At 37.5% G+C, this 57,671-nt stretch carries 49 protein-coding genes (2 of these 49 cut by a window edge); 9 read left to right on the top strand and 40 right to left on the bottom strand.

The window, feature by feature from the left end:
- The 5 genes from ACAN52_RS15870 to ACAN52_RS15890 all read right to left on the bottom strand — a co-directional run.
- Positions 1 to 382, bottom strand: partial view of a sodium:solute symporter family protein gene (locus ACAN52_RS15870; protein ID WP_378955898.1) — the beginning only. The gene continues 1,016 nt to the left of window position 1, outside the view; the window shows 382 of its 1,398 coding nt (coding positions 1-382); its start codon is at positions 380 to 382; its stop codon lies off the left edge, out of view.
- A 148-nt stretch (positions 383 to 530) separates the two neighbouring features.
- Positions 531 to 1,691: an iron-containing alcohol dehydrogenase gene (locus tag ACAN52_RS15875; protein ID WP_378955899.1), complete on the bottom strand. Its 1,161-nt coding sequence runs from the start codon at positions 1,689 to 1,691 to the stop codon at positions 531 to 533.
- A 46-nt stretch (positions 1,692 to 1,737) separates the two neighbouring features.
- Entirely contained in the window at positions 1,738 to 2,613 is an 876-nt protein-coding gene (dapA, locus tag ACAN52_RS15880) for a 4-hydroxy-tetrahydrodipicolinate synthase (protein ID WP_378955900.1), read from the bottom strand.
- Between the two features lie 44 nt (positions 2,614 to 2,657).
- The gene (gene pdxA / locus ACAN52_RS15885) at positions 2,658 to 3,659 is read right to left on the bottom strand and encodes a 4-hydroxythreonine-4-phosphate dehydrogenase PdxA (protein WP_378955901.1); all 1,002 of its coding nucleotides are present in this window, start codon (positions 3,657 to 3,659) and stop codon (positions 2,658 to 2,660) included.
- 13 nt (positions 3,660 to 3,672) lie between these two features.
- On the bottom strand, positions 3,673 to 4,953 hold the full coding sequence (locus tag ACAN52_RS15890) for a four-carbon acid sugar kinase family protein (protein WP_378955902.1): 1,281 nt from the start codon (positions 4,951 to 4,953) through the stop codon (positions 3,673 to 3,675).
- 230 nt (positions 4,954 to 5,183) lie between these two features.
- On the opposite strand from ACAN52_RS15890, the gene ACAN52_RS15895 reads away from it, so the two are divergent.
- Entirely contained in the window at positions 5,184 to 5,870 is a 687-nt protein-coding gene (locus tag ACAN52_RS15895; protein WP_378955904.1) for a GntR family transcriptional regulator, read from the top strand.
- 96 nt (positions 5,871 to 5,966) lie between these two features.
- Here the strand turns inward: ACAN52_RS15895 and ACAN52_RS15900 are convergent, their stop codons facing one another.
- The 7 genes from ACAN52_RS15900 to ACAN52_RS15930 form a co-directional block, all read right to left on the bottom strand.
- A complete protein-coding gene (locus ACAN52_RS15900) occupies positions 5,967 to 7,349 on the bottom strand; it encodes a tryptophanase (RefSeq protein ID WP_378955905.1) in 1,383 nt (460 codons plus the stop codon).
- Positions 7,350 to 7,600: 251 nt separating this feature from the next.
- Positions 7,601 to 9,202, bottom strand: a complete 1,602-nt coding sequence (locus ACAN52_RS15905; RefSeq protein WP_378955906.1) for a sigma 54-interacting transcriptional regulator — start codon at positions 9,200 to 9,202, stop codon at positions 7,601 to 7,603.
- A gap of 92 nt (positions 9,203 to 9,294) precedes the next feature.
- Complete coding sequence (locus tag ACAN52_RS15910; protein ID WP_378955907.1) at positions 9,295 to 9,753, bottom strand: YbaK/EbsC family protein; 459 nt, start codon at positions 9,751 to 9,753, stop codon at positions 9,295 to 9,297.
- 35 nt (positions 9,754 to 9,788) lie between these two features.
- Entirely contained in the window at positions 9,789 to 10,541 is a 753-nt protein-coding gene (locus ACAN52_RS15915; RefSeq protein WP_378955908.1) for an energy-coupling factor ABC transporter ATP-binding protein, read from the bottom strand.
- A complete protein-coding gene (gene cbiQ / locus ACAN52_RS15920) occupies positions 10,541 to 11,350 on the bottom strand; it encodes a cobalt ECF transporter T component CbiQ (protein ID WP_378955909.1) in 810 nt (269 codons plus the stop codon). Before cbiQ ends, ACAN52_RS15915 begins: the two co-directional genes overlap by 1 nt.
- A 43-nt stretch (positions 11,351 to 11,393) precedes the next feature.
- Positions 11,394 to 12,437 carry an energy-coupling factor ABC transporter permease gene (locus tag ACAN52_RS15925; RefSeq protein ID WP_378955910.1) on the bottom strand — a complete coding sequence of 348 codons (1,044 nt, stop codon included), beginning with the start codon at positions 12,435 to 12,437 and terminating at the stop codon, positions 11,394 to 11,396.
- A 24-nt stretch (positions 12,438 to 12,461) separates the two neighbouring features.
- A complete protein-coding gene (locus ACAN52_RS15930; RefSeq protein ID WP_378955911.1) occupies positions 12,462 to 14,474 on the bottom strand; it encodes a molybdopterin-dependent oxidoreductase in 2,013 nt (670 codons plus the stop codon).
- A 292-nt stretch (positions 14,475 to 14,766) separates the two neighbouring features.
- Between ACAN52_RS15930 and ACAN52_RS15935 the strand changes: the two genes are divergently transcribed.
- Complete coding sequence (locus ACAN52_RS15935; RefSeq protein ID WP_378955912.1) at positions 14,767 to 16,038, top strand: diguanylate cyclase; 1,272 nt, start codon at positions 14,767 to 14,769, stop codon at positions 16,036 to 16,038.
- Between the two features lie 63 nt (positions 16,039 to 16,101).
- Here ACAN52_RS15935 and ACAN52_RS15940 read toward each other — a convergent pair whose 3' ends face one another.
- Positions 16,102 to 17,025, bottom strand: coding sequence for a DMT family transporter (locus ACAN52_RS15940; RefSeq protein ID WP_378955913.1), 924 nt, complete (start codon positions 17,023 to 17,025; stop codon positions 16,102 to 16,104).
- A gap of 188 nt (positions 17,026 to 17,213) precedes the next feature.
- Between ACAN52_RS15940 and ACAN52_RS15945 the strand changes: the two genes are divergently transcribed.
- A complete protein-coding gene (locus tag ACAN52_RS15945) occupies positions 17,214 to 17,369 on the top strand; it encodes a ribbon-helix-helix domain-containing protein (protein WP_378955915.1) in 156 nt (51 codons plus the stop codon).
- 112 nt (positions 17,370 to 17,481) lie between these two features.
- Here ACAN52_RS15945 and ACAN52_RS15950 read toward each other — a convergent pair whose 3' ends face one another.
- From ACAN52_RS15950 to ACAN52_RS15960, 3 genes are all read right to left on the bottom strand, one after another.
- Positions 17,482 to 18,288 (bottom strand): hypothetical protein, encoded by an 807-nt coding sequence (locus tag ACAN52_RS15950; protein WP_378955916.1) that lies wholly within the window; start codon positions 18,286 to 18,288, stop codon positions 17,482 to 17,484.
- A 95-nt stretch (positions 18,289 to 18,383) separates the two neighbouring features.
- Entirely contained in the window at positions 18,384 to 19,403 is a 1,020-nt protein-coding gene (locus tag ACAN52_RS15955; RefSeq protein WP_378955917.1) for a hypothetical protein, read from the bottom strand.
- 278 nt (positions 19,404 to 19,681) lie between these two features.
- Positions 19,682 to 20,914, bottom strand: a complete 1,233-nt coding sequence (locus tag ACAN52_RS15960) for an NADP-dependent malic enzyme (protein ID WP_378955918.1) — start codon at positions 20,912 to 20,914, stop codon at positions 19,682 to 19,684.
- Between the two features lie 354 nt (positions 20,915 to 21,268).
- On the opposite strand from ACAN52_RS15960, the gene ACAN52_RS15965 reads away from it, so the two are divergent.
- Positions 21,269 to 22,255 carry an MBL fold metallo-hydrolase gene (locus tag ACAN52_RS15965; protein WP_378955919.1) on the top strand — a complete coding sequence of 329 codons (987 nt, stop codon included), beginning with the start codon at positions 21,269 to 21,271 and terminating at the stop codon, positions 22,253 to 22,255.
- 83 nt (positions 22,256 to 22,338) lie between these two features.
- On the opposite strand, the gene lplT is transcribed toward ACAN52_RS15965, so the two are convergent.
- The 24 genes from lplT to ACAN52_RS16085 all read right to left on the bottom strand — a co-directional run bounded on the left by lplT (position 22,339) and on the right by ACAN52_RS16085 (position 52,365).
- Positions 22,339 to 23,499, bottom strand: coding sequence for a lysophospholipid transporter LplT (lplT, locus tag ACAN52_RS15970; protein ID WP_378955920.1), 1,161 nt, complete (start codon positions 23,497 to 23,499; stop codon positions 22,339 to 22,341).
- Complete coding sequence (locus ACAN52_RS15975) at positions 23,492 to 25,603, bottom strand: AMP-binding protein (protein ID WP_378955921.1); 2,112 nt, start codon at positions 25,601 to 25,603, stop codon at positions 23,492 to 23,494. The genes lplT and ACAN52_RS15975 overlap by 8 nt, the downstream gene beginning before the upstream one ends.
- 15 nt (positions 25,604 to 25,618) lie before the next feature.
- Entirely contained in the window at positions 25,619 to 26,191 is a 573-nt protein-coding gene (locus tag ACAN52_RS15980) for a TetR/AcrR family transcriptional regulator (RefSeq protein WP_378955922.1), read from the bottom strand.
- Between the two features lie 239 nt (positions 26,192 to 26,430).
- Entirely contained in the window at positions 26,431 to 27,063 is a 633-nt protein-coding gene (locus tag ACAN52_RS15985) for a hypothetical protein (protein ID WP_378955923.1), read from the bottom strand.
- 227 nt (positions 27,064 to 27,290) lie between these two features.
- A complete protein-coding gene (locus ACAN52_RS15990) occupies positions 27,291 to 27,470 on the bottom strand; it encodes a hypothetical protein (protein WP_378955924.1) in 180 nt (59 codons plus the stop codon).
- Between the two features lie 124 nt (positions 27,471 to 27,594).
- The gene (locus ACAN52_RS15995; protein WP_378955925.1) at positions 27,595 to 27,828 is read right to left on the bottom strand and encodes a polya polymerase; all 234 of its coding nucleotides are present in this window, start codon (positions 27,826 to 27,828) and stop codon (positions 27,595 to 27,597) included.
- Positions 27,829 to 27,928: 100 nt separating this feature from the next.
- The gene (yjfF, locus tag ACAN52_RS16000; protein WP_378955926.1) at positions 27,929 to 28,912 is read right to left on the bottom strand and encodes a galactofuranose ABC transporter, permease protein YjfF; all 984 of its coding nucleotides are present in this window, start codon (positions 28,910 to 28,912) and stop codon (positions 27,929 to 27,931) included.
- Positions 28,887 to 29,969 (bottom strand): ABC transporter permease, encoded by a 1,083-nt coding sequence (locus ACAN52_RS16005; RefSeq protein ID WP_378955927.1) that lies wholly within the window; start codon positions 29,967 to 29,969, stop codon positions 28,887 to 28,889. The genes yjfF and ACAN52_RS16005 overlap by 26 nt, the downstream gene beginning before the upstream one ends.
- 1 nt (position 29,970) lies before the next feature.
- Complete coding sequence (locus tag ACAN52_RS16010; RefSeq protein ID WP_378955928.1) at positions 29,971 to 31,482, bottom strand: sugar ABC transporter ATP-binding protein; 1,512 nt, start codon at positions 31,480 to 31,482, stop codon at positions 29,971 to 29,973.
- A gap of 124 nt (positions 31,483 to 31,606) precedes the next feature.
- Entirely contained in the window at positions 31,607 to 33,466 is a 1,860-nt protein-coding gene (locus ACAN52_RS16015) for a substrate-binding domain-containing protein (protein ID WP_378955929.1), read from the bottom strand.
- A gap of 6 nt (positions 33,467 to 33,472) precedes the next feature.
- Positions 33,473 to 34,684, bottom strand: a complete 1,212-nt coding sequence (locus ACAN52_RS16020) for a response regulator (protein ID WP_378955930.1) — start codon at positions 34,682 to 34,684, stop codon at positions 33,473 to 33,475.
- Between the two features lie 15 nt (positions 34,685 to 34,699).
- Positions 34,700 to 36,469 (bottom strand): cache domain-containing protein, encoded by a 1,770-nt coding sequence (locus ACAN52_RS16025; RefSeq protein WP_378955931.1) that lies wholly within the window; start codon positions 36,467 to 36,469, stop codon positions 34,700 to 34,702.
- 179 nt (positions 36,470 to 36,648) lie between these two features.
- A complete protein-coding gene (gene araA / locus ACAN52_RS16030) occupies positions 36,649 to 38,151 on the bottom strand; it encodes an L-arabinose isomerase (protein ID WP_378955932.1) in 1,503 nt (500 codons plus the stop codon).
- A gap of 75 nt (positions 38,152 to 38,226) precedes the next feature.
- Positions 38,227 to 38,922 carry an L-ribulose-5-phosphate 4-epimerase gene (gene araD / locus ACAN52_RS16035; protein ID WP_378955933.1) on the bottom strand — a complete coding sequence of 232 codons (696 nt, stop codon included), beginning with the start codon at positions 38,920 to 38,922 and terminating at the stop codon, positions 38,227 to 38,229.
- 43 nt (positions 38,923 to 38,965) lie between these two features.
- Entirely contained in the window at positions 38,966 to 40,648 is a 1,683-nt protein-coding gene (locus ACAN52_RS16040; RefSeq protein ID WP_378955934.1) for a ribulokinase, read from the bottom strand.
- A 236-nt stretch (positions 40,649 to 40,884) separates the two neighbouring features.
- The gene (locus ACAN52_RS16045) at positions 40,885 to 42,084 is read right to left on the bottom strand and encodes an ROK family protein (RefSeq protein WP_378955935.1); all 1,200 of its coding nucleotides are present in this window, start codon (positions 42,082 to 42,084) and stop codon (positions 40,885 to 40,887) included.
- A 352-nt stretch (positions 42,085 to 42,436) separates the two neighbouring features.
- On the bottom strand, positions 42,437 to 43,600 hold the full coding sequence (gene mmsB / locus ACAN52_RS16050) for a multiple monosaccharide ABC transporter permease (protein WP_378955936.1): 1,164 nt from the start codon (positions 43,598 to 43,600) through the stop codon (positions 42,437 to 42,439).
- Positions 43,601 to 43,613: 13 nt separating this feature from the next.
- A complete protein-coding gene (mmsA, locus tag ACAN52_RS16055) occupies positions 43,614 to 45,137 on the bottom strand; it encodes a multiple monosaccharide ABC transporter ATP-binding protein (protein WP_378955938.1) in 1,524 nt (507 codons plus the stop codon).
- A 115-nt stretch (positions 45,138 to 45,252) separates the two neighbouring features.
- Positions 45,253 to 46,332, bottom strand: a complete 1,080-nt coding sequence (gene chvE / locus ACAN52_RS16060) for a multiple monosaccharide ABC transporter substrate-binding protein (protein ID WP_378955939.1) — start codon at positions 46,330 to 46,332, stop codon at positions 45,253 to 45,255.
- A 312-nt stretch (positions 46,333 to 46,644) separates the two neighbouring features.
- A complete protein-coding gene (locus ACAN52_RS16065) occupies positions 46,645 to 47,691 on the bottom strand; it encodes an aldose epimerase family protein (protein ID WP_378955940.1) in 1,047 nt (348 codons plus the stop codon).
- Between the two features lie 268 nt (positions 47,692 to 47,959).
- Positions 47,960 to 48,967 (bottom strand): ABC transporter substrate-binding protein, encoded by a 1,008-nt coding sequence (locus ACAN52_RS16070; RefSeq protein WP_378955941.1) that lies wholly within the window; start codon positions 48,965 to 48,967, stop codon positions 47,960 to 47,962.
- Between the two features lie 204 nt (positions 48,968 to 49,171).
- Positions 49,172 to 50,122, bottom strand: a complete 951-nt coding sequence (locus ACAN52_RS16075; RefSeq protein ID WP_378955942.1) for a bile acid:sodium symporter family protein — start codon at positions 50,120 to 50,122, stop codon at positions 49,172 to 49,174.
- A 178-nt stretch (positions 50,123 to 50,300) separates the two neighbouring features.
- Complete coding sequence (locus ACAN52_RS16080; RefSeq protein ID WP_378955943.1) at positions 50,301 to 50,951, bottom strand: alanyl-tRNA editing protein; 651 nt, start codon at positions 50,949 to 50,951, stop codon at positions 50,301 to 50,303.
- 148 nt (positions 50,952 to 51,099) lie between these two features.
- Positions 51,100 to 52,365 (bottom strand): cation:dicarboxylate symporter family transporter, encoded by a 1,266-nt coding sequence (locus tag ACAN52_RS16085; RefSeq protein WP_378955944.1) that lies wholly within the window; start codon positions 52,363 to 52,365, stop codon positions 51,100 to 51,102.
- A 206-nt stretch (positions 52,366 to 52,571) separates the two neighbouring features.
- Here ACAN52_RS16085 and ACAN52_RS16090 point away from each other — a divergent pair, with 206 nt between their 5' ends.
- The 5 genes from ACAN52_RS16090 to ACAN52_RS16110 all read left to right on the top strand — a co-directional run.
- Complete coding sequence (locus tag ACAN52_RS16090; RefSeq protein WP_378955945.1) at positions 52,572 to 53,864, top strand: sensor histidine kinase; 1,293 nt, start codon at positions 52,572 to 52,574, stop codon at positions 53,862 to 53,864.
- A gap of 4 nt (positions 53,865 to 53,868) precedes the next feature.
- Positions 53,869 to 54,801, top strand: a complete 933-nt coding sequence (locus tag ACAN52_RS16095; RefSeq protein WP_378955946.1) for a response regulator — start codon at positions 53,869 to 53,871, stop codon at positions 54,799 to 54,801.
- A gap of 266 nt (positions 54,802 to 55,067) precedes the next feature.
- On the top strand, positions 55,068 to 56,204 hold the full coding sequence (locus tag ACAN52_RS16100; protein WP_378955947.1) for an FIST signal transduction protein: 1,137 nt from the start codon (positions 55,068 to 55,070) through the stop codon (positions 56,202 to 56,204).
- 1 nt (position 56,205) lies between these two features.
- A complete protein-coding gene (locus tag ACAN52_RS16105; RefSeq protein WP_378955948.1) occupies positions 56,206 to 57,255 on the top strand; it encodes a sensor histidine kinase in 1,050 nt (349 codons plus the stop codon).
- A protein-coding gene (locus ACAN52_RS16110) for an HDOD domain-containing protein (protein WP_378956014.1) crosses the window boundary here: on the top strand, positions 57,245 to 57,671 show its 5' end (the start). 779 nt of this gene lie beyond the right edge of the window; only the first 427 of its 1,206 coding nucleotides appear in the window; the start codon lies at positions 57,245 to 57,247; the stop codon falls past the right edge of the window. The genes ACAN52_RS16105 and ACAN52_RS16110 overlap by 11 nt, the downstream gene beginning before the upstream one ends.

Here is a 57,671-nt window from a genome sequence, read left to right on the forward strand (position 1 = left end):
TGATAATAGAAACAGCATATTTTGTGGATTTACCATACTTTTGAGCAATAGCTCCAGAAATCGTAAACTCACCTGATCCGTATAATCGTTTCACCATGAACAGACTATATAACCAATAACCTATGGATGCACCAAGCACAGACCAAGCCGCTGCCATACCGTATTTAAAAGCTGATTCAGCTGTTCCCACTGTAGATTTGGCACCAATAAATTCAGACATTAGCAAAATCCCAACAACAACCGCTGGCATAGAACGGGAAGCCCTCATAAACTGTTCAGAGTCCTTACTACGGAGTTTAAATGTCAACCAAGTGGTAAAAAGAATATACGCGATGATAATCCCTAGGATAATTAAGGTATCTGCAGAACTAAATTCTTTCATGATAACACTCCTTATTATTTATAATGACTAACAAATAAAACAAGATGATTCCAAATGATTCCAAATGATTCCAAGACTCTGATAATTCAACTTATTGTAGATGTTTCTGGCTTCTTCATTCCAGAAACATCTATCCTAGTATTAAATTTTATAATAAGTTTCGATAAATTGCTCTCATATCTTCTTTTGTTACAACTTTAGGATTATTATCGAGTAAACGAGTGACTTTGGAAGCGGCTTCAATCAAATCATCAAGAACTGCTTCATTAATACCTTTTGCTGCTAAGTCACATGTTACATCAAGATCTTCAATCATAGAATATAAATTATCAATCATTTTTTCAGCAGCTTCTCTCGTTGTACAACCTGAAAGTTCAAGTTCCATAGCAACTGCAATCTCTTTGAATTTTTCTTCGCAGACATCCAAATTAAATTTCATCACGCCTGGTAGCAAAATGGCATTGGATAAGCCATGAGGAATATGATATTTACCACCTAGTGGATAGGATAAAGCATGTACAGCAGTGGTACTGGAAGTTGCAATGGAGATACCGCCAAACATGGCTCCTAGCAGCATGTCTTCCCGCGCTGCTAAATTATGACCATCATTGTAGGCAGTGCGAATACTGCGAGAAATCAAGGTAATTGCTTTCAGGGCAAAAGTATCACTGAGAGGATTGGCTTTTTTAGAGATATAACATTCAATGGCATGACATAGAGCATCCATCCCTGTATTTGCCGTAATATGTTTAGGCAAATTAATAGTCATCATTGGATCCAATATGACACAATCTGGTACCATTTTTCCGTTAACAATTCCAACTTTAAGTTCTTCTTCTGGTACTAACACAATGGCATTGGGTGTTGCTTCAGAACCAGTACCTGCTGTAGTCGGAACCATGAGAGTCGGTACACCGCGACGTTTGATTTGTGCTTTACCTTTTACTAGATCACGCAGCGCTACATCATTGGTCAATAATAAGGCAACCAGTTTAGCCGCATCCATAGAGCTACCGCCGCCAATCCCAATGATCATTTGGCATTCAAACTCTCGGGCAGCTTCAAAAATAGTATTCACTTGGTCAACGGTAGGTTCAGGTGGAGTATCATTAATGATATGAACATTAATATCTGCTGCTTCTAATAAAGCTTTTGGTTTTTCTACCAACCCAGAATTCCAAACACCTTGGTCAGTAATGATGACTACATTTTTAGCGTCATAATCAGTTACAATCTCTGTTATTTGTTCAATGCAGCCAGCACCAGCTACAATTTTCCCGATATTTAACAAGGAATAAACGTTACTCATAGTCGATTCTCCAATCATTTTTTCCTATCATAATTTTTTTTGATTCTTATTTGTATAATTTAAAAACTTCAAGTAAGGCAGCATCAATTTCAGGTTTGTTACAATTGGAAGGTGCGCGACCTGGCCCCATTGGATACCCCAATAAATTAGCTGCACGTTTAACAACAGAATTTGGATTGCCCATTTGCATTACATTACGGAATGGTCTGATTTTCTTTTGGGCTTCATTTGCTTCTTCAAGTTTACCTTGTGACCAGAGTTCATAGATACTAACCATGAGTTCTGGGAATACATTGGAACAACCAGAAATAGCACCTGTACCGCCTGCCATCAATGTCCACAAGATCAAAGAATCACTGCCAGCGAGTACGCTTAAACGCGGATCTGTATTTTCGATATATTTTAACGTATTATCAAAATTACCACTGCTATCTTTAATACCAATGATATTTTCATATTTTGCTAATTTTTTTACGGTCGTATAGTCAATGTTATTGCCTGTTCTGGCTGGAATGTTATAAAGAAGGATTGGTAATTTAACTGCTTTTGCTACACTGCTGAAATGATCATATAAATTATCTTGTGAAATACCAGAGAAATATGGTGATATAACGGATAATACATCAGCTCCGAGTTCCTCGGCAATTTTTGACAATTCAATTGTTTCTTGGGTTGTAACGCAACCAGTACCTACATATACAGGTACTCTGCCTTTTACTTCGTCAATCGTTACTTTAATGATTTCAATTTTTTCCTCTTTTGAAAATGCATAAAATTCACCATTGGTTCCTAAAGGAAAAATACCGCTAACTCCTGCATTGATTAAACGATTAATTTGATTGCGCATTTCCAGTTCATTGAATTTTTCATCCTCAGTTAATGGGGTAAGAATTGGAGCAATAATACCTTGTGGTTTAAACATAATCATCATCCTTTCCGCTGAACGTTTCTAAATTTTGATTTATTTTAAAGCTTGGCAAACTTAACTTTTGCCATTTGAGCACCAAGTTTAATGGCTTCCTTCATACTTTGGCCTTCGGCAATTCCATGACCCGCAATATCAAATGCTGTACCATGATCCACAGAAGTCCGAATAAAAGGCAAACCAACAGTCACATTCACACCATTATGAAAGTCTAGCAATTTAAGAGGAATATGTCCTTGATCATGATACATGACCACAACGACATCAAAGTCATTTTTAATGGCTGCGCGATAAAAGACTGTATCTGGTGCAATAGGACCTTGGACGCAAAAACCTAATCGACTGCATTCTTCCACTGCTGGAACAATTTCTAGTAGATCTTCCTTACCAAACATGCCATTTTCTCCACAATGTGGATTCAGTCCAGCAACAGCAATCCGTGGTTTTTCTAGACCAATGAGTTTCATGGTATCGTCTGCCAAGGCAACAACACGCTCAATGCGATCTTTTTTTACCATGTCACATGCATCACGTAATGCAACATGTGTTGAAACATGAATGACACTTAAGTTTTTGCTATAAAGGAGCATGGAATAATTTTTTTCTTGAGCAAAATGAGCTAATATTTCTGTATGTCCTGGATAATGGTATCCTGCTAAATTCACAGCCTCTTTGTTGATCGGAGCTGTAATAATAGCCTGAATTTCATTTTTGAGGGCATATTCTGCGGCTTTCTCAATGTATTCAAAGGCTGCCTTCCCAGCTTGTGGATTCACTTGACCAAAGGTCAGATCAGCTGGAAGATTATCAAGATCAATGATATCAATGATACCAAATTCTCCACTTGCTTCTCGTGGATGAGATACAACGCGGCAGCGACACCCAGAATTGATGATAGCATTCGCTCTTTCCATCATTTTTTTATCACCAATAACTAAAGGTCTACAAATATCATACATTCCTTGATCAGATAAGGCTTTGATGATAATCTCTGGACCAACGCCTGCTCCATCTCCCATCGTAATTCCAAGGATTGGTTTCATCGTAAATCTCCTTTCAATTTTCAAAAAATTTCATGGCTTCAATGATCGCATACTCATTACCAAAAGCACCGGCTTTTGTGATGACATTTAAACCATGCAATGGACCACCGATTAGTTTGCCTACAGGAATACCTGATACGACTTCTTGTAAAATTTCAATTCCAGTTGCCTGTAATGTTCGGCAGGAACTGACTGCCGTTTCACCACCGGTCAAAAATAAACCTGCCAATCCTTCTTTACCTAATTGGGCTACGACTTGCCCTAGTACCATGGCAATTCGAATTCCCACTTCTGTAGAATCTATATGAATACTTTTTCCAGCTGCTATGACTTCCTCTACAACCTCTTTATCGTTAGAACAATAAATAACTAAGTCCTTTTCTTGTAAGAATTTCCTTGCAGCCAATATAATTCGTTCTATTTCTTGGTCTGGCATCAAAACAGCAGCCACAGAATCAAGTAGAATATAAGGAACGGATTTTTTTTCAATATAAGTCTTAATTTGTTTTTGTGTGACTGCGCTCACACTACCAGCAACGACAAGACGTAAATGATGATTGGATAGAAGGGGCGATTTTTTTTCTTCGTTCTTACCCCACTCCAAAACTGTTGATAATTGCTGTGCAAGTCCAGCTGAGCCTACCCATAACACTCGTTCAAATTGAGCGGCGGCTTGGGCAATATCACGCAAATTTTCTTCAGTGACTGCATCAAAAACCAGCCAATCCTCACCAAGCTTTACATGTTTGATGATTTCTTCATAAATGACTGAAGAGCCACCCATTACTTTTTCTAAGGGGATTATACCAACTTTGCCATCTTCTCTTGACAATAAGTGAGGTATCCATGACTCTGTCACAGGCGTCTTAGGGTCATGAGCAATCTCTGTCATGGAGATCGGCATACCTTCCAATAGTTGATGTCCACCGATTGTCACTCTGCACGTATTGGGAAAGGCTGGTGCAATGACTGTAATCATAGGCTTAAATGCTGTACAAGCAGCGGAAATCTCTGCCTTAATATTTCCTCGTAATGTTGAATCAATTTTTTTATACAGATGAGGTATGTCAAGTTGCTCTACGATTTTGCAAGCCTTAGTCACTCGCTTTGCGGCAACGAAAGAAGCCTCTGCACGACTATCTGTATCTAGAACGAGAATATCTGCATGATTGACTAATGCTTCTGCCCTTTCAGATCCAAGTAGTACGATTGTCTGCAATCCAAACTTGCTAAATTGGACACCTGTATCGTTTGCCCCTGTTAAATCATCTGCAATCACTAACAACTTAGGCAATGGAATCACCTCATATCTGTTAAATAAGAATTTTCTGTTACATGTTGTATACAACATGTAACATCTTCATGATACTCCATCAAGGAAAAACTGTCAATACTGACAAGCATGAATAATATAAATTATCTGTTATATCATTTTTTCAAAAAAAATTTGACAAAGATTACTTAATTAAACTATATTTTATAGATGTAACAGTTATTATCATTCGGAAAATGAGGGATTTAAATATGGAATTACCTAGAATTGACAATTCTAATCTGTGGGATAAAACTTACCTCCTTTTGAAAGACCGCATTATTCGGAGAGAATTTGCACCTAATCACAAACTATCCATTCCCGAATTATCAGCCCAACTCGGTGTGAGCCGAACCCCGATTCGCGATGCATTAAACCGTTTAGAAATGGATGGACTTGTTAAGACAGTTTCCAAGGTCGGAACCTTCGTCGTTGCCATTGAAATTGATGACGTCCTTGATCTGATTGACACAAGACTGATGATCGAATATTGGGTATTAGAAAAATTACCAACCTTACCTGAATCAGAATTGAACATAAAGATTGAGCAACTGGAAAAAATACTTGATCGTGCTTCTTCTTTAATCGAAAATGCCCCTCTTGAATCTTTTCTTAAATCCAATTACAATTTACAATTCCACATTGAATTTATCAATTTGGCAAATAACAAGAAAAATGCCGACATTTACTTAGGACTTATGAATTACCATTTCTGGGCAGTTGAACATTCCTTAATCACGAAAGAAATGGTCATGACCGCGATTAATCAGCATTATTCTATCGTCGAGGCATTAAAATGCCGAAATTTTTCAGATGCCAAAATAGCCATCAAATCACATTTGTATGACGCAAAAGAACGTCTCATTAAACGTCTGCAAGATAATGGCGGACAAATATAAAGCATCTGTAAGATTGAAAAAATCACACCCTGCTCACTCTGGCTAACCAGAGTGGCAGGGTGTGTATTGTTTATCATGATTTATCTTTTCATTTCGCTAAGACTCAATTGGCTTTAACCGACAGAGAAAATGACGTAATACCTTAGGTTCATAAGTAAACTCTAGTCCTTTAACTTGATCGCGTCGTTCCCAAATTTTTGCGAGTGCATCAACAATCACATCCATATGACGATCAGTATATACACGCCGAGGGATGGTTAAGCGCATGAACTCGACACCCGCTTTTTTCTGTACCCCAGTCTCTGGATCACGCCCAAGTAACAATGAGCCAACTTCCACTGGCCGAACACCCGCTTGAAGATAAAGTTCGTTCGATAGAGCTTGGGCGGGAAATTGTTCTGCAGGAATATGAGGCAAGAATTTCCCTGCATCTACAAATACAGCATGCCCGCCTACAGGCCACTGTATGGGAATACCACGTTTACGCAATTCCGCTCCCAAATATTCCACCTGACCAATTCTATTTTCCAAATAGTCAAAGTCGAGCCCCTCATGCAGGCCAACAGCCAAACATTCCATATCCCGCCCTGACAAACCACCGTAGGTAACAAAACCTTCCATAGGTACACAAGAAGCACTTGCTGCAGCAAATAAATGTCCGTCATCTTTAATTGCAATCAAGCCACCCATGTTGACAATTGCATCTTTTTTGGCACTCATCGTTAAGAAATCGCCCATTCCATACATTTCAGCCACAATTTCTTTGATCTCTTTATGAGCATAACCAACTTCACGTTTTTTGATGAAATATGCATTTTCTGCAAAGCGTGCAGAGTCAAAATTAATTTTAATGCCAAACTGATCGGCAATCTTTCTTACGCCACGAACATTTTCCATGGATACAGGTTGCCCACCAGCCGAGTTACAAGTCACAGTTATAATAATAAAAGCAATATTTTCTGGACCTTTCTCTACAATGAAGTTTTCCAAACGTTCCAAATCAAAATTCCCTTTAAAAGGGTGTTCCTTTTGCGTATCAAAGGCATCATCAATGACTAAATTAACAGGAATCCCACCACTCATTTCAATCCATGCCATGGTTGTATCAAAATGCATATTACCTAAAATATATTGGCCTTTTTGTTTGATTAAGTGAGGAAATAGAACCTGTTCTGCACCTCGTCCTTGATGAGTCGGAATGACATGATCATAGTTGAAAATATCTTTAACCGCCTTCTTAACCTTATAAAAAGACTTACTGCCAGCATAAGATTCATCACCGAGCATCATGGCTGACCACTGTTGGTCACTCATTGCTCCAGTACCACTATCAGTGAGAAGGTCAATGTATACATCCTCAGATTTCAGCGCAAACGGATTATACCCTGCAGCTTCTAAGGCCTCGATTCTTGCCTCTTGAGAAATCTTACGAATTGGTTCCACCATTTTTATGCGATATGGTTCTGCTGTTCTTTCCATCTTTATATCCCCCTTGTTCTTACCATGAATCACTTATTATGATATAAAGCAAGTTTCATGCCAAAGGATACATCAAGAGAACTCCTCCTTTCTTGGTGAAACTGATAAAAAAAAGTGATAAGTTTTCTTCTCAATAGAGAAAAAAACTTATCACTTTTATATGGAATTAAAAAATATACCCCTTCTCAATTTTAAGTCAGTACAGTATGGTTGTCCCTCTATGCTGTGGTTTGGCATAAACCAAACTTACTTTACAATCGATAATTTTTCATTTTATTCAGTACTGTTGTATTCGATACTCCAAGAACTTGCCCAGCTAATCGAGATGAAGGATATCTTTCCAACACTTTAATCAATATTTCTTTTTCAATATGAGCTACAACCTCTTTTAGTCGAAATCCTGTATCGAAATTTGGAATTTCAATCTGCATCATGTTTTTTCCCAATAAGGTATTCTGTGCTTTTCCTGTAGGTTCTCCGATATCAGACCATATGGCAAAATCATGAGGAGTTATTTCCCGGGAATTAAGTAAATTGATAATACGTTCTAAGGTATTTTCTAGCTGTCTTACATTGCCTGGCCATTCCTGATTCATCAAATATCTTACACTATCTCGGGTTAAATGAGCCTCCGGTTTATGCAATTTGGCACAAATTTTTCCGATCAGATGTTGAGCGAGAAGAGGAATATCTTCTTTCCGTTCCCTAAGAGAGGGAATAATAAAGGGAATCACATTCAGACGATAATATAGATCTTCACGAAATTCTCCCTTGCGGACCATTTCCTCAAGATTGCGGTGAGTTGCGGCAACGATACGGACATCGACCCTCAGTTCTTTGCTTCCCCCCACTCTACGAATGGTGCCTTCCTGTAATGTACGTAATAATCGCACCTGAACTAATAGAGGTAATTCTCCAATTTCATCTAAAAATAAAGTACCGCCATCCGCTTGTTCAAACAAACCACGTTTGCCACCCTTACTCGCCCCTGTAAAAGCGCCTTCTTCATAACCAAACAATTCACTTTCTAACAGGTTTTCAGGCAATGCAGTGCAATTAACGGCAATAAAAGGAGCTTGCCTTCTTGGTCCTCCTGTATGTAAAGCACTGGCAAACAGTTCTTTTCCCGTACCACTTTCACCACGAAGGAGGACAGTAGAGCAACTCCGCGCTACCGTCCGCGCCGCCGTAATGAGCTGACTCATTTTTTCACTTTGAAAAATGATTTCATCAAAAGTCTTCAAATGCCGTATTTTATCCACCTTAGAACTAATCGCTTCAGCCTGCCTAAAATCTGTAATAGTAGCAACAGCACCAATAATTTGCCTACGATCATTCATGATGGGTTGACTACTCATCAGATAGCGAATCCTTTTACCCACTTTTTTTACTCTGCCTTCTTGCAATGTATAGGTTTTGCCAGAACGCAAGGTTTCAGAAATAAAATGATTCTTTCCCAGTATTTCTTCAACCCCACATCCGATTACATCTTGGGCGATTGAAAGAAACAAATTACTAAAAACTTCATTAATATGTGTGATTTTCCCTTCTTTGTCAATGCCTAAAATTCCCTCATCCACAGAATTAAGAATCGTTTTTAAGGTATCTTCCCGTTCTTCATAAGGCATTTGATCACGAAAGTCTACGGCCCTCACCTCTGGCACTCGCCTTAGTTCATCCATTAATTGATGAGCCATCTTGATTCCATCACAACAAAATTTGATAACCATTCCCTGATTTGGTAATACTTCCATAGCGATTTTATCAATATGATTTCGCTCTGTCAGACTAAAGATTTCATAACCTAAGCCAGGACGATCAATAAAATCAATTTGAATCACATATTCTTGCATAAGGTAACATCCTTTCTCCAAGACACACTCATTGCTCAAAGAATCCTGCACCATCAAAAGGCGCAGGATTCTTTTTTAAAACGATGATAAAGTTAACAGCAAACATCGATGACCTTTGCCTTAGTAATTTCACACAATCGATCTGGACTGACTGGTAATGCAGAATTAGCTGTACCAGCAGCTGCATAGACAATCTCAAAATCCCAGAGACTTTGATCTAAATAAAGAGGGATCTCTTTGAGTAAGCCAATGGGCGATACACCACCAGGGGGAAAACCTGTCGACTCTGCGACTGTCTCTCCGTCGGCAAATCGAACTTTTTTCACACCAAGAAGTTTAGTCAATTTCTTAGTGTTTATTTTTTTATCACCGCAGGTGACAACTAATAAAGGTTGACCATCAGCTAAAAATACTAGTGTTTTAGCAATCTGAGCAGGTTTTACACCAAGAGCCTCAGCCGCTAATTCTGAAGTATGAGTACTTTGGTCAAACAAGATAATTTTTAGGTCTGGAAATGATTTAAGAAATGATTTAACACGTTCAAGTGGCATGTAAAAAAACTCCTTTAGTGATATTCTGCTCGTTCTCATTTTTGACCGCAAAAAGGACATCCTTGCATTCTCATTGGCTTTTCTAAATGAGCACGGCTAAGCAATTCTTCATCCTTAAAAATTTCTACTGTAGGACGATCGGCAATGATGATACCATCACACAATACAATGGTGCGCTCACATAAATCGAGCACCAGGTCTAGATCATGAGTCGCAATAATTTTCGTATGAGTAAAACTTTGTAACAAATGAATTAATTGGCGTCTTGCTTTGGGATCAAGCCCTGACGTTGGCTCATCCATAACTAAAATATCTGGCAGCATAGAAAGGACGGAAGCAATAGCCACAGAACGTTTTTGCCCTCCTGATAATTTATAAGGAGGGCGGTCTTTTAAATGACTAGCTCCCACAGTCTCTAAAGCCGCTATGACCCGTTGCTCAACTTCTTCTATTGGAAGACCTAAATTAAGAGGTCCAAAGGCAACATCATCGAAAACCGTCGGCATAAAAAGTTGATCATCGGGATTTTGAAAAACCATCCCCACACAACGCCGGATATGAGATAAGGTTTGTTTCGTCAAAGGATAATCTCCAATGCGTACAGTCCCTACCGTCGGAACCAAAACACCAATTAAATGAGATAGTAAAGTTGACTTTCCGGCACCATTTGCTCCAACAATGGCCACAGATTCACCATGTACAATTCGCAAAGAAAGACCACTGAGAGCTTTTGTTTTGTCAGGATAGGTATATTCTAACTCTTTTATTTCAATAATATGATGGCTCATCAGTAACCCCCTACGAGCAATGTACCCAACCACTGAGAAATATTAACTAAGCGCAAAATAATAAAGACCGCAGACCAGCCAAGAAGATAGATGACATCCATTCCTACAAGCTTTTTTTGCCCTCTAAGCCTTACTTCGCCATCAAAACCTCTACATAACATAGCCTGATAAATGCGTTGAGCTCGATCAATGGTACGTAATAAAAGCTGTCCTAATAAAGAACCCCAAATTCCATATTGAATGCCTTCCCCATGAAAAGAGCGCAGAGAATAAGCACGAAGGGTCCTAATAAATTCTTCTAACAATACATATAAATAGCGGTACATAAACAGCAGTTGAACCACCAAGACTTTGGGAACCTTAAGTCTCAGCAAAGCCATACCAATCGCATCAATGCCTGTCGTTGCAACTAAAACCAAGGCCGCCGTGACCGCCAATATAAAACGTAACAAAATGGAAATAAAAGAAACCCAACCACCGGAAATGAAAAAAGGTCCAACGTACACGAGAGGTATTCGGTCAAAAATAGGATTAAAAATACCAATAAATAAGACAAACGGCAGTGCCAGCAATACACGATTTAAGATAGGATTGATCGGCAGCTCGCCGAGAATAATCACTATCATGGGATAAATCATCATAGGAAATAAACCACTGATCTCATATTTTGAAAAAGAAGCAACAACGATTAAGAAAATAACAGTCGTAAGCAACTTTACACAAGGATTGATCAGGTGAATCATTGTTGCCTTACTTGCCATCTCATCCAATTGTTTCAAATCTAACCAATAGGATTCTATTTTACTCATATGTAACTCCTAAAATGCTACAAAGATGATTATGATGGTTATATTAATTATTTTTTGTGGCCAAACGCAAACCTTTTCCAATGATTCCTGCTAACAGTAAGGTCATGATCGCACCGACTAAACCAGCAACAGACGTACCACTGTTAACCGCAGGCCATGACTCTCCGCCTTTACTATTTGCCACACTCGTCGCGACATTTTCTTCAGCTTTAAAATTATATTCAGGGAAAAAAGCAACTTTTTTCTGGATAGTAGCGAGTATCGTATAAAGATCATTCTCAGGTTCACTTAATTCTTGTTGTCCAGTCGCTTTGGCGATTGACCATTCCAATCCATCTGGATCAGCCGAAGCAAACCAAGATAAACCACCAGCCGTAATAAGACTAACCAGCAACAATCCCACTAAAACAGGCTTTATTCTCATGTTCCCCAAGGGTTGTGACATAGCTGCTTTACGAATGATTTCGGGTCTTTCTTTCCAAATAAATAAAATAACGGCCGTTGTTACTACACCTTCAACAATGCCAATTGCTAAATGAATAGGTTGCATTAAAAGAACAAAGGTGGTAAAAGGCAAATCAGAAATTCCAGAATAAATGGTTTCCAGAACCACTCCAAAAGCACCTAATTGCAGTCCAACAATAGCCGCTAGTATTGTACCAAGTAAAAGTCGTTTCTGATTTGGACTCTCGCCCACAATTTGTTTATAAATCAAAGGATAGGCAATGAAACAAGGAAAAAATCCTAAATTGAAGACATTACAACCTAACGCTAACAATCCTCCATCGGCAAAAAATAATGCTTGAATCGTTAATACAGAAGCAATGGTTAAAAATGCAGCATGAGGTCCGAGTAGTATAGACAAAATCATGGCACCACCAAGATGTCCACTTGAACCCGTCCCTGGAATTGAAAAATTGATCATCTGAGCCGCAAAGATAAAAGCTCCTAGCACTCCCATTAATGGCACCTTATTTTCATCAAGGACTTTTGTTACCTTCTTGGCTGAATACAGAGCAAGACCTGCAGTCGCTAGCCACATTGTCCCTCCGACGGCTGGCGAAATCAAAGCATCTGCCATATGCATGCCAATCAACTCCTTTCATTTTCTCTAAACTGATCGCAAACGAACATCCACCTTTGTATCATAAAAAGTACTTGCCGCTGCTCGATCTGTAAGCCGCTGAGAAGTAAGAGCATTCACAGAACGATCTCCATGTGAATTTTGAATCCAAAAGATCCCCTCTGCGACAACAACGCCAACAGGGGCTTTAGATGTAATCTGCAATAAAAAAGTCACCTCGCCCCGTTCATTAAAGGCTACAACTTCTTGATTATCTTGCAATCCCTTCTCAGCTGCATCCCGTGGGTTCATCATGAGATACATCTCTTTTCTTTTTTCTACAAGATCAGGACGTTCATTAAAGGATGAGTTAAGAGAATATAATCCTGGAGCATTCATGAACCAAAACGGAGCATCATCTCCATGGGGTTTATTGTAAAGCGGCAAAGGTTCTATATCTTTTTGATTCAAAATTTCTATTTTACCAGAAGGCGTCTTATACTTTATTTTATAATCAGAAGGTAAGGGGAGCTCGACGGCTCGTCCTTCACGAATCTGATTGATATTAACGTCCTTAAGCCAAGGTGTAGGTACATCAAGTAATTCATCAATGATCTCGTCGGCAGTTTGTTTAAAGAAAGATTCTGCAAACCCCATGGCCTCTCCAAGCAATCTAAATACATCCCAATTGGACTTTGCCTCTCCAAGGGGCGAAATGACAGGAAAAGCTCTTTGAACACAATAATGACCATAGGAGCGATAGATATCAGAATGCTCCAAGGAACTGGTTGCCGGCAATATCAGATCAGCATAACGAGCCGTATCTGTCATAAACCGCTCATGAACGACGGTAAAAAGATCTTCGCGTTGCAGTCCCTGCAGCACAGCATTTTGATCAGGAGCAATTACAGCGGGATTAGAATGATAGACATATAAACTCCTAATGGGTGAATGCTCCATTTCTTGTAGCACTGAACCCAGTTGATTCATATTGACAATCCGCGTTGGCTCTTGCATAAAATCTTCTCGCGTAATTTTCCCCATGGCAAAAGCACTTCCAGTAGCGATACTCGCAAGAAGTCCACCACCCGGTTTAGTCCAAGCTCCAACAAGTGCTGGCAAGCAAGTAATCGCGCGGACAGTCATTGCTCCATTACCATAGCGCGATAAGCCACTCCCAAGGGAAATAAAGGGAGCGCGAGCCTTCCCATATAAAACAGCCATTTCTTCAATCGTCTTAGCGTCAATTCCAGTTATCTGACTGACAACCTCTGGGGAATAGTCAGATAAGGTTTTTTCTGCAAATACTTCAAAACCTTGTACATGACTCGCAATAAAATTTTGATCGATCAGATTTTTTTTGACTAAAGAAAACATCATCCCTAACGCTAGAGCACCGTCACTCCCAGGACGTACTATGATGACTTTATCAGCAATTTGAGTTGCACTCGACTCATATGTTTCAATCAACCAAACAAGAGCGCCTCTTTTTTTAGCTTTACGAATTTGATGCATTAAGTGAATATTAGTTGCAAGTAAATTCGTCCCCCATAGAATAATGAGATCACTCTCTGCCACTTCCCGCGGATGAATTGCGAGCGTCGAACCCATGACCGTCGACCAGCCATGACCTTTCGCTGACGAACAGATCGTTCTTTCTAAGCGCGAAGCCCCTAATTTATGAAAAAAAGCCTCGCCAATATTGCGTTGAACTACCCCCATTGTCCCTGCATAAGAGTAAGGCAAAATAGATTCAGCTCCATATTCAGCAATGATCTTCTGCCAACGAGTTTTAATATGATCAATGGCTTCATCCCAAGAAATTGGCGTAAATTCACCTGTTCCTTTGGGGCCAGTCCTCAGTAAAGGTTTGACAATCCTCTGTGCAGAATGAACTGTTTTTTCATAATGGTTCATTTTACTGCACAAAGTTCCTTGGGTATGAGGGTGCTCAGGATCACCTGTGACTTTTATCGCTTTACCATTAACAACTTCTACTAGCAATCCACAAGCATCTGGACAGTCATAAGGGCAAACGGATCGTTTTATTTCAACATTCATTCTAGTGCCTCCCGCTGCTAAAATTGGTCTTACTTCTCGTCAAAGACCATCGTCTTTCCTTTCAAGTATTATAATATAGATCGCAAGATTTGCATATATGTGGAACTTTAAGAAGAGTTGATAAATTCTTTTCTATCTGTTATTTGTGTCACTAGAAGGACTCACTCTGCAGGAGAATTGATACAATATAACGAAATAGAAATCACTGAGATTCTATCTCATAGCAGTACAGTGAACCTGTGCCCGATTACTAGTTATATGGCACACTATCACCAGAAAGGAGATGGATTGTTTGGAAAGGATTTGCCAACCTGCCGAATACTATCGAGAAATAGTCAATCAAGCACGCGATATTATTCTCATTATGTACATGGATGGAAGAATTATCGACGTTAATCAAGCAGCACTAAAAGCCTATGGCTATAGTCAAGCAGAATTTGCAACTCTGACAGTTGGAGATCTACGCCATCCATCCGTTCAACGGTCGACTTCTCAGCGAATGAAAGTCGCTGTAACTGATGGAATTATCGTTGAAACAATTCATCGCCGCAAGGATGGAAGTTTTTTTCTAGTAGAGGCAAATTCTTATCGTATCTCAATTGGCACAGAGGATCGGCTTGTCACTATGATCCGCGACATCACGCAACGTATCGAAGAAAAAGAAGAGCAATTTCGTTCTTTATTTTCCAACATGGCCGAAGGAGTTGCACTTCACGAACTGATTTATGATGATGTAGGGCAACCTTGTAACTACCGCATTATTGAAGTCAATCCTAGTTACGAAAGAACCCTTGGCATACAACGAGATCACATTGTTGATCAGCTTGCCACGAATGTTTATCAAGTAGAAGAACCACCCTATTTAAAAGAATACAGCGAAGTCGTGCATACTCACTCAACCATCAACATGGAAACCTATTTTTCAACTCTTGATAAATATTTTACAATTTCAATTGTCCCTTGGGGTAAAAATGGTTTTGCTACGATTGCCTCGGATATTACTGAAATTAAAAATGCACAGCAAGAACTTCTTGCCAAAAATGCAGCCTTAGAAGAGCTGGCTTCTACAGATCGATTAACTGGCATTTGGAATCGTCGTTATTTCGAAAAAACTACAAAAAATGAAATGGATCGCGCTAAACGTTATCGCCACCCGATTTCCCTCGTCATGTTTGATATTGATCGTTTTAAAAAAATTAATGACAACTACGGGCACCATGCTGGCGATCAAATTTTGATCAATGTCTCACGCCTGATTCAAGACAAAATTCGTGCAAGCGACTCCCTCGCACGATGGGGTGGCGATGAATTTATCATTCTCCTTCCCACCCTATCAGGAAATCACGCCATGAAATTATCTGAAAAAATCCGTATTTTTATTGCAGACCATGAGTTTCCCGATGTTGGTTTTATTACATTAAGCATGGGAGTAGCAGAACTCAGACCTGATGAAAATATCTGGTCTTGGATCAACAGGGCTGACGATGCTCTTTATGTAGCCAAGGTAAACGGGCGAAATCGAGTCAGCCTTTCAACATTAAACGAAAAATCAAATGATCAGTAAAAATCAGATAAAAACTATGGACCTACTGAAAAAATTCAACTTGAATTGAGCCAGTAGGTTTTTTTATCCCTTGGCCTCAAGTATTGTTGGTTGTACCTTATTTTGAGTCGTAATAAATACACCTGCAATGGTGAGGGACATGCCGATCAAATGATAGGTTGAAATCTTTTCTCCATACAAAAATACAGCAATCCATAGTGCATTAATCGGCATGAGATTAATATAGGCAGCCGCTTTCGTGGCACCAATCCGCTGAATCCCCCAATTAAATAATAAAAAGGCGATCACTGTGGCAAAGGCCGCCAGATATAGTATTTCCAGCATAGTTTGACTAGATACATTCATAACTTTACTCCATTGATCTTCTTTGATAATAGAAATAATCAAGAGCATCACGGCCCCCATGATTGTAGAAACAGCAGTGACTAGACTTGTTCCAATGGTACGAGTCATTTTTTTTATAATCAAAGTATAAACAACCCAACTTGCAACGGAACCAAATAGATAGACTTCACCAACACCGATGGACATCTGGGTCAGTATACTCAAATCGCCTTTGCTGACAACCAAAGAAACGCCCAACAAGGATATGGCTACCCCAAGTAAGGTCCGCCAATTCCACGCTTCCCCCATAAAAAAGCTCGCAATACAAGTTGTAAAGACTGGATTAATCACAATAATCAGAGCCGCCGTTACTGCTGACGTATATTGTAGACCTACGGAAAAAAAATAGTTATAAGAAAAAACACCTGTTGCCCCCAAGGCCATCAGACTAAAAAAATTCTGTTTGATGGGCAACCACGATAACTCTCTGCGCCAACTACTCCATATGAACAAAAGTAATCCTGCAATAATAAATCGAAGGGCTGATGTCGTTAAGGGAGGTAATTCTGATAGAATATGTTTCGTCGTACCAAATGCCCCACCCCAAAATAAGGGTACTAATAAAAGAATAAGATAAGTTCTTGTAAGATTTTGTTTTTCCATGTGTATGCTCCTCGTAGTTATAAAATAGTATGGTGACTCATCCACTTTTGGTTTTTTCCGATTGAAAACGTTGTACATTAACATTTTACCACACTAAAATAGCTACTTCCAAATCTATGGATAAAACTTGCTAAAAAAATAGAGTTATGATCTAATAGAAAGATAATAAGACATAGGAGTGAATGAATATGGCAGGTAAAGTTATGGTGTCCTATACGACTCGCATTGAACAATCTCTTTCAGATAGACTTAAAGAACATAGTGTTGCATCCGACATTTCAATTACAAAAATTATCAATAAAGCCTTAGAAGATTATCTCGATAAAATTGATTTAAAAAAGTAAATACATAGAAAAGATCTTCCTTATGACTCGAATAGGACTAACACTATTAAAGTCAAACAGAAAGATCTTTTTCTCTTTCTAGACTAATGACGTCTCTTTACAATGCAAGAATTTAATTCATGATTTCAAGAACTTCATCAATCAGTTGAGTATATTTTTTTGTTAATCGCGATTTAGATAAATTTGATTTAAGAATTTTCTTCAAATCAGGATCATTCGATTGGGCATATCTTTTTAACAGCGCAAATCCTTCCTCTGGCAAAGCAGCAACAAATACACTAAGTGCATACTGAAGTCCTTTAGATAAAACAGCGAATCCTTCTGTTTTACGGCTTTCTTTGCTGCTAGAGAGTACATCACTCAGAATACATTCACTCAATGTAAGACTAAATTGAGCAATTTCTTTATTCTTAAGAATCGGAGGGTGAGCTAACGCTGCCATAAAAGTCCGTTTTTCAGTATAGGTTGAAGCACTATACCATATTGAAAAATATTTTTTTATCGAATTAAAATCTTTTTCAGCAATGATCTGAAATCCCATTGCTACGCCTTCTCTCATTCTCCATCTGCTATCATTCATCGCAATTTTGAACTTATTCATAATTATATTTTGTGTTTCTTCATCGGCATAACAATAGTATGCACCTAATGCCAATATACCGCAAAAAGAAAGATACTCTCGTGGATTATTAGTTGGTGCTTCCTCTTCTGATAGATTAACCCATCCTATTAATAAGCCCAATAAATCATTACTCATCCCTTTGTACTTAAAGCAGTCTGCAAATTTAAATGCTAAGGTTAGATTTGCCCTTGGGCCAGGTAAATTGGAATGTATGGACAAATCATACTCTATTTCTTGAAAATTTTCTGAGGACGCAAACAACGGTCTAATCTTTTTGATGATATCAGCATTTTCCACTATATGAATCTCCCTATCATATAAATTACATTACAATCAAAGATGATCTTAGAATAACAAAAAAATCTGCCCTTCCTTACTATACTTCATCACGATCAAGTATTCGATAAACTATAGCTAACAAACATTTTTGCTAACTCGAAGATTTTTTGAGAAACTGCGTTGATTTCTATAAAATTTTGTTGTTCTTCTATCGCTTTTGTAACAGGCTTTTGTTTTAGATTCCGATATGTATCAAAATAACGTTGCAAAGTCACAATTCCTTCTTCTAATTCTGCAATGTCAGATTCGGCCATTTCTTGTATTTTGTCCAAATGATCAAGAGAAATATCAAAAAAATCGAGTTCAAAATGGTGCTGTTCATTAAAATTACTAATCATTTCAACAACAGTTGCAATATACTTTACGCGAATAGCGTATTGTTCACGAATCCTTTGTTTTTCTATACCAATTTGCTGGAGTTGTTCAATAAACTGATCTAATCGTGACCATTCGGCAGCATCAGCCGGAAGGTCTTTTAATTTCTCCAACCACTCATCCCATATGCTATTGATGTCACGACTCATAGATTCGACGCTTAAGGTTTCTATATTTTCACTCATTACATCACCTTCTCCATCCAATTTTTCAAGTTTTTCACTTAATATATAACAAATCATTAAGCGAATATCACGCTTACTATAGTCTGAGGAAAGTACTAAACTAGATGCCAAATTAGCAATATGCTCATTGATTTCTACTGCCTCATCATTGTCAATTTTATGTCTGAGTTCACCCCACTTGAGGGGGCTATCAATAAGATCTTTCATCATTTCCTGGTACAAATCATCTTTGATCACAACCCATATCGTTACAACGGATAAAAGGATGGCCATTGTTTTGTCTTTCTCTATACGTGACATCATCTCACGTACCTGTCTATTATGAGGCGCATGTGAAAATTGTCGGAATCCATCAATCTTAATATACTTCGCACTCTCTTCGAGCTGAGTTTTTCCAGGATGCTGCCTCATATAAGAAATTGCAGAATGAGTAATCCCAGTCAAATGATCTTTATCTAAAATCCCCTCAACTCTTGACCATAACATCCAATTTTTCATAATTGAATCTGACATATTATTCTCTCCTGTTCATATTTTTTGAACTTTTATTCACAGTATATTGAAGAATAACTGCAAATTTTGTCGAAACACTGTAGATTATAAAATATATAAGTTAAATTAAAGATTCCTAGCAAAAATCCCTCTACTCAGCAGAATAAGAATATGACAATCAATTTTTAAAATTGAACTTATATCGCAGCAAATTAAAAAGCAAGACAGTATTTCTACCATCTTGCCGAATATCATTGAAAGAGATCCTCATTGTTTATTGTATACTTCAATCTATATTTTTAAGAAAGTCTAATTCTAGCAGCAGTCTTATCTCTTATTTCGTCAATATCAACCATAATTCTAGCAACACCAGTTTCCATTGCCGTACGCGCTACAGCTGCCGCGACAGCAGGTGCAACTCTTCTATCAAAAACATTAGGGACAACATAATCTTCTCGTAGTTCTTCTTCTGGGATGAGTTCTGCAATGGCATATACAGCGGCCAATTTCATTTCTTCATTAATTTGGCGAGCTCTCACATCAATCGCTCCACGAAAAACTCCTGGAAAAACACTGACATTATTCACTTGATTAGGTGAATCTGAACGACCCGTACCAGCTACTTTTGCCCCGGCAGCCTTAGCATCATCATAACTAATCTCAGGATCAGGATTGCATAAAGAAAATACGATAGAATCAGCATTCATACTCTGAACAATTTCCGCTGTGAAAGCACCTGATTGAGATACACCAATCAAGACATCGGCTCCTTTAGCAATGTCAGCTATACTGCCTTCTTCTTTTTTCAAGTTGATTTTTGGCAACAAGAGAGCCTGAACGCGATTCACCCGAGACATCTCCATCCCCTCGTACATAGCACCTTTGGAGTTCATCATAAAGACGTTTTTTGCACCAGCATTGAGCAATAATTGTACAATGGCAGTCCCTGCTGCACCAGCACCATTCACTACAATCTTGACTTCTGACAATTGTTTTTTTACCAAGCGAAGTGCACCAATGGTAGCGGATACAGCAGCAATCGCCGTACCATGCTGATCATCATGAAACACAGGTATATTCATTTTCTCTTTGAGAGCATCTTCAATATCATAGCATTTAGGTGAAGAAATATCTTCTAAGTTGATTCCTGCAAAATTAGGTTGTAGCATCTGAACTGTCTTGATGAACTCATCTGCATTTTTGGTGTCAATGGATAAAGGAATTGCATCGACATCACCAAAAGTTTTATACAATACAGCTTTGCCTTCCATCACTGGTATCGCCGCTTCAGGGCCAATATCACCAAGACCTAATACTCTCGTTCCATCTGTAATTACGGCCACCATATTGCCGCGGCAAGTATATTCAAAGGATAAATCTTCATCGCGATGAATTTCCATACAGGGTTCTGCGACCCCTGGAGTATAGGCTAAACTAAGATCATAACCATCTCTTACTTGAGTCTTAGCAATCATACCTAGTTTACCATTATGTTCCCGATGATAATTTAATGCCTCATCATGTAAACTCATATTGTTCTCCTTTTATCTATCAATATTTACAATCAACTATGCTGACTCTCTTTTTTATTTCTTCTCTTAGCAGCTCACTATATGCTTATAATGATGTTACATAGTGACTGTATTCATATTGTATGATGATTTGAAATTTAAAGATAATACCGTTTTTTTATTATATGATTACTTTTAGTTATGAGCATTATGCCAAAAAACGATTCAGTATAACACTCTATGATGAGTGTGGTAAGAGTGTTTTCGTGATCCAGTTAATACCGTAAAAATAACTTGTCCATGTCGTCTTATCAATATAGAATTATATTGTTGAAAAAATGTAAAATGATCGATAGAATCTCAGGAGGTTCATCCATGCTCGAGGAAATATTACCTAATCTATTTAAGATTACAGTCCCATTACCTGAACACCCACTAAGAACCGTAAACAGCTATCTCATCATGTCCGCAGAACGTAATCTCGTCATTGATACAGGATGGAATCGCCTAGAATCTGCAGAAGCCTTATTAAATGCATTTGATGAAATTGGCATTACCCTTGCTCGTACCGACTTATTTTTAACTCATATTCATGCCGATCACGCTGGCCTCATCGGACTGTTCAAAGCCAAAGGAACTAAAATCTTCTGCGGGCGTGGCGACTTAGAAATGATGGACAATTATATCAACATCAGTAAGGATAAAAGTTGGAAACTATTAAGCGAGTTAGCCAAACCTCATGGATTTCCAATGGGAGAAATTGAAGCGGCAATCGCTGTACATCCAGGAAATCAATATGGGGCTAGTAGCAGTAACAACTTTGTGGCAGTCGATGATCAAGACATCATCAGTGTTGGAGATTATAAATTTTATTGCATTTCCACACCTGGACATACGCCAGGACATATGTGTTTATATGAACCATCAAGGAAATTTTTATTTTCTGGTGATCATCTTCTCGGTGGATTCTCACCTACCATTTCTCAATGGAACTTAGCAGACAACTATGTAGCTAATTATCTTGCTAGTTTAGATCGACTTGCTGAATATGCTGTGGATACAGTTTTGCCAGGACATTGGGATCTATTCAAAAACTATCACGTACGCATCAAGGAAACGAAAGCGTATCACCAGTGCCGCCAGTCTGAAATCATAGGGTTGTTTGTTGATGGAAAACCGCTGACCGCTTATCAAGTAGCCTCTTCTCTCAGTTATAATAAAAATAATCGTGAATGGCTGTTTCTACCAGTCACCCGTAAATGGGCTTTGATTGCCGATGCAATCGCTCAACTGTGTTATTTACGAGATCAAGGTGCACTCCAAATGACCATCAACCACTCTCACGTCACATGGAATAGATAGCACCTACTAAAATAAACAGGTATATCCTCACGCTTTTGAGGATATACCTGTTTTCAATTTCTACAAAAGATAGCTCGATTTCTCTATTTTCGTCTGCTATATAGATACATATAACTAACAAGTAGCAACAATGTTACCCCTGTAGCACCAATCGCACTATGAATGGTCACTCCATTTTTAGTCGCAAGAGTATAAAGTCCTACCCCAAAGAACATAAATAAATTTTCCACAAAATTTTGGACAGCAATTGTTTTTCCCTCACCAACGGTATGCTGGCCAACTTGCTGTAGACAACTATTCATGGGTACGATATAGATGCCTCCCATCACTCCAATGAGTAACAAGAAAATAACAGCGACTTCTAAGGTATGGATCATCAGAAAAGCTAGGATACACAGTGCCATGACATAACCAAACCAAAGGGTGCGTTGATATGTTTTAATGCTAATCAGATAAGGCGTTACGACTGCGCCAACAGCAATCCCAACTCCAGTCACAGCAATAATCATACTAATTGAAGTACCGCTCGTGATCCCTAAGGTAAGAGGTGCCCAAGCAAAAAGAATCATACGCAAAACGGCAGAAGCCAGCCAAAATGATCCCGTACCAATGAGGGAATAATGACTTTGAGAATTTGCAAGTAAAACTCTCAGATCAGCAAAAAAATCACGAATTGAACTTTTATATGTAATCGACCGATTACCTGGATCGTGAGGGATCATGGAATTAATGCCAATGGACAGACCGTATAGTAACAGAGAAATCAAAAGAGCAAGGGTAATGGAAAAATCCGATAGAATACCTCCGACCACCGATCCAAGGAGAATAGCAACAATAGTATAACCTTCCAAACCGGAATTAGCGCGCAATAGTTCATCATCGTTTCGGGTGAGAAACGGCAAAATACCATACTTTGCTGGGCTATAAATAACTGCGCCAACTCCGACTGCTCCATAACTGAGGGCTGGATCAAAACTGCAGAGTAACATTAAAACTCCGATTGTTTTAACCATATTGCCGATAATCAGTACTTTCGCTTTTGGTTTTTTATCAGCAAACCGTCCAACCCATGGTGAGAACACAATATACGAAGAAAGAAAAATACTTTGTACAAAGGGTAAGTAGTAATCAGGATAGGCATCTCGTTTTATAATCCCTAAGGCAATAAATAAAATCATATTATCAACAAAGGCCGATAAAAATTGAGCAGTAAACAAGGCCTTTAAAGGTGACAATCTAATCATTTTTCTCTCCTCCACGAATGGCCATCGCTTTAAGAGTTACATAATCCGTTTTACCAGTGCCCAAGAGAGGTAATTTGTCAACAATGAAAATTTCACCCGGCATTGCCAGCATACTTTGCTTCGCTTGACTCATAAATTCTCGCAGCATCTGTTTAGAAGCATTTTTCTCCATTGTATATAATACAATTTTTTCGCCTTTTTTATGATCAGGAAGATTAATTGCGGCATTACGATTGCTGCCAAAACATTGTTCAGCTGTCCTCTCTACTGCATCTAAACTTACCATTTCTCCTGATACTTTGGCAAAACGTTTCAATCTGGAACGAATACTAATAAACCCTTGCTGATCAACACTCACAACGTCACCACAATCATACCATTCTGGCGCTGGTACAAAGCCTTTACCATAGAGTAGATAACCGGTCATGACATTGGGACCTTTAACAAAAAGGTTGCCTCCCTCTTCGATACCAGGCACCATTTCTGTCCGCCACTCAATCCCCGGAAGAAATCTCCCCACTGTACCAAATCGATTAAATAAGGGAGTGTTAATACTCAAAACGGGTGCCGTTTCTGTTGTACCATATCCTTCAAAAATTCGCATACCAAATTTTTCTTGCCAAATTTGTCGTACTTCATCCCTTAGCTTTTCTCCACCAGCGAGCACATACCGCAAGCTATAAAAATCATAATGATGGGCATACTTAGCATAGCCGTGAAGGAAGGTAGGCGTACCTAATAACAAGGTTGCATTGCAATCATAAACAATCTCTGGCACAATTTTAAAATGCAGAGGCGTAGGGTATAGAAAAACTTCAACACCATTCAGTACGGGCAGCAAAGTACCAGCTGTCAGACCAAAGGAATGAAACATAGGTAATGCATTTAGCATCTTATCCCGATGGGTATAGTCGATTACACTCCCGATTTGGTTAATATTTGCAATGATAGTTGCTTGCCGCAAAAGTACACCTTTGGGTTTACTCTCGCTGCCACTGGTGAAAAGAATAACTCCAGCTTCACCTGCCGATTCCATTTTTCTCAGGTATTTTATAAAACCGCTGATTTTATCACTCCAGGTCATTTGTGCTTTTATATCTTCTAAATAAACAATCTGAAACTGAGTTGCCAGCCTAGTCACAAGTTCTTCGAAATGCCCTTTTTCAATGAATAGACGGGATGTCAGAATGATTTTAACACCTGCTGTCTCGCTACAATCAAGATTATTTTCCCCACCAGCACTAAAGTTGAGAATCGCAGGTGTTTTACCAAGAAAAAATAAAGCAAATAGGGTGATGAGATGACCAATAGAATTAGGAAGCAGCACACCAATATGATCTTGCCCTATGAGTAGAGGACGCAATTTGTTCGCTAAAACATAACTGCCAAGAATGCCGCGACTGTAGGTAATGCTCCCATTAATATCTTCAGCCATAATCTTATTGCTACCATGCAGTTTCTTAGCATCTAATAATTTGTCAAATAAATTTACGCGTTTTTCTTGTTCTTGTCGAGCTTTAAACATCCCTTGCTGCAACATATCAAGAATTCGATCACTGCTTTCTTGTTTTTGTTTGCGGATATTTTGAGTATTCGAGAGGGCAAGTTTTCTTTTCTGATCAATATAGATCATCACCGAAGGAAACCAACAGGATTTTACCTTATCTTGAATTCTTGACAATTTCGAGCGCTCTGGACCAAGAAAAATTACTGGATATAAGGTAGCAGATGTTTTAAGAGCAATGAACCCCACACCACTATAAATTTTCATCAGATTACCAGTGGTTGTAATACGACCCTCAGGAAATAAAACCACAACTTTGCCAGCCTTGACAATACTTATAATTTTTTTCAATGAATAAGGATTCAAAGGATCAATTGTAATATGATTAATCCACCTCAAGACAAAATGAATTTTCCTCGCGATGGCTGTATTCACAACAAAGTAAGTCCCACTTGGCAAATAAGCATATAAGAAAATAGCATCCAGAAATGAAACATGGTTTGGTAATACAATAGACGGTCCTTCAAAGGAAAGTTGTTCCCTGCCAACCACACGTGTTTTAAATAATAACTGCAATAACCATCGCACTACTCTTTTCATACTGATCCTCCTTTTTTAGCTAAACAGCTTACGAACCGAGGAACTAATTTTTGTCTTCAATATATGAAAGTCAGGTAATACATCATGAAAATACGGATACTGAGCTAAGGGTTGTAACATAATTCCTGTATAAATCGTAATCCAAAGATAGACTTCTTGCCGCGGTATCTCTCCACGATCCATACCCTCATTTATGATTTTTCGAATGATAAAATGAGGTTTTATTTCCTCTTCTACCATATCCCATAAAAAATACTGGGATAATAATGCAAATCGAATTTCATTGGGATACTCTTGATATAAATCATAAGTGAGTTCAACAATGCGGCAAAGCTTGTTCACAGCCTCATGATCTTCGGCATCAATCAACTCCAATTTCTTAGTATATTCACTAATAATGGCACTAAAGATATAAAGAGCCATATCCTCTTTGCCTTTGAAATGTTTGTATAAGGCCGCTTCCGATACTCCAGCAGCTTTGGCGATATCTCGCACTGATATCGCATGATACCCTTTCGAAGCAAATAGTTCCAAACTAGTTTTTAAAATAATACTTTTTTTACCGTCATGTAAAAAGAGCTGCTTCATAAGCCCCCTCCAATTAGTTAACGTTCGTTAACTAAACTATAATATAGTCTCATGACTCTGTCAATCAGTTTCTAATTATTTTTCCTATCATAAGCAATCACTATGCAAATTTTAACAACCTATCGACTTAATAATTTCTATTTCCAATGATTCCTTATTATAGAAAAAAAGACTCTACGGTAAAATCCGTAGAGTCTTAACAGTTAAAAAATCATTTTCTAGCAACAGTTTCATAAGGATCAGCCCATAAAGAGTCCAAGAATATCAGCAGGCTTGAGATTCGTATGCAATTCTAACATTCCTTCGCGCGTCGTTATGCTATTAATATCAATTTTTCTTCCCATTTCACTACTAAGAAGTGTTTTTTCAACAAGGGGGCGAAAATTTACTTTAAGTGTGTTGCCGGAAAATTTTGCATCGACTTCTTTTACATCTTTTAATGGATTTCCATACAAATCCGCAATCGCTCCTAGACTGACAAATTTGAGCATCCAAGATAGAAGTGGTTTATCAGCAAGTTTTTTGTCACGAATATCAACTTCTACATAGGATTCAGTCTGATTATGAACAAACTGCTTAATTTCACAAGTTAGGGCAACTTTTCCCATACTACTATCAAATGTAATATACATCTTGTTATCATTTAGTAGCTTCAATTGAGGATTCTTGACTTTGTCATTCGTGAAAGAATTGGTAAAGTAATCATTCAATGCGGTTTCAGGAATGACCCAGACCCCATCGTTTAAACCATCCATTGTTTGCGCTTTCCAAATTGTCTGTGTTAACGATGTATTGTCTGCTGGAACTGGATTTGCCATTACAGGAAAAGTGAACAGGATACTGATTAATAAATAGGTCACTATTTTTAACAATGTTATGTCTCTCCTTCAGATACCAAATTAAACAAAGCTAACGCTTGTTTGCAAGTTTTTTATTAGTTCTTGTCAATGATATACCTGTGCTAGATAAAACTTCACTGCTATCCCTATTTTATTTACTTCCCTAAGAGTTAGAAATTTCCTGCCGATTTTTCCTATTATTTCCCTTGTTTTTGGTTACATTTCCCTTACATTTAAATTACATCATGACTGCCTCCTTATCAATCGGCATCATCATCCCATTTTTTCACATAAGTATCAGGCGGTAACATTAGCATTTTTCTAAAAATATAATTTTCACAAAATGCAGTTCGTTGCTCAGTTTTACCTTTCTTAATACAATCAACCCATCCATCACCTAAATCATCGCGAAAGAATAAGCATTTATCACAAAGTATCATAATCAATCACCTCAGACTATGTCTATTGATATTTGATAAAAATTATGCCCTTTCCCACGCTCAAAAACAACCACCCTCCTCAAATGAATGAAGGGGTGGCCTGTATGTATATACTTATTTTACATTATCCTCTGATTAGATATTCCAAAAGTATTTTTACATCTTCTGGTTCCGAAGCAATAATTTCAATTTCATCGATTTTTGCCTCACTAAATATCTTGGATAAAGCAAGATACTGGCATAATTTTGACTTTAAGTTTAGACGATCACCCTCTGAAGTAACTAATTCAATCCTGCCTTTACATTGATCAACTACTTCTATAAATCGTTCCACATTTGTAATCCCGAGTATTTTCATAGAACATCTCCCCCTCCAATTTTTAAATAACACTTCGTCACTGAGCTACATTTTCCCTGCATTTCCTCAATTCATCTGCTATTTAAAATGAGTCACTTCGTTAGGCGATTGATTTACTCCGTTCTTTGCGCGCAACAACAATTCGCTGCAATACAATGAACACGCACAGTAAAAAAGCAACGGCAATTTTAGTCCACCACGAACTTAATGTCCCTTGGAACATAATGATCGTTTGTATCACACCTTGGATTAATACACCAAACAACGTTCCTGTTATAAATCCAACACCACCTGTCAAAGGAGTCCCACCAATAACAGCTGAAGCAATTGCATCCATCTCAAGACCTACAGCATGCAATCCATAACCAGAGAGCATATAGAAGCTAAATACAATCCCCGATAAAGCTGAACAAAATCCATTTAAACCGTACACGAGTATTTTTGTTCTGCCCACGGGCAATCCCATCAACATAGCCGATTGTGCATTCCCGCCCACAGCATATAGACTACGTCCAAATTTAGTATAATTAATAAGATACAATGCGATCAGTACTAAGACTAAGGCAATTACAACACTGATTGAAATAAAGTTATTAAAGGGTAATGGTATGCGATAAGTCGCAACAAGTTGATAAAAAGGATCGGTAATCATAATGGTATCAATACTAATGACATAACATAGTCCTCTTGCTAAAAACATCCCTGCAAGGGTTACAATGAAAGGCTGTATATTAAAAAAATGAATGAAACTACCTTGAATGAGGCCAAATAATACTCCCATCAACAACATGGATGGAATGACAACAAAAGGACTCCAATGTTGCATTTCTAGCAAATAAGCAGAAAACATGCAGACTAAGGCAATCAGTGAACCAATGGAAAGATCAATCCCTCCAATAATCAATACAAAGGTCATACCAATGGCTGTGATAATCAGAAAAGCATTATCAATGAGCATATTAAGAAGTACTTGGGTGGAAAAGAAACCAGTGTACAAAGCTGAGCCCACTGCGAACAAAGCAAAAAATAATACAATGGTGATGATTAAATTGATGTACCTATAACTTAGCTGCATTTTTTTCATCGATAATCCCTCCTTTCTCAGCTCTTCTGGCAAATACAATTTTACGGAAAGTAGCGGATTGTAATAAACAGATGATAATAACAACTACGGATTTTACGACAAGTGTTATTTCTGGCGGTACGCCAATTGCATAAATGGTCGTTGTGATACTTTGGATCACTAGCGCTCCAATCAGGCTTCCTAGTATAGAAAAACGACCGCCATCGAGAGAATTTCCACCAATAGAAACTGCTAAAATCGCATCTAATTCTGTAAATAGTCCTGCATTATTTCCATCGGCAGAACTTACATTAGAGCAAATAATAAGCCCTGCGATCCCAGCACAAAAACCAGAAAAAGCATACACTGAAAAGATATATTGATTGACATTAATACCGGCAAATCGGCTGGCAATGGCATTAATACCAATGGATTCGATAAACATCCCGATTGCAGTTTTTCGCACTGCATATAAGGTAATTCCAAATACGAGGGCAACAATAAAGAGAGCAAAAGGAAAACCTAATAAAAATCCAGTACCAATAAATTGAAAAGGTTTGTAATAAATGGTAATAATTTGCCCTTGGGTAATGAGTTGAGCAATCCCCCGACCAGCAACCAGTAAGATCAGCGTGGCAACAATCGGTTGAATTCCAACCTTAGAAATAAGGAGTCCATTCCACATTCCTAAAATGGTTGAAACTAACAGTGCAATTAGAATTGCAATTGGCATAGGCACCAGAGTAACGAAGGTTTGCACGCCATCAACATATTCCAATTTTCCACCAATGAGAGAAGCCGCCACGGCGCCAGAGATCGCAATGACTGAACCGACTGAGATATCGATCCCCTTTGTCGCAATGACTAAGGTCATACCAATGGCAATCATCATAAGAGGAGTAGCCCGATTAAGAATATCAATGATCACTCCATAAAAATGACCATCTTTGATTTCAATCGTAAAAAAATTTTTGGTGAAAAAGAGATTAAAGAGTAATACGACAAATAGTGCCGCCAGAGGCCAACAAAGCTTTGAACTAGTGAATCGTTCCCATACTTTTGTTATCTTCTCCATCATGCTACACCCCTGCTATCGTCTGCATAATATATTTTTCTTCAATTTCATCACCTGAAATCTCCGCCACCTTTACCCGGTCTCTGAGAACTGCCATCCGACTCGAACATCGAACGGACTCATCAAGTTCAGATGAAATAAATACAACTGACATGCCCTCTTCAGCCAAGGACAGGATCAATTTTTGAATTTCAACTTTGGCACCGATATCGATGCCTCGCGTCGGTTCGTCAAGTATTAATAAATTCGGTTTAGTCAGCAACCAGCGCGCAAGGATGACTTTTTGTTGATTACCTCCACTTAAATTTTTAATGAGCTGTTCAGGCCCTGATGTTTTGATATTCAATAAGTTGATATATTGATCAGCGATTTTTTCTTGTTCGCGTTGAGTAATGTATTTCATCCATCCGATTTTTGCTTGCAACGCCAAAACAATATTTTCACGAACCGTGAGTCCATCAATAATTCCTTCTGTTTTCCTATTTTCCGAACAATAGGCTAAGCCATGTTGAATGGCATCGACAGGAGTATGAATCTGAACAACTTGCCCATCAATGGTTATTTCCCCACTATCAGCCTTATCGATACCAAAAATAGTCCGCGCTACCTCTGTACGTCCTGAACCGAGCAGTCCCACAAGACCAAGGACTTCTCCTTTATTGATGACAAGATCAAATGGATTAATTGAACCTTTATGACCAACACCGCGCGCCTGTAAAAAAACATTGCCCTGGGCGGGGCCATCAGCGCCTTCACTATTTTTACAAGTATTTTCAAAGCCTTCAAAAGCTTTACCAATCATTTTCGCAATGAGTTGTACACGTGGTAAGGCAGCTGTTTCATAACAACCCACCAGTTCCCCATTACGCAATATAGTAATTCGATCAGAAACAGCATATACTTGTTCAATAAAATGGGTTACAAATAAAATCCCCATCCCTTCCGCTTTTAGTTTACGAAGAAGATCAAATAATTGCACGACTTCTTTCGCATCCAAGCTGGAAGTTGGTTCATCTAAGATTAAGACTTTAGCTGATATATCAAGGGCTCTGGCAATTGCCACCATTTGTTGCACCGCTACAGAATAACGTTCTAAAGGTTCAGTAACATCAATTGTTAAATTCATTTTCTCCAGCAATTTTTTTGACCGCTGATTCATTTCTTTCCAATTAATGCTGCCAAAACGTAAGGGTTCCCGTCCAATAAAAATATTTTCCGCAACCGATAAATTAGGACAAAGATTGACCTCTTGGTATACAGTACTAATTCCTAATCGTTGTGCATCATAAGGAGAACTGGGTCTAATGGAGTTACCTTCCAAGATAATATCTCCGCCATCTAATCGTTCAACACCTGTCAATACCTTGATCAACGTCGATTTACCAGCTCCATTTTCTCCCATCAAGCAATGAATTTCTCCAGGTTTTAGTTCAAAATCTACATTAGTAAGTGCCTTAACTCCTGGGAAAACTTTATATATCCCCTTTGCTTTTAATAACAAATGATTTTCATCCATACCTGTTTGTTCACCTCCACAGCAAAATCAATCTTTTCACTGATTTTATTATAAGGCAAGAGGCTTATTTAAGTATTTAGAATAATCAATAATTTCTTATAGTTTTCCGAACTGTTTCTTTTTTTCAATATCTGCGATTCAGACGATCCATTCTGGCTGTTTCTGCTGGGAATACACCTTCTGAAGTGATAATTCTCACAGGCAGCTGCCTGCCTGACATCAAATTCTTTACAGTCTGCATCAATTGAGGACCAAGGAGAGGGGTACATTCGACTGTGCAGTTTAACTTGCCTGCAAGCATCGCATCAAAGGCAGCTTCTGTGGCATCAATTGAAACAATTAAAATGTCCTTGCCCGGTCTAAGTCCATATTCTTCAATTGCTTTGATGGCCCCTAGTGCCATATCATCATTGTGCGCATAGACAACATGAATATCTTTCTTATACATTTCTAAAGCCGACTTCATCATTTCATAACCACTATCTTTTGTAAAATCTCCAGCTACGGAATAGATCACTTTAAATTGAGGATGATTAGCAATGATTTCAGCAAAACCTTTCTTGCGATCAATGGCAGGTGCTGAATCGGCTGTCCCTTCAAGTTCAACAATATTAACGCCTTCTGTGGTCGTTTCTTTTCCAATAAGCCATCTGGCTACTCTTCGTCCTTCTTCAACAAAATCACTACCGATAAACGTATAATACAAAGAATTATCTGCAGATTTAATGCCACGATCAGATAAAATTACAGGAATACCCGCCCCTTTAGCTTCCTCTAATATTTCACTCCAACCCGATTCTACGATCGGAGAAAAAGCAATCACATCAACTCCTTGATTGATAAACGATCTGATAGCACGAATCTGACTTTCCTGTTGCTGGTCACCTTCTATAAAAATAAGCTCAATATTAGCCGCATGAGCAGCTGCTTTAATCGATTGTGAATTGGCTTTACGCCAATCACTTTCTGCCCCGAGTTGAGAGAATCCTAACACAATTTTATGATTACTATTATCTTTTTTAACCTCATGATTCACTTTTGCATACTGAAAAACATTCGATAACGTAATTTTATTACTCCGTGAAATAATTTTCTTAGGAATTCCTCTCTCTTTATTTAAAATATCAAGAGCATATTGAATGGCTTCGCGCCCACCAGTCAAACAAGTAAATGTTCCTTGTAAAATCCCTTTCTCCACTAATTGCAGCCCGCCATTTGGACCTGCAAATCCATCAATACCAACAAACTTTATCGTATTGATCCCTTTTTTCTTGGCAGCTTTATATGCCCCAAGTGCCATATAGTCGCTGTGAGCAAAAACCACATCAATCTTTGGATACTGCTGTAACAGCTTTTCCATCTCATCTTCAGCCTTATCCCGCTGCCAGTCAGCAATGACCGTATCGATAATTTTTATATTGTCATATTGATTTATGATTTCTCGAAAACCAGCACTTCGTTCCTGGAGAGAAGGCAGTCCCGTAGGTCCTTGAATCTCCACCACATTTCCACCTGTTCCTGCCAGTAACTCTCCAATATATTTCCCTGCTTCCCTGCCAATAGACTTATTATCTGGACCAATATATAAAGTATAATCATAGCCTTCCACTGCACGATCAAGAACAATGACTGGAATCTTTTTGTAAGCCTTCGCCACAATTGGTGTTAGAGCGACAGAATCATTAGGGGAAATAATTAATAAATCAATTCCTTGCTGCAATAACTTTTCTACATCAAGAATCTGCTTTTCACTATTTTGAACAGCATCTGTAACAACAATCCGAACATCTTTATGTTTTAAGGCCTCTTCTTTGATCTCCTCATTCATGATGACTCTCCACGGTTCAATCAAATTGGCTTGGGATACGCCAATGACAAATGTAACTTGATCTGAGCTTTCCTCTTGATTAAAGCTACGCTGACACCCTGTAAGAATGAATATGAAAATAAGAAAAATAGCCATACTATACTTGATTTTCAACACCAAAAATTACCTCCAATTACCTTTTTTGCGGTATTCTGCTGGAGATAAACCAACTACTTTTTTAAAGGCTGTACTAAAATAATGCTGATTATTATATCCCACTCGTTGAGCGACTTCGTAGAGTTTTACCGTAGGATCACTCATAATTTGAATGGCCTTTTCAACTCTGACCTGTATCAAATAATCAATAAAAGAAACGCCAATCTCATTTTTGAGCAATCGGCTTAAATAAGTAGGGCTAATTTGAATCGTATCCGCTAAGTTTTGCAGAGATAAATCTTCCTTATAATAATAGGTTTCGATGTGTTTTTGAGAAAGAAGGACGATGGGAGTATAACTAGCCTTACGATTTAATTCCAAAATCAGCTCATGATAAACAGGCGAAATACATGTCACTAGGTCACTTAAGGGTCGCTGGGCAATAATGACAACTTGCTGCAAATATTCTTCGACAAGTTGTTGCAAAGAACTACTCAGTTCATACCATTCTCCTAGATTATGAATGGATGTAATGACAACTAAGTTATCGGCTTCATCATGAAACATGATATAGGGCTGCCATTGTTCCAATACTTCCCTATAAATATTTCGTATGGAAAACAATAATAAATCACGATCCCAGTCTTTTAATAATTGTCCTTTTGTAAATTGCCCTGCGACTTTTACAACAATCATACCTGAGATCGGTGGCAGATCAAATTCCAAAAAATTAAGTTGGGTCTCAATATATTCTTTACTAAGCTGTCCTTTTATCCAATCTCTACAAAAATTTTCACGTAAAAATGGCAAGTTTTTCTTTGTTTCTTGATTAGCCCACGTCAAATATTGATTTTGCAAACGAGAATGAGCTAATTGCTCTGCTGCTCTTTGTAAAACTGCCATTAATTGTTCCCCAAAAACTGGTTTTAATAGATAATCAAATACTTGTAATTTGATGGCTTTTTGGGCATAACTAAACTCATCATGTCCAGTAATAACGATGATGATCGAATCTGTTACGATCGACTTTAATTGTTCAATAAACTGTAATCCATCCAAAAAAGGCATACAAATATCAACAAGTAAAATATCTGGGCGCGTTTCTGCCACAACATCTAACGCCATTTCTCCATCTTCTGCCTCACCAACGACTTCCATATCAAGTTCCATTGTTGTAATCAAACTCTTTAGACCGCGGCGAATTTTAGGTTCATCGTCAACGATGACTACTTTCAACATATGATCACCCCTATTTTAAAGTAATGGATGCCAGACTTCCACCGTAGTACCTTGTTGATAAACACTATGATAGACTAACCCATATTCCTTACCAACGGATAGTTTTATTCGCTCATTGACATTAAAAATACCAAAGCCAGTTTTAGCTGTTTCCACATGATTATGATCAAGGAGTTGACTGATCTCTTTTAATTTTTCTGTCGTAATACCGATACCATTATCCTCTACGCTAAAATATAATTTTCCTTCTTTTTCTTTGGCAGTAATCGTAATTTTACCGACACCCCGCCGTGCATTTATCCCATGATAAATTGCATTTTCTACTAGAGGCTGCAATATGAGTTTCAAAACATTATATTTTAGAATCCCTTCATCAAAATTGACTTCATAGATTAATTTATCTTCATAACGCGCTTTCTGAATTGCCAAATAACTTCGGACATGTTCCAATTCTTCTTGAACACTAATCATTTCTTTTCCTTTACTAAGTCCAATACGAAATAAGTTCGCTAATGCTCCTAAAATAGCAACCACATCATGTGCCCCATGCTCTTGCGCCATCCATTGGATAGTATATAAAGTATTATAGAGAAAATGAGGTTTGATCTGGGCTTGCAAGGTTTTAAGCTCTGCTTCTCGTTTACGTTGCTGCTCCACATATACCATATCAATTAAGTTACTAATCTCTCTAATCATATGATTAAAGCTATTGCCAAGGCGACCAATTTCATCATTATATTTACTATTAAACCGTACGCTTAAATCCCCTTCTTCTGCTCTTTTCATTAGACTCCCTAGCTTACTAAGAGGTTTTGCAATGGATGCAGTAAAAAAGAAAGCGACAACGACTGCTAGTACTAAGGTTATGATACAAATGATAATAGAATAATGGCGCAGAAGACTGACTTCGTGGAGGGTTTCATTGAGAGAAAATACACCGATTGTCTTCCAATTGGTATAGGCAGAATCTTTATAAATAATTTGAAAATCGCTACCTTGAATTTTTTTCACAATACTATTCATAGAATCTGTCAGCCATTCATTTTTCACGCGATATACAATGGAATTCACAGGTGCGTATACGATGCCACCATTCCCATCCATGAGATAAAGAAAACCGCTTTTCCCCAAGGTAACAGTTTCAATCACTTCTTTAATTTTATCTAATTTTAGATCGATGAGAATGACACCAAGGCGTTTGCCTGTCACTGGATCAACAACGGCTTTCGTAATGGAAACAACCTCATCTGCACTATAATTAAGATTTGTTTTGATATTACGACCAATGGGTTTACTAAATAATTGCATTGTTTGAGGTGATGCCAAAGCCCGTTTATACCAAATTTCATCAGTTAGAGGATCACGAGAAATACGCTGCATTGTATTGCTAATATACAGATTATGTTCATTAACCACTAATATACCAGCAACTTCAGGATGAGTATCCTTATAGGTCTTTAAAGATCGTCTTGCTGCAAGATGAAAATCCTCATTTTCTTCCTTATTCCCCTCACTTTCAAGCTGAAGAAAATCAATCACTTGAGGATCATTCGAAAGATAATAGATTATATTTTCCATATCATGAATATAAAATTCAACATTACGAGTTACCTGCTCAATCATTTGTTCGGTATGTATATTGGCCTGGTCTTCAATGGATTTGCTATAAATCACATTACCTAAGACCCCTAATGTCACAATCGGCAATAAAATAAGAGTAAAAAAATATAATAAAAGTTTAGATCGAATGTTCTCCACTTTGAGTAAACGATGAAAAAGTCCCACTATTGCACCGTCCTAGCACTGTTTTTTAATCACCTTCTTCTATTATACACAAAACAACCTTTTAACTGGTAATAAATTGCAAAGTAATTCGCTCTGTTTTTTTAGACCTTACAATAAAACCAGCTCAATCTCTCTAATGCTAAAGAAATTCGAGCTGGTTGTATTTTAAATTTAACTTATTATTTGGCTAAATGATAATATAAATCATTCCAGCGCAGTTCTTTCTTCAAATCGCTAATTTTCGTTTCATGATCAATGACTACATATTCAATTCCAGCGATTTCGCTAAAATCTTCTAAATGTTCTTTTGTTACAGCTTGGCTAAATCCACTATGGTGAGCTCCTCCCGCTAAAATCCATGCTTGTGCACCCACTTTAAGATCAGGTTGTGGCACCCAAAGGGCTCTTGCAACTGGAAGTTTAGGCAAATCAAACTCTGGAGCCACTACCTCTAATTCATTCACCACTAATCTAAAGCGACTTCCCATATCAATCATTGTAGCATTAAGCCCTCTGCCTGCACCTACATTAAAGACTAAACGGACAGGATCATCCTTACCTCCGATGGAGAGGGGATGAATTTCCAGTGATGGTTTTTGATTGGCAATCGATGGGCACACTTCGAGCATATGAGAACCAAGAACCTTCATGTTGCCATCTTCTAGATGATATGTATAATCCTCCATAAATGAGGTTCCACCTTGAAGACCATATGCCATGACTTTCATTGCTCTGACTAATACCGCTGTTTTCCAATCGCCTTCACCACCGAAGCCATAACCAGCCGCCATTAACCGCTGACATGCCAGTCCTGGCAGTTGTGACAAACCATACAAATTTTCAAAATTTGAAGTAAATCCTTTAAAATTACCAGCTTCTAAGAATTTTTTCATCCCTAATTCAAGTTTGGCAGCCTCTTTGAGGGAAGCACGCTTAGCCCCACCTTCAGCAAGTTCTTCTGCCACCAAATATGTTTCTTCATATTCAGCAACTAACATTTCGATTTCAGAATCACTCACACCATCCACATATTTGGCAAGATCACCTAAGGCATAACCATTGACAGAGTATCCAAATTTAATCTGTGCCTCAACCTTGTCACCTTCTGTCACGGCTACTTCCCGCATATTGTCACCAAATCGAGCAAATTTAGCTCCCTGCAAATCATTCCAGGCCAAAGCAGCTCCACACCAAACCGCGAGTCTCTCAATTACATCTTCATCCTGCCAGAATCCAACAATCACCTTACGAGCCCTCTTCATACGCGTGCAGATAAACCCAAATTCTCGATCGCCATGAGCTGATTGATTGGTATTCATAAAGTCCATATCAATTTCAGACCAAGGGATATCTCGATTGTATTGAGTATCAAGATGGGCCAAAGGTTTATTTAATATATTCAGCCCACCAATCCACATTTTTGCTGGTGAAAAGGTATGCATCCATGCAATCAATCCGATGCAATTCTCTGCACGATTGGCCTCTACGCAAAGATCATAGATCCCATCTGGAGTCGTTAAGATTGGTTTAAAAATCACTTTTACAGGTATTTTATCATTTTCATTAAATGAGTTCGCAATTGTTTTTGAATGCTCTGCCACCTCTTCTAAGGTTTCTGTGCCATATAGATGTTGGCTACCAGTGATAAACCATACTTCTTTATTTTTTAAATTACTAAACATGATCTTCCTCCTTCTTTTTACTCATGGATTTTTCATTTCTTTGACATGCTCAATAAAATGCATCGGATCTACATATCAAATCTTGTTTTGCCCATAATAGGCATTTTCGCCATGCTTTCTTAAAAAATGTTTATCAAGTAACACCTGATCAATTGTCTTGACCTCTGGATTGGTAGAGTAAGTCAAGAGGGCCATCTTTGCTAATTCCTCTAATACTACAGCATGATAAACGGCCTCATGAGCATCTTTTCCCCAAGAAAAAGGTCCATGATTCGCAACTAACACTCCAGGGAGATGAATCGGATTTCGATTTTTAAAAACCTCTACAATCACATTACCCGTTTCTTCTTCATATTTTCCCTTAATTTCTTCTGCACTCAAACTACGAGCACAAGGAATATCACCATAAAAGTAATCTGCATGTGTCGTTCCGAGAGCAGGAATGGATTTTCCTGCTTGAGCCCACGTAGTTGCATAGGTAGAATGAGTATGAACAATACCTCCCACTTCAGGAAAATTTCGATATAATACCAAATGCGTAGGCGTATCAGAAGAAGGTCTAAGACTGCCTTCTACTTGCTCTCCATCTAAATTCAGGACCACCATATCGTCAGGCTGCATTTCATCATAATCCACACCACTCGGCTTGATGACCATCAAACCTTTCTCCCTATCAATTCCACTCGCATTACCCCAAGTAAATAAAATGAGTCCATGTTTTTGCAAATTCATATTGGCTTGCCATACTTGTTTTTTAAGTTCTTCTAACAAAATGATCTCAGCCTCCTTTGGTTTATCCTATGACTTTTGACTTCTACCCTTTGCAGTTTCTTGAATTTTTCTTAATTTCTTTTAACCGTTTCATAACATCATTCTCACCACGACCAAAATAGTCGTGCAGAATTTTATATTCTGCATATATTTTTTTATAGCGGACAACATTTTCGGGGATTGGTGTATAGATCTGTTTAATGCTGGTCATCTTAGCCGCTGCATCTAAAATAGTGTCATGACCGCCCTGTTTCCCGCCAGCAGCAACAGCACCAAACATAGCTGCTCCCAATGCAGGTGTCTGCAAAGACGTAGCAACACGAATTTCAAGGCCGGTTACATCGGCATAGATTTGCATAAGCATATTATTTTTTTGTGATAAACCACCGCAGGCATAAAGTTGTTCAACGGGCACCCCAGCTTGATTAAATGTTTCAACAATCATATTTGTACCAAAAGCAGTCGCTTCAATCAGTGCTCGATAGATTTCTTCTGGTTTGGTTAGTAAAGTCGCACCAAGCAGAACACCTGTCAGATTTGTATCAACAAGTACACAACGATTTCCATTCCACCAATCAAGAGCTAATAAACCACTTTCTCCTGGCACAAGTTTCGCAGCTTTAGATTCTAATAATTGATGAACACTGACCTTCTTCTCTTGTGCTTCTGCCAGATAGTCAGCAGGAACGCAATTGTCCACAAACCATTCAAAAATATCTCCTACAGCAGATTGACCTGCTTCATAGCCAAAATAACCACCAATAATCCCATCTTCAACTACTCCACACATACCATCAACTGTTTTTTCTTCACAGCCAAGTAATAAATGACAAATTGATGTTCCCATACTCATCACCATTTTGCCTGGTGTAACAACGCCAGCAGCAGGAACGGCAGCGTGGGCATCTACATTGCCAACGGCTACGGCTGTGCCTGGTTTTAATCCCATATGCTTAGCCATTTCTGCTGTCAATCCTCCAGCTTTACTGCCTATGGCGACAATCGGGCTATTTAATTTTTCTTCTACGAGATTTTCTAATCTTGGATCTAATGCTTTAAAAAATTCTTTTGTAGGATATCCATCTTGTTTGTGCCAGATTGCTTTATAGCCAGCAGTACAGCTATTACGCACATCGATTCCAGTCATTTGCATGGTTACCCAGTCTGTTGCTTCCATAAAGCGGTCAGCTGCCGCATAAATTTCTGGTGCTTCATCTAATATCTGCCAAATTTTAGGTATTAACCATTCAGATGAAATCTTGCCACCATAACGTGCTAAGAACTTTTCTCCATGTTGAGCTGCAATTTTATTTAAAGAATTTGCCTCATCCTGAGCCGCATGATGTTTCCACAATTTTACCCAAGCGTGAGGATGATTGCGGTATTCTGGCAGTTGGCACAAAGCTCTGCCATCTTTAGCTACAGGTAGCATAGTACACGCCGTGAAATCAATCCCCAAGCCAACTACGTCTTCTGGATTAATTTGAGAATCCTGCAATACTTTTGATACTCCTTGGCGCAAAACAGCAATATAATCATCTGGATTTTGCAAAGCCCAATCATACTCTAACTGAATATCAGTCCCTGGCAATTGTTCATCAATCACACCATCAGCATAGGGTACGACTGCCGTAGCCACCTCCTTACCCGTTGCCACCTCAACAAGCAATGCCCGACCAGATTGAGTTCCATAATCAATTCCAATACTATATTTTTTATTTTCCACAGTACCACTCTCCTTCCTATTTGTAACTTTATTTATAACTTAATTTATTATTTAATTTATTATTTAACAATATACGCCATCATTTTAAGATTTCCTGCTTTTATTTTTTAAAAAATCAAAAAATTCTATTTTATTTTAATCAATAAAAATACTCCCTATCTGGACAAGGTTTAGAGGTATTCCCCCTGTCTAGATAGAGAGTATTATTTCTTATTTTCAAGCATAGTTATCTTATTTTAGCGCAAGAAAATTCCTTCCATAACCACATCAACAATTCCTTTCAGAGCATCTTTTCTTCCTTCCGAAGAAAATTCAATGCGAGTCGAGGAATAACAACTTGCCAAAGCACGTTCTTTGATCACCTGCATCATGGTGTCTTCCATGAATTTTCTTCCTTTAACAATGCCGCCACCAACAAGCACTAATTGGGGATTAAAAATATTAATAATATTCGCTACCCCCATACCAATATATTGAGCAACATGTTGAAACATGCTAATCGCAAGTTCATCTCCTTCTTCAGCAGCAGCATAGATATGTTTGGGCCTGATAGCAGTGATATCACCTTTTACCATTTCTGATACCAAGGATTTCTCACCTTTGCTAATTGACTGTACAACCTTGTTGACTAAAGCCAACTCAGATGCCATGGCCTCCAGACAACCATGGTTACCACAGCTACACAAGGGACCATCAACATCTACAACAGTATGACCTATTTCTCCTGCACTATCACCAAATCCACGATACAACTCACCATTAAAAATAATTCCAGAACCAATTCCGCCACCCACTCCTAGAAATACGGCATTTTTAATATCACGATATGGCCCATAATGATAGGCTCCAAGTGCCATAGCCCGCATATCATTTTCTACAAAAACAGGAAGTTGAAACCGCTTTTCCACAATATATTTTAATGGTACATTATGCCAACCTGTACTAGGGGAAAATAAAGAAAGTCCTTCTTGTGACATAACGGGTCCCCGTACAATAATGCCAATCGCTAAGGCCAATTGACCATCTTCCAAAGAATGACACTCTGCAATCGTATCTTCTAATAAAGATAATATTTTCTCAGGCTTTAAGTTTTGGATATCATGACATGTTTCTTCCTTAATTTCTAAACCTCCATTAATCAAATAGCCAACCATTTCTTTAGAGCGGATATCAATAATAATCATATTCGTTTTTTCTGAATTCGCCTTGAGAAGCACTGGACGTCTCCCACCGCTATATTCTCCAACCATATACTCTTGAATCAATCCATATTCAATCAATTTTCCTGATATATTTGTTACAGTCGGCGCTGTCAAACCTGTCAATTTCGCAATATCAACACGTGATATGGGTCCGCGTCTTCGAATCATATTCACAATCAGCGATTCGTTCACACCGCCTGCAATTTTAAAAGTAGTCTCATTTATACCGTCCATAATCCACCTACACTCTCCGCTTTCATCTTTTTTATAACAACATCTCGTCTACTATGAATGCAACTATTTAACATAAAGTAAATTTGGCTTACACTAAGCTTCAGCATAGGCAAAAACCTTAGTCTCTCTTCCTTAAAATTAAAAAGTCCCATGATTCAATATGAAGTCAGTCAAAGAATCATTTTCCGGTTCATTCTTGAGATTATTATATAATATTAGGGCTTAAAATGTTTACTTTATTAAATAATATCTCCTATTTTTATAAAAAAATGTGGATTTGTAGCTAATAAGTCATCTTTGACCTTTACAAATCCACTTTTATAGTAATGATCGCACTAAACAGGCAATTTTTTTATGATTGTTTAGATTTTGTATAAATATCAAAGGCTACAGCTAATAATAATACTAAACCTTTAATTGTTTGTTGCATATCAATGGTTACACCAATCAAGGACATCCCATTGTTCATTACGCCCATTACCAGCCCACCAATAATGGCTCCCATAACAACACCAATACCTCCGGCGGTAGAAGCTCCACCAATGAAACATGCTGCAATGGCATCTAATTCAAAACCCATACCTGCTTTTGGCGTTGCCGCATTAAGCCTGGCAGCAAAAATAAGACCTGACAAGGCAGCCATGACACCCATGTTGACAAATACCCAAAATACAATGCGTTTGGTTTTTACACCCGATAACTGTGCGGCTTTTTCATTGCCGCCAAGAGCATAAATATGACGTCCTACTACTGTTTTAGTCGTTATAAAAGTATAAAAAATAATTAGAATAAATAACAAGATTAGAACATTAGGAATGCCTTTATAGGAAGAAAGTAAATACATAAACCAGTTGATTGCCACACCAACGAAGGTTAATTTCATAATCAAAAATTGCATAGGAATGACTTCAAACTGATACTCTTGCTTAGCTTTGCGATGACTTAATTCAAAATAAATATAGATTAAAGTCAAAGCAACGCCAACCACAAGGGTTGTAATGTGCATTGTACTTCCACCTAATAAATCAGGTACGAACCCATTACTCATTTTTTGAAAAACTTCTGGATAAGGGCCTTTTGATTGTCCCTCTAAGGCTGTCATTGTCAAGCCCCTAAAAATGAGCATTCCTGCCAAAGTGACAATAAAGGATGGAATCTTAAAGTAAGAAATCCAATACCCATGAAATGCCCCAGCAAGACCTCCAATAAGTAGTGAAATCAGTATTCCTGAAAAAACACCAAAATGATTATCTACCATTAAAATAGCTGACATGGCACCGACAAAAGCCGCGATCGAGCCAACTGATAAATCAATTTGAAAAGCAACGATGACTAATAACATACCAATTGCTAATACAAGGATATAACTATTCTGTTGGATAAGATTGGTTACATTCAAAGGTTGTAGCAATACACCTTTAGTGACAATTTCAAAAAATAATACAATGGATATTAAGGCAATCACCATACCATATTCTCTGATATTGCTTTTAAACATCTGTTTCAAAGTTTCCACAACGCTGCCTCCTTTATTTACTCATTATATATTTCATGATTTTTTCTTGCGATGCTTCATCTCCTGAAATTTCACCTGTAATCGCACCTTCATTCATGACATAAATTCGATCACACATACCAAGTATTTCAGGCAGCTCTGAGGAAATCATTAAGATACCCTTTCCTTCTTTAGCTAACTCATTAATAATGCTGTAGATTTCAAATTTTGCCCCTACATCAATCCCTCGTGTCGGTTCATCTAATATCAAAATATCCGGTTCTGTAAAAATCCATTTACTTAAAATAACTTTTTGCTGATTTCCACCACTTAGATTAACGGTTTTTTGCAAAATACTTGAACATTTGATTTTCATTTGTTGACGACTTTTTTCAGCAACGACAATTTCTTGATTTTCATCAATAACATGATTTTTAGCTATTTTTTTCAAATTAGCTAAGGTAATATTTCGCTGAATATCATCATTTAAGATTAATCCATAGTGTTTTCGATCTTCTGTGACATAAGCAATTCCTTGATCAATGGCTTGGCTTACATTATTTAGATGTATTTCTTTCCCATTTTTATAAAGTTGTCCGCTGATTTTTTGCCCATAGGATTTACCAAAAATACTCATAGCAAGCTCTGTTCGTCCCGCTCCCATAAGTCCTGAGATTCCTACAACTTCACCTTTTTTAATGTTAAAATCAACATTCTTAATGATTTTTCGTTCAGAATGAAGATGATGATATACATTCCAATTCTTGACTTCAAAAATAACGTCTCCAATTGCTGCCGCTCTTTTTGGAAAACGTTCTGTTAATTCTCTGCCTACCATACCTTGAATAATTCGGTCTTCTGTAATGTGATCTTCTTTCACATTTAATGTTTCAATCGTAGCCCCATCACGCAATACGGTAATGGAGTCAGAAATCCTTGAAATCTCATTTAATTTGTGAGAAATGATAATCGAAGATATACCTTGTTTCTTAAATTCTAATAATAAGTTCAATAAGTTATTACTGTCATCTTCATTTAAGGCAGCCGTTGGTTCATCCAAAATTAACAATTGAACTTCTTTTGATAAGGCTTTAGCAATCTCAACTAATTGTTGTTTACCAACACCAATATTTGTAATCAAAGTGCTCGGTAATTCTTTGAGCCCTACAGTTGCCAATAATTTTTGTGTACGTGTCGTGGTCGCATGCCAATCAATAAGACCATGTTTTCCTTGTTCATTGCCTAGAAAAATATTTTCTTCGATTGATAAATAAGGAATGAGAGCTAGTTCTTGATGAATAATTACAATACCTAATTTTTCACTTTCTTTGATATCTTTAAATTCGCATACTTTACCTTTATAATGAATCTCTCCTGTATATGTCCCATGAGGATATACGCCACTCAAAACCTTCATTAAAGTTGATTTCCCCGCACCATTTTCGCCCACTAAAGCATGAATTTCGCCTTTTTTCACTTGCAAATTGACATGATTAAGAGCTTTAACACCTGGAAAAGTTTTCGTAATATCGATCATTTCCAAAATAACATCTTCCATATATCCTCAACTCCTTGCACTCTCTAGTCCACTCAACTATGCCATATAATAATTTAGCGATGACCTTACAGCCATCACTAAATTATTCTGATATGACATCCTATTTTAAAGAATACTATTTAAGCTTATCAGCAGTATAATATCCGCTTTCAATTAATACTTTTTCATAGTTTGTTTTATCAACAGAAACAGGTACTAAGAGATAAGAAGGTACGACTTTCACACCGTTATTGTAGGTTTTATCATCATTCGTTTCTGCTTTTTTGCCACTTAATACAGCATCGACCATTTCTACAGTCACTTTTGCAAGATCTCTTGTATCTTTAAATACAGTTTGAGATTGTTCACCTTTAATAATTGATTTGATCGAAGGTATTTCAGCATCTTGCCCCGTAACGATCGGCATTGGTTGCGAAGGTGTCCCATAACCAACAGCTTTTAAGGAAGAAAGAATCCCAATACTAATGCCATCATAAGGAGATAATACGGCATCGACTTTATCACCTGTATAATTTTTACTTAATAAATTATCCATTCTCGCTTGTGCTGTAGCACCATCCCATCGTAATGTAGCACATACGCCCATATCCATTTGTCCACTTTTTACAACGATTTTCTTAGCATCAATATAAGGTTTTAAAACTGACATGGCACCATCAAAGAATAAGAATGCGTTATTATCATCTGGTGATCCACCAAAGATCTCAACGTTAAATGGTCCTTTACCCTCTTTTAAACCTAATGCTTTTTCAATATAAGACGCTTGAAGTACTCCTACTTTAAAATTATCAAAGGTTGCATAATAATCGATGTTAGCACTCTTTTTAATTAGGCGGTCATACGCAATGACTGGAATATTTTTATCTTTGGCTTTTTGCAATACGGTTGTTAATGATTCACCATCGATTGATGCAATTACTAAAACATTAGCACCTTTTGTAATCATGTTTTCTATTTGGGCAAGTTGATTTTCTACATTATCTTCACCATACTGCAAGTCAGTTTCATATCCTTTAGCTTGCAGTTGTTTAACAATATTTTCACCATCTGCGATCCATCGCGCTGAAGATTTGGTCGGCATTGCAATACCAACTTTTTTCTTCGCGCTAGGGCTGGAAGTAGAGTTTGAAGAACCACACGCGGTCAGTGAGACTGCCATTACAACCATAAGTAACAAGGCTAAGATTTTTTTCATTGAAAATTCCCCCTCTTTTTATGTTTGTCCAACTATAATCCTCGAAATCCCGACGTTACCTTCATCACCATCTTTCAGCATATTACTAAAACACTTCTTTGCAACATGCCATTATTTGATTTTTTTTAATATTTCAATAATACAAATTAATTATAGCAAACATTTTTACTTACTTCAATAATTAATTAAAAATTAAATTTATTAATTAATTTATCGACAATTATTGCGTTTTAAATAAAAAACGCTTGTAAAATTCTCAATAGAAAATTACAAACGTTTTTTTGGTCAATCAGTTTTTTTATAATGAGCAATCTATCCTACACTAAAGGTATATTTAGTCATTGTAGAAAATTTTTGATCCTTCTTTAAGATGCAAGAAGGAAAATTCGGATGGTGAATGGAGTCAGGTAGCCCTTGGGTTTCAAGGCATAATCCTAAATAAGGTCTAGATTTTACACCATGAATATCTAAGTTAGTAGGGATTTGATTCCCGGTATAGAGTACGACACCCACTGCATCGCTTTCTACAACCAGATTACGTCCGCTTTTTTCATCATGTAATACAATTTCCTGATTATAATGACTATCTAACACAAAGGGATGATCATAGCCTCGCCCAGCGATTATATTTTGTGAATCACTCGAATCAATACCTTCCTTAATTTTTCTCCCATTTCTAAAATCAAAGACAGTATCTTTTACATCGATAAATTTACCTGTTGGCATGAGTTCTTGTGTCAATTCCAAAAATTGACTACTATTGATTTTTAAACTATGTTGAGATATGTCTTGTTTTACATTACCACTTAAATTAAAATATGTATGATTTGTTGGATTAAATAGGGTCTCTTGATCGGTTTGTCCATAATAATGAATCATAAACTCATTCTGATCATTTAAAGTATATGTTACCTTTGTTGCCAGTGTTCCAGGATAACCTTCTTCTCCATCCAAACTCGTATACGAAAACTCGATCACCACTTCTTGCTCTGTATCGAGGGTTTTTACATCCCATACAACTTTGTGAAAACCTCGCAATCCACCATGAAGATGATTTTGTCCATCATTACTCGCTAACGTATATGTTTTCCCATCTAATGTAAACTGTGCATCTTGTATTCTACCAGCAATTCTACCTACAACAACACCAGCATAGATAGGATTATCTTGATAAGCAGCTAAATCTTGAAACCCTAATACAATATTTTCATAATTACCCTTGTTATCAGGGGTTATCATCTTGGTAATAGCGCATCCATAATTTAAACAAGAAATTTCTATGCCATTTCCATTCTTTAATGTATATTCGTATACACTTTTTCCGTCGACTTCGCCGATTAACTGTTTGTTGATTAACACAATGTTCACTCCCTTGTATAATTGTATAAAAATTCTTATGCTCTTATCTTACATGATCTTACCATAATGTGAAATAGCCACGGATGCAACAACAACTTTAGCTCCCGCAGCAATTCAAAAACAATCAATGATCTTTAATTTTTTTACCTTCATATGAACTGGTGTATTGTGTCAAAGATCGTCCTATCAATAAATTGAAACTTTGACACAATACACCAGAGCACATAGATTGTGCTACTGGTAACAAACTGATTGATTTTCGTTTGAATTAGTATTTACGATTTGGTAATTCCTTAGCTGCTACGTCGGCAGGGAATACACTTTCTTTGGTTACAATTCGTTTTTCAATTGTTTTTCCTGCAACAAGGTCTTTGACAGCTGACATTAATTGATCTCCTAATAATGGGCTACATTCAATACTTGCATTCAATTTTCCAGCAATCATTGCTTCGAAAGCACCTTTTACACCATCGATGGAAACGATAATAATATCTTTACCAGGTTTTAAACCAGCTTCTTCAATTGCTTGAATGGCACCAATAGCCATATCATCATTATGAGCATACAAAACATCGATTTTTTGTCCTTCAGCCTTTGCTGATTTCAAGAAGGACTCCATAACTTCTTTACCTTTGGCACGAGTAAAATCACCAGTTTGTGATTTAATAATTTTATAATTAGTATTTTGTTTCAATATCTCTTCAAAGCCGGCTTTACGGTCAATCGCAGGAGCTGAACCAACTGTACCTTGTAGCTCTACCACATTGACTGGATCTTTATCTTTTTTCATGAAATCAACTAACCATTTACCAGCTCTGCGGCCTTCTTCCACGAAATCAGAACCCATAAAAGTTACATAATAATCATCGGCTTTACCATTGCTCATCTTAACAGATCGATCTGTTAAAATAACAGGTATTTTAGCATCTTTAGCTTCTTGCAACACTGCATCCCAGCCTGTTTCAACAACAGGAGAAAAGGCAATAACATCTACTTTTTGTTGTATAAAAGATCGTAAGGCTTTTATCTGATTTTCTTGCTTTTGTTGTGCATCGGAAAATTTAAGTTCAATACCAGCAGTTTTTGCAGAAGCCTTAATGGATTCAGTGTTCGCTGTCCGCCATTCACTTTCAGCACCAATTTGTGAGAAACCTAAGATAATCTTTTTGTCCACAGGCTTACTCGTTTCTTGCTTAGCACCCCCACCGCAGCCTGCGAGTGTTAACATCATAACACCGATACTTAACGCTACAGTAATTTTTTTCCACTTTGACATTAGCTTTAACCCTCCCTATTCTTTTTCGAATCTAGCACTGACTTTATTATAAAATGCGAGCCTCTAGGTTGTATTTAGAATAATCAGTAATTTCTTATAATTTTCCAAACTCTTTAGACGAAAGAGTATAAAATGATCATATACATAAAAAAACAAGACACCCTTTCGAGTGCCTTGCGTTATCCCTGTATTTCTGGTTATATTTTATTTTTTAAGAGTAGCAACGGTTTCTTCATCCTTAGAACCCCAATATCCAGCCAATAATGAACCTGTAAAATTATGCCATACACTAAAGATAACCCCTGGAATTGCTGCAATTGGATCAAGATGAGCAATCGCCAAGGCAACGGCTAAGCCGGAATTTTCCATGCCGATTTCAAAAGAAACAGCTTTGGCTTTTTTGTGGCTCATTCCCATTGTCCGAGATGCTCCATAACCAAGGCCTAAGCCTAATGCATTATGTAAGGCAACAGCTATAAATGCAATAACGGCAACAGTAACCAACTTGGCAGCACTCAGTGCTACCACGATTGCAATAATAGCAATAATTGAAAGTACAGAAATTAGAGGAATGATGACCATTACCCGATTGACAAATTCAGAAGCAAATGTTCGAACGACAATACCTAAAATAATAGGGAAAAGTACAATTTTAAGAATATCAATTAATAAGGCCTCAGCATTAATAGGAATCAAGGTACCAGCTAAAAATAAGAATAAAAATGGCGTAAAAATGGGAGCCAATATGGTATTTACACTTGATATCGTCACAGATAATGCCGTATCTCCCTTGGCAATAAACGTCATAACATTCGAAGCTGTACCGCTAGGGCATGCACCGACAAGAATTAAACCCGCAGCTAATGATGGCGGCAATCCTAATAGCTTAGCAACCAAAAATGCGACACTTGGCATAATAATATACCGTAAAAGGACACCATATAATACATCTTTAGGGCGTGTAAAGACTAGTTTAAAATCATCTAGAGTCATCGTAAGACCCATCCCTAGCATAATCAGACCAAGAAGATACGGAATATAAGTGGCAAAAGGTTTAAATGGAGCAGGGCTCAAAAAAGCGATCGCCGCAAATAAAACAACCCACACGGGGAAAAGCTTAGTAATAAATTTTGCAATTTTTTCTGTTGTCGACATTGTAATCCTCCTATTTTTCTTTATTCCATCTTAGCTGTATAAAACACACTTCGCGATGAAAGGTTCTTTTATTTTATAACACATAGAGCTAAAATTCAATAAAGTATTTTATAGAGAGATGAATGTCCTTCTAAATTTTACTACCATAACTAATATGTGATAAATTGTTACTCAAAAATTAGGAAATCATGATCTCAATTCTTTCTTTGCCTTTCCCAATATTATTTCTTTTTAAAGAGACTCTTCCTAATTCTCCAGTTTTCTTCAGGTGCGTTCCCCCACAAGGGACCTTTGCGAAATTTTCGATTTCCCAATAACGAATTTCTTTTTCCTGATCACTAAATGCGCTTTTTATCGGTAAATCTAGATCAACAAGTTCTTTAATTTTATTATTTAGTAAATCAAAGGTCTGTGAAATATTACCTTGCCATACAAAATCAACTCTTGCTTTATCTTCGGCAATATGGGCTCCGACTTTCATCGGATCATTGAAATTTTGCTGGATCAATTCCAATACAAGTTCAGCTGCGAAATGTAATTTCATGAGTTTATAACGCCGCGTCCAATCAATTCTCATCAGCACTTGATCATCTATTTTCAATTCATGAAGATCATCAATAAAATAGACGATTTGTTTATCCCTTTTTTCAGCTTTTATAATATTATATTTGTCAATTGTTCCTCCATCAGATTCCTGCCCTCCTGAAAATGCATAAGCAATGGTTTGGTCAACAGTAATCATTTCACCATCTACACTTGTTATTTTTGCTGTTAACTCAGTCAAATATGGATCAACCCAAAATATTTTTTCTACATTCATTCGTTTCATAACCTCCTTCAGTCACTTGTCCATGATTGTGATTTAACTATATATTATTTTATCGAAAGAAACAATTATGTAACATTCAAAATTATCGAGTGCTAAATGCCTTAGAATAAAAAAAGTTGCCCCTTTTAGAGCAACTAATTTTTATTCTTTATGCAACTTTTCGAATCATTGCCTCTTCTTTTTTGACGTCATATTGTTTTTCCCATTTGGAAATAACCACAGCAGCTAAGGCATTGCCAATGACATTAACAACGGTTCTTGCCATATCCATAAAACGGTCAACTCCTGCAATAAAGGCTAACCCCTCTGCCGGAATACCTACGCTACCGAGAGTCGCCAACAATACAACAAAGGATACACCTGGTACACCCGCGATCCCCTTAGAGGTCAACATTAACACCAACATTAAGTTAATTTGGGTGCTAACGGGTAAATCAATACCATATAATTGGGCTAGAAAAATAGCCGCAATCGCCTGATAAAGAGTGGATCCAGTCAAATTAAAAGAATAGCCAGTCGGAATGACAAAGGATGTAATCGCCTTAGGACAGCCCATCATTTCCATTTTTTTCATAATATTAGGCAATACAGCCTCTGAACTTGCTGTCGTATAAGCAAGGATTAATTCTTCTTTTAAGACTCCGATAAAACTCATGATATTAATACCACAAAGCTTAGCAATGACACCAAGCACCAGGAAGACAAACAATATCATAGCACCATAAACGGTAATAACAAGTTTCCCCAAGGGAATTAATGAATGAAGACCAAATTTAGCAACAGTAGAACCAATAAGAGCAAACACTCCAAACGGTGCAAATTTCATGACTTGATTGGTCACCCAAAACATGGTCTCCATTACGCCTTCACAAAGTTTGAGAACCGGCTTTCCTTTCTCACCAATGGCAGCAAGGCCTAACCCAAACATAACAGAAAAGAATATAATTGCAAGCATGTCGCCTTTTGCAAGTACGTCAAACACATTGGCAGGAACAACATTGACAAATGTATCAGCAAAACTATGATGACCTGCACTTTCTGCAGTGTCCACATAACTGGAAATATTCGTTTTAGCTAAGCTACCCATATTCTCAATTCCAATTCCAGGCTTGACAACATTGGCAATGATGAGTCCCATAACAATGGCAACAGTCGTCACAATTTCAAAAAAAAGAATGGTTTTACCACCAATTTTCCCTAGTTTCTTTGCATCACCAACGCCTGCAATCCCAACGATCAGGGAAGATACGACAATAGGTACTACAATCATTTTGATCAACCGGATAAACATATCCCCTATGGGCTTTAAATATCCTTCAATTGTTGGATCTCCATAATAGGCGGCGCCTACTGCAACCCCCAAGATAAGTCCAAGGAGAATTTGTGTTCCTAAACCAAACTTAATTTTTTTCATTTTCATCTTCCTCTCTATCATTCTCTAATCTTACCATCTTAAATTTATCATCCAACCTATAAAATCCAAGAGAATACTAGAAAGGTTCTGAAAATTTTTATTTTTGGAAACTATCTAGGAAATCACATTTATTTCTGTTATTCTGTATAAGGTATAAATGGAATCCATCATTATACTCCAATTCTCATGTAAGGAAGTAGTTAATAATGAAACGAACATGGTTAGCGATTTTATTAATGATCCTGATTGTTCCTTTAGTTGGGGAACTCAAATTTCATCCTTTCGATGGCGAATTCAGTTCTTTTCGCGTTAGCTTTGGTGCACCAGCATTTTTATTTTTTTTATTATGGATACGTAACATTTCATTTATCTTTTCCGGTTTATTAGTGGGTTTAGCCGTTTTAGTCTTTCGTATGACCTTGGACTGGACTACGAGTATGGAGGCTTTCACTTCTAGTTTTTTACTTCATGTTCCTGCCTTTTTTTATTACGTGACATATGCCACTATTTTTCACTTAGCAAAAGCCAATGTTTTATATCACCAACCTCTACGAATCGGCCTCTTGTCAATTATTGCAGAACTAATCGCCAGTATAGTAGAACTCATGTTGTCTTTAAACTATTCCAGCCTAGCTGCTATACTGACATTTCCCATTATCAGTAAAATTTTACTCATTGCTGTCATTCGCAGCTTTTTTGTTCTAAGTTGCTTTTTTATCATCAATTTACGCCATGCAGAATTTATAGCAGAACAGCAAAGAGAGCAAAATAAACATATCCTGCTTTTAATTTCCGGTCTATATGAAGAAGCCATCCAGCTCACAAAATCCTTGAAGAATGCCGAAAATATTACTAGAGATTGTTATCATTTATATAACGATCTACATAATAATAAATCATCATTTAACCAAGAGAGCTTAGCTCAAAGCCTACTAGAAATTGCTGGACAAGTACATGAAATTAAAAAGGATAATCAACGAATCTACGCCAGTCTTACTCAGCTAATATCAGATGGCAAATTACATGACTATATGAGCGCTGCAGAGCTCGTAGATATCATCGTTCAATCCCATCAAAAATATGCACGCTCTATGGACAAGAATATTACTTTTAATGTACTCGTTGAAGAGATGTTACCACCACTGCACGTCTATACGGTTTTATCACTAGTTAATAATTTGGTATCTAATGCTGTCGAATCCATTCAGGATACTGGACTTATTAAAATATCTTTTTATTCAATTAATGAATCCATCGCATTTCGTGTGACCGACACTGGACCAGGTATCCCAGCGAAAAAAAGAAACCTCATTTTCAAGCCTGGCTATACCACCAAGTTTGATTCATTAGGTAATCCTTCAACAGGCATGGGGCTTCCTTACATAAAAGATTTGGCAAATAATCTACAAGGCAGCATTACGATTGAAGAAATTCCCCTTACAAATGAAACTGTATTCACCATACAATTGCCACTACGAAGTTTAATAAAGGAAGGATAATATCATGCGTTTTTTTCTTGTTGATGATGATGAAGCAATCCGTTCTATGCTCTCCGAAATAATTGAAGACTATGATTTGGGCGAAGTCGTCGGCGAAGCAGAAAATGGTTCTGCCGTTGATGCCCAACTCCTCACTGTGAAAGCCGTTGATATCTTGATCATTGACTTATTAATGCCTCTGCGTGACGGAATTCAAACTGTTCGTGAATTAAAACCGATATTCAAAGGTAAAATAATCATGCTTTCTCAAGTAGAAGACAAAGAAATGATTGGCAATGCCTATTTACTGGGAGTACATTATTACATTACTAAACCGATTAATCGTCTTGAAGTCATCGGCATCATTCAAAATGTGGTCGAACACATCCGACTACAAAAAGTCATTTCTAATATTGAAAAAAACCTGAATGTACTAAACTCTGAAAAAATTTCTCATACACCGATACCTGCACCTGATACAACAAACCAAAATACCATTATTACTTCTGGACAGTATCTCCTTGCTGAATTAGGAATGGTAGGTGAAAGCGGCAGTAAGGATTTATTAGATATGTTAGACTACCTAAGTAAATATGAAAATGAACATCCCTCGGAGCATGAGTTTCCTGCCTTGAAAGATATTTTTGTTCATGTCGCCATAAAGAGACTCGGGTTCTTATCTTCTGATCCAACTAATATAAAAAAAGAATCAAAAGCCTTAGAACAACGAGTTCGCCGAACGATCTTCCAAGGCTTACATCATCTCGCTTCACTCGGTGTTACAGATTATAACAATCCAAAATTTGAAGAATATGCTTCGAAGTTCTTTGATTTTACGGAAATGAGAAAAGTAATGCTTAATTTACAAAATAATGTGAAACCCTCAATCTCAGATTCACGTATTAATATAAAAAAATTCGTAAAAGTATTATTTCTTGAAGCAAAGAAAAGACATTAAAGTTTTTTCTTTGCTTATTTTCTCTCCTTATGTTGAAGACTACGTTCAGTATTATATGGGCTATATGCTATTTTCAACTCAATTGGGACTATCAGTTATTTGCATTTTTCTATTTTTATAGCTTAGTTCTAAAAGAACTTACGAGTCAAAGACGTAAAATTATTATTTTTACTTTCACATTGCTGTGCAGGAACGGACAATCTAACATCGAATTGGTAAAGAAATATAGATAGAATCATAGTTTGCGCACAGGGGGGGAATATATTATGCAGATCGAACAATTGCTATATAATAGTTTAGGAATTAAGCAAAATACGATCACTAATAAATTAAGAAATAAAGCACAATTTCTCTTAATCTTCGGCGCAAAAAAACTTTTACTAAATAAAGAAATTTTTGATGAACTAAGAGACTTATATCCAAGTGCTTATTTTATCGGTGGAACGACTTCCGGAGAAATATATAATAATATAGCGACCGAAAACACATTATCTGCTACAGCCGTTTATATGGAAAAATCCGAAATACAGTGCGCTTCTATTACCATTGAAAATGGGACATGTTTTGAAGCCGCTGCGGATTTATCTGCAAAATTTGTTGGTCATGATTTAAAACATGTCTTTATTATTTCCGAAGGGACAAACATCAATGGCAGCAAACTTGTTGAGGGATTAACGAAGTATCTTCCTATTGGTACTACTTTATCTGGTGGTCTTGCAGGAGGTGGAAACTCTTTTGGTGAGTCCTTGGTGATTGCAAATGATTACCCTAAGAAAAATCAAATTGCGGCAATTGGATTTTATGGTGAAAATGTAAGATTTGGATATGGCTCTGTGGGCGGATGGTCTCCTTTCGGCATTGAACGCATAATTACAAAGTCGGAAAATAACATCTTATACCAGTTTGACGAAAAACCCGCTCTTGATTTATATAAAGAATATCTAGGAGAATATGCTGAAGGTCTTCCAACTTCAGGTTTACACTTTCCTCTTATGGTACGATCAAAGGATCATAGCCGTACTTTCATTCGCACCATTCAGGGAATTGACGAATCACAAAAAGCTCTCATATTTTCTGGTGATATACCAGAAGGATACTATGCAAAACTAATGAAAGCCAATTGCGACAGCCTTATTGATGGTTCACTTCAGGCTGCACAAATAAGCCTTGAATCACTTGGTGTACCTAGTGCCAATCTTGCTATTTTAGTAAGCTGTTTCGGAAGAAAGCTGGTGCTTAATCAAATGTTAAGTGAAGAAATCGATGCGGCGAGGAGTATTTTGGGAAGAGAAAGTATATTTACAGGTTTTTATTCCTATGGTGAAATCGCCCCACGCAATAGAGAGACAAGCAGTGAGCTACATAACCAAACAATGACAATTACTTTGATTGCGGAGGTTTAGCATGATGGATGATACTCTACACCGTCTTTTGAAACGGCAAGTTGAAAGCCATTTAAACGGCGTCGAAATAACAGCCGAACTAAAAAATTTTATTTCGGCTGTAAATGAAGCCTATATCAGTCAGGATAAAGATCGTTCTTTGCTTGAGCGCAGCATCGATATTAGTTCTCAAGAATATAACGAAAATATGGAAAAAATACGAACATTACAAAGCCAACTTGTACAACAGGAAAAAATGGCGGGTATTGGACAACTATCAGCAGGAATAGCACATGAAATAAATAACCCTCTTGGCTACACCCAAAGCAACTTAGATACTTTGAAAAAATATTTGGATAAAATCAAAGTTTTTCTTGAAACTCTGAGGAATTTTGAAAGCACACTGCAACTAGAAAATAACCAAGCCGCACAAGAGCTCATTACAACCATCCACGCATCTAGAAAAAAGAATAAAATTGACGTCATCTATGATGATATTGATGATATTATTGGCGAATCAATCGCAGGACTAAGTCGAATAGAGAAAATTGTAAAGAGCCTCCTTGGATTCGCCAGAACCAGTATCAACTCAGAATATGAAGAGTACGACTTAAATAAAGGAATAAAAGATACCCTTGCAATTGCAAATAATGAAATCAAGTACTTTGCTAATGTAGTTGAAGACTTAGGGGCAATCCCTTCTATCAAAGTAACCGGCAGCTCCATCAATCAAGTATTACTTAACCTGATATTAAATGCAGTTCACGCTATAAAAGAAGCCTCGCAGGAAGGCATCCTCACTCTCAAAACCTTTGAAAAAGATGGATCTATCTGTTGTAGAATCACAGATAACGGTATCGGTATACCTAAGGAAAATCTTGATCATATATTTACACCTTTTTTTACAACCAAGCCAGTTGGTATGGGTACAGGTCTCGGACTCAGTATTGCATATGATATTATTATAAATAAACATTCAGGGCGAATCGAGGTAGAAAGCGAATTAGGGAAAGGAACATCTTTCACGATTAAATTTCCTACAAAGGGAGGTCAGATTTGTGATGCTAAATGATAATGATAGTACTAGTAAAAAAATACTATTTGTCGATGATGAAGTACAAATTCTTAAATCTCTAAACCGCCTCTTCATGGACACGGAATACGAAGTTTTTACCGCTGGAAGTGGCAAAGAGGCTTTAGACATTCTTGCAACTGAAAAAATAGATATGATCATCACAGACATGAGAATGCCCGAGATGGATGGATCTCAACTCTTACATCAGGTAAAAGAACTCTATCCAAATTCTCTCCGAATCATATTGAGCGGCTATGCCGAAAAAAATACTGTTCTTCAAGCACTACAAAAAAACATTGCAAAACTTTACATTCTTAAGCCTTGGGAAAATGATAAACTGATCGAATTAGTTGATCAGTTATTTGAAACGGAAAATATTCTACGTGATAGTAATTTACTTGGTTTAATCAATA

The organism is Pelosinus sp. sgz500959, assembly GCF_042610375.1.
Classification (GTDB): Bacteria; Bacillota; Negativicutes; order DSM-13327; family DSM-13327; genus CTSoil-075.

What these genes read in the sequence shown, in the direction of transcription:
- ACAN52_RS15895 (WP_378955904.1), top strand. Translation starts at nt 5,184, where the DNA reads ATGGAATTACCTAGAATTGACAATTCTAATCTGTGGGATAAAACTTAC.
- ACAN52_RS15995 (WP_378955925.1), bottom strand. Translation starts at nt 27,828, where the DNA reads ATGAAAATACTCGGGATTACAAATGTGGAACGATTTATAGAAGTAGTT.
- ACAN52_RS15925 (WP_378955910.1), bottom strand. Translation starts at nt 12,437, where the DNA reads ATGCATATGGCAGATGCTTTGATTTCGCCAGCCGTCGGAGGGACAATG.
- ACAN52_RS16080 (WP_378955943.1), bottom strand. Translation starts at nt 50,951, where the DNA reads ATGAAACGAATGAATGTAGAAAAAATATTTTGGGTTGATCCATATTTG.
- ACAN52_RS15975 (WP_378955921.1), bottom strand. Translation starts at nt 25,603, where the DNA reads ATGAAAAGAGTAGTGCGATGGTTATTGCAGTTATTATTTAAAACACGT.
- ACAN52_RS15940 (WP_378955913.1), bottom strand. Translation starts at nt 17,025, where the DNA reads ATGGAAAAACAAAATCTTACAAGAACTTATCTTATTCTTTTATTAGTA.
- ACAN52_RS15875 (WP_378955899.1), bottom strand. Translation starts at nt 1,691, where the DNA reads ATGAGTAACGTTTATTCCTTGTTAAATATCGGGAAAATTGTAGCTGGT.
- ACAN52_RS16085 (WP_378955944.1), bottom strand. Translation starts at nt 52,365, where the DNA reads ATGAAAAAAATTAAGTTTGGTTTAGGAACACAAATTCTCCTTGGACTT.
- ACAN52_RS16070 (WP_378955941.1), bottom strand. Translation starts at nt 48,967, where the DNA reads ATGTCAAAGTGGAAAAAAATTACTGTAGCGTTAAGTATCGGTGTTATG.
- ACAN52_RS16105 (WP_378955948.1), top strand. Translation starts at nt 56,206, where the DNA reads ATGATGGATGATACTCTACACCGTCTTTTGAAACGGCAAGTTGAAAGC.
- ACAN52_RS15980 (WP_378955922.1), bottom strand. Translation starts at nt 26,191, where the DNA reads ATGAAGCAGCTCTTTTTACATGACGGTAAAAAAAGTATTATTTTAAAA.
- ACAN52_RS15900 (WP_378955905.1), bottom strand. Translation starts at nt 7,349, where the DNA reads ATGGAAAGAACAGCAGAACCATATCGCATAAAAATGGTGGAACCAATT.
- ACAN52_RS16005 (WP_378955927.1), bottom strand. Translation starts at nt 29,969, where the DNA reads ATGATGGAGAAGATAACAAAAGTATGGGAACGATTCACTAGTTCAAAG.
- ACAN52_RS15915 (WP_378955908.1), bottom strand. Translation starts at nt 10,541, where the DNA reads ATGAGCCATCATATTATTGAAATAAAAGAGTTAGAATATACCTATCCT.
- ACAN52_RS16090 (WP_378955945.1), top strand. Translation starts at nt 52,572, where the DNA reads ATGAAACGAACATGGTTAGCGATTTTATTAATGATCCTGATTGTTCCT.
- ACAN52_RS15910 (WP_378955907.1), bottom strand. Translation starts at nt 9,753, where the DNA reads ATGCCACTTGAACGTGTTAAATCATTTCTTAAATCATTTCCAGACCTA.
- ACAN52_RS16010 (WP_378955928.1), bottom strand. Translation starts at nt 31,482, where the DNA reads ATGGATGAAAATCATTTGTTATTAAAAGCAAAGGGGATATATAAAGTT.
- cbiQ (WP_378955909.1), bottom strand. Translation starts at nt 11,350, where the DNA reads ATGAGTAAAATAGAATCCTATTGGTTAGATTTGAAACAATTGGATGAG.
- ACAN52_RS15960 (WP_378955918.1), bottom strand. Translation starts at nt 20,914, where the DNA reads ATGAGTTTACATGATGAGGCATTAAATTATCATCGGGAACATAATGGT.
- ACAN52_RS15990 (WP_378955924.1), bottom strand. Translation starts at nt 27,470, where the DNA reads ATGATACTTTGTGATAAATGCTTATTCTTTCGCGATGATTTAGGTGAT.
- lplT (WP_378955920.1), bottom strand. Translation starts at nt 23,499, where the DNA reads ATGATTAGATTGTCACCTTTAAAGGCCTTGTTTACTGCTCAATTTTTA.
- ACAN52_RS15945 (WP_378955915.1), top strand. Translation starts at nt 17,214, where the DNA reads ATGGCAGGTAAAGTTATGGTGTCCTATACGACTCGCATTGAACAATCT.
- ACAN52_RS15930 (WP_378955911.1), bottom strand. Translation starts at nt 14,474, where the DNA reads ATGAATGTTGAAATAAAACGATCCGTTTGCCCTTATGACTGTCCAGAT.
- ACAN52_RS16075 (WP_378955942.1), bottom strand. Translation starts at nt 50,122, where the DNA reads ATGTCGACAACAGAAAAAATTGCAAAATTTATTACTAAGCTTTTCCCC.
- yjfF (WP_378955926.1), bottom strand. Translation starts at nt 28,912, where the DNA reads ATGAAAAAAATGCAGCTAAGTTATAGGTACATCAATTTAATCATCACC.
- ACAN52_RS15965 (WP_378955919.1), top strand. Translation starts at nt 21,269, where the DNA reads ATGCTCGAGGAAATATTACCTAATCTATTTAAGATTACAGTCCCATTA.
- pdxA (WP_378955901.1), bottom strand. Translation starts at nt 3,659, where the DNA reads ATGAAACCAATCCTTGGAATTACGATGGGAGATGGAGCAGGCGTTGGT.
- ACAN52_RS16100 (WP_378955947.1), top strand. Translation starts at nt 55,068, where the DNA reads ATGCAGATCGAACAATTGCTATATAATAGTTTAGGAATTAAGCAAAAT.
- mmsA (WP_378955938.1), bottom strand. Translation starts at nt 45,137, where the DNA reads ATGGAAGATGTTATTTTGGAAATGATCGATATTACGAAAACTTTTCCA.
- ACAN52_RS16045 (WP_378955935.1), bottom strand. Translation starts at nt 42,084, where the DNA reads ATGGACGGTATAAATGAGACTACTTTTAAAATTGCAGGCGGTGTGAAC.
- ACAN52_RS15905 (WP_378955906.1), bottom strand. Translation starts at nt 9,202, where the DNA reads ATGCAAGAATATGTGATTCAAATTGATTTTATTGATCGTCCTGGCTTA.
- ACAN52_RS16095 (WP_378955946.1), top strand. Translation starts at nt 53,869, where the DNA reads ATGCGTTTTTTTCTTGTTGATGATGATGAAGCAATCCGTTCTATGCTC.
- ACAN52_RS15955 (WP_378955917.1), bottom strand. Translation starts at nt 19,403, where the DNA reads ATGTCAGATTCAATTATGAAAAATTGGATGTTATGGTCAAGAGTTGAG.
- chvE (WP_378955939.1), bottom strand. Translation starts at nt 46,332, where the DNA reads ATGAAAAAAATCTTAGCCTTGTTACTTATGGTTGTAATGGCAGTCTCA.
- dapA (WP_378955900.1), bottom strand. Translation starts at nt 2,613, where the DNA reads ATGTTTAAACCACAAGGTATTATTGCTCCAATTCTTACCCCATTAACT.
- ACAN52_RS16020 (WP_378955930.1), bottom strand. Translation starts at nt 34,684, where the DNA reads ATGTTGAAAGTAGTCATCGTTGACGATGAACCTAAAATTCGCCGCGGT.
- araA (WP_378955932.1), bottom strand. Translation starts at nt 38,151, where the DNA reads ATGTTTAGTAATTTAAAAAATAAAGAAGTATGGTTTATCACTGGTAGC.